Origin of the sequence: Streptomyces luomodiensis (assembly GCF_031679605.1) — a bacterium.
Classification (GTDB): domain Bacteria; phylum Actinomycetota; class Actinomycetes; order Streptomycetales; family Streptomycetaceae; genus Streptomyces; species Streptomyces luomodiensis.
The window spans coordinates 7451416-7509086 of sequence record NZ_CP117522.1; the positions used below are offsets into that span (position 1 = coordinate 7451416).

The 57671-nt window shown below is 73.1% G+C and carries 45 protein-coding genes (2 of these 45 only partly in view); 21 read left to right on the forward strand and 24 right to left on the reverse strand.

Going from position 1 to position 57671, the window contains the following annotated elements; translation table 11 throughout:
- From PS467_RS31495 to PS467_RS31505, 3 genes are all read right to left on the reverse strand, one after another.
- Positions 1-1521: the 5' portion of an alpha/beta fold hydrolase gene (locus tag PS467_RS31495; protein WP_311038048.1), read on the reverse strand. It extends 90 nt beyond the left edge of the window; the window shows 1521 of its 1611 coding nt (coding positions 1-1521); it begins with the start codon at positions 1519-1521; its stop codon lies beyond the left edge, outside the window.
- A gap of 239 nt (positions 1522-1760) precedes the next feature.
- A complete protein-coding gene (locus PS467_RS31500) occupies positions 1761-2093 on the reverse strand; it encodes a DUF6204 family protein (RefSeq protein WP_311038049.1) in 333 nt (110 codons plus the stop codon).
- Positions 2081-2734 carry a TetR/AcrR family transcriptional regulator gene (locus tag PS467_RS31505; protein WP_311038050.1) on the reverse strand — a complete coding sequence of 218 codons (654 nt, stop codon included), beginning with the start codon at positions 2732-2734 and terminating at the stop codon, positions 2081-2083. The genes PS467_RS31500 and PS467_RS31505 overlap by 13 nt, the downstream gene beginning before the upstream one ends.
- 91 nt (positions 2735-2825) lie before the next feature.
- Between PS467_RS31505 and PS467_RS31510 the strand changes: the two genes are divergently transcribed.
- Positions 2826-3605, forward strand: coding sequence for an ABC transporter ATP-binding protein (locus tag PS467_RS31510; protein WP_311038051.1), 780 nt, complete (start codon positions 2826-2828; stop codon positions 3603-3605).
- Positions 3606-3623: 18 nt separating this feature from the next.
- Entirely contained in the window at positions 3624-4370 is a 747-nt protein-coding gene (locus PS467_RS31515; RefSeq protein ID WP_268975073.1) for an ABC transporter permease, read from the forward strand.
- A 38-nt stretch (positions 4371-4408) separates the two neighbouring features.
- Here the strand turns inward: PS467_RS31515 and PS467_RS31520 are convergent, their stop codons facing one another.
- Complete coding sequence (locus PS467_RS31520; RefSeq protein WP_268975074.1) at positions 4409-5164, reverse strand: hypothetical protein; 756 nt, start codon at positions 5162-5164, stop codon at positions 4409-4411.
- 273 nt (positions 5165-5437) lie between these two features.
- On the opposite strand from PS467_RS31520, the gene ggt reads away from it, so the two are divergent.
- Positions 5438-7222 carry a gamma-glutamyltransferase gene (ggt, locus tag PS467_RS31525; protein ID WP_311040012.1) on the forward strand — a complete coding sequence of 595 codons (1785 nt, stop codon included), beginning with the start codon at positions 5438-5440 and terminating at the stop codon, positions 7220-7222.
- 102 nt (positions 7223-7324) lie between these two features.
- On the opposite strand, the gene PS467_RS31530 is transcribed toward ggt, so the two are convergent.
- Genes PS467_RS31530 through PS467_RS31540 form a run of 3 tightly spaced genes read right to left on the reverse strand, consistent with a single transcriptional unit; the run spans position 7325 to position 9848 of the window.
- Positions 7325-7882, reverse strand: coding sequence for an isochorismatase family protein (locus PS467_RS31530; RefSeq protein WP_311038052.1), 558 nt, complete (start codon positions 7880-7882; stop codon positions 7325-7327).
- A 59-nt stretch (positions 7883-7941) separates the two neighbouring features.
- Positions 7942-9387 (reverse strand): MFS transporter, encoded by a 1446-nt coding sequence (locus PS467_RS31535; RefSeq protein WP_311038053.1) that lies wholly within the window; start codon positions 9385-9387, stop codon positions 7942-7944.
- Positions 9384-9848 carry a MarR family winged helix-turn-helix transcriptional regulator gene (locus PS467_RS31540; RefSeq protein ID WP_311038054.1) on the reverse strand — a complete coding sequence of 155 codons (465 nt, stop codon included), beginning with the start codon at positions 9846-9848 and terminating at the stop codon, positions 9384-9386. The genes PS467_RS31535 and PS467_RS31540 overlap by 4 nt, the downstream gene beginning before the upstream one ends.
- 131 nt (positions 9849-9979) lie before the next feature.
- Between PS467_RS31540 and PS467_RS31545 the strand changes: the two genes are divergently transcribed.
- The 7 genes from PS467_RS31545 (at position 9980) to PS467_RS31575 (ending at position 19900) form a co-directional block, all read left to right on the forward strand.
- On the forward strand, positions 9980-12178 hold the full coding sequence (locus PS467_RS31545) for a hypothetical protein (protein ID WP_311038055.1): 2199 nt from the start codon (positions 9980-9982) through the stop codon (positions 12176-12178).
- Positions 12179-12764: 586 nt separating this feature from the next.
- On the forward strand, positions 12765-13607 hold the full coding sequence (locus tag PS467_RS31550; protein WP_311038056.1) for a nitrilase-related carbon-nitrogen hydrolase: 843 nt from the start codon (positions 12765-12767) through the stop codon (positions 13605-13607).
- Between the two features lie 8 nt (positions 13608-13615).
- Positions 13616-14941: an aspartate aminotransferase family protein gene (locus PS467_RS31555; protein ID WP_311040013.1), complete on the forward strand. Its 1326-nt coding sequence runs from the start codon at positions 13616-13618 to the stop codon at positions 14939-14941.
- Positions 14938-16341 carry a dihydropyrimidinase gene (hydA, locus tag PS467_RS31560; RefSeq protein ID WP_311040014.1) on the forward strand — a complete coding sequence of 468 codons (1404 nt, stop codon included), beginning with the start codon at positions 14938-14940 and terminating at the stop codon, positions 16339-16341. The genes PS467_RS31555 and hydA overlap by 4 nt, the downstream gene beginning before the upstream one ends.
- A gap of 14 nt (positions 16342-16355) precedes the next feature.
- A complete protein-coding gene (locus PS467_RS31565; RefSeq protein WP_311038057.1) occupies positions 16356-17357 on the forward strand; it encodes a TIGR03842 family LLM class F420-dependent oxidoreductase in 1002 nt (333 codons plus the stop codon).
- Between the two features lie 257 nt (positions 17358-17614).
- The gene (locus PS467_RS31570) at positions 17615-18442 is read left to right on the forward strand and encodes an inositol monophosphatase family protein (RefSeq protein ID WP_311038058.1); all 828 of its coding nucleotides are present in this window, start codon (positions 17615-17617) and stop codon (positions 18440-18442) included.
- Positions 18443-18487: 45 nt separating this feature from the next.
- Positions 18488-19900 carry a phytoene desaturase family protein gene (locus tag PS467_RS31575; RefSeq protein ID WP_311038059.1) on the forward strand — a complete coding sequence of 471 codons (1413 nt, stop codon included), beginning with the start codon at positions 18488-18490 and terminating at the stop codon, positions 19898-19900.
- A 28-nt stretch (positions 19901-19928) separates the two neighbouring features.
- Here the strand turns inward: PS467_RS31575 and hemC are convergent, their stop codons facing one another.
- From hemC to PS467_RS31600, 5 genes are all read right to left on the reverse strand, one after another.
- A complete protein-coding gene (hemC, locus tag PS467_RS31580; RefSeq protein WP_311038060.1) occupies positions 19929-20864 on the reverse strand; it encodes a hydroxymethylbilane synthase in 936 nt (311 codons plus the stop codon).
- 64 nt (positions 20865-20928) lie between these two features.
- On the reverse strand, positions 20929-25407 hold the full coding sequence (locus tag PS467_RS31585; RefSeq protein WP_311038061.1) for an SAV_2336 N-terminal domain-related protein: 4479 nt from the start codon (positions 25405-25407) through the stop codon (positions 20929-20931).
- Positions 25408-25411: 4 nt separating this feature from the next.
- Positions 25412-26596, reverse strand: coding sequence for an AAA family ATPase (locus PS467_RS31590; RefSeq protein WP_311038062.1), 1185 nt, complete (start codon positions 26594-26596; stop codon positions 25412-25414).
- Between the two features lie 31 nt (positions 26597-26627).
- The gene (locus tag PS467_RS31595) at positions 26628-28838 is read right to left on the reverse strand and encodes a VMAP-C domain-containing protein (RefSeq protein ID WP_311038063.1); all 2211 of its coding nucleotides are present in this window, start codon (positions 28836-28838) and stop codon (positions 26628-26630) included.
- A gap of 3 nt (positions 28839-28841) precedes the next feature.
- Complete coding sequence (locus tag PS467_RS31600; protein WP_311038064.1) at positions 28842-29294, reverse strand: CU044_2847 family protein; 453 nt, start codon at positions 29292-29294, stop codon at positions 28842-28844.
- Positions 29295-29462: 168 nt separating this feature from the next.
- Between PS467_RS31600 and PS467_RS31605 the strand changes: the two genes are divergently transcribed.
- Together PS467_RS31605 and PS467_RS31610 are read left to right on the forward strand one after the other, a co-directional pair.
- Entirely contained in the window at positions 29463-30938 is a 1476-nt protein-coding gene (locus PS467_RS31605; protein WP_311038065.1) for an AlkA N-terminal domain-containing protein, read from the forward strand.
- Between the two features lie 324 nt (positions 30939-31262).
- Positions 31263-31769 (forward strand): methylated-DNA--[protein]-cysteine S-methyltransferase, encoded by a 507-nt coding sequence (locus PS467_RS31610; RefSeq protein WP_311038066.1) that lies wholly within the window; start codon positions 31263-31265, stop codon positions 31767-31769.
- Between the two features lie 15 nt (positions 31770-31784).
- On the opposite strand, the gene PS467_RS31615 is transcribed toward PS467_RS31610, so the two are convergent.
- Together PS467_RS31615 and PS467_RS31620 are read right to left on the reverse strand one after the other, a co-directional pair.
- A complete protein-coding gene (locus PS467_RS31615; protein ID WP_311038067.1) occupies positions 31785-32531 on the reverse strand; it encodes an SIR2 family NAD-dependent protein deacylase in 747 nt (248 codons plus the stop codon).
- A 73-nt stretch (positions 32532-32604) separates the two neighbouring features.
- Positions 32605-33681: an ADP-ribosylglycohydrolase family protein gene (locus PS467_RS31620; protein WP_311038068.1), complete on the reverse strand. Its 1077-nt coding sequence runs from the start codon at positions 33679-33681 to the stop codon at positions 32605-32607.
- A gap of 180 nt (positions 33682-33861) precedes the next feature.
- Between PS467_RS31620 and PS467_RS31625 the strand changes: the two genes are divergently transcribed.
- Positions 33862-35016: a glycerate kinase gene (locus PS467_RS31625; protein ID WP_311040015.1), complete on the forward strand. Its 1155-nt coding sequence runs from the start codon at positions 33862-33864 to the stop codon at positions 35014-35016.
- Positions 35017-35334: 318 nt separating this feature from the next.
- Here the strand turns inward: PS467_RS31625 and pssA are convergent, their stop codons facing one another.
- From pssA to PS467_RS31670, 9 genes are all read right to left on the reverse strand, one after another.
- Positions 35335-36195 carry a CDP-diacylglycerol--serine O-phosphatidyltransferase gene (pssA, locus tag PS467_RS31630; protein WP_311038069.1) on the reverse strand — a complete coding sequence of 287 codons (861 nt, stop codon included), beginning with the start codon at positions 36193-36195 and terminating at the stop codon, positions 35335-35337.
- Complete coding sequence (locus tag PS467_RS31635; protein WP_268975093.1) at positions 36182-36838, reverse strand: phosphatidylserine decarboxylase; 657 nt, start codon at positions 36836-36838, stop codon at positions 36182-36184. The genes pssA and PS467_RS31635 overlap by 14 nt, the downstream gene beginning before the upstream one ends.
- Before the next feature lie 180 nt (positions 36839-37018).
- Complete coding sequence (locus tag PS467_RS31640) at positions 37019-38221, reverse strand: acyl-CoA dehydrogenase family protein (protein ID WP_268975094.1); 1203 nt, start codon at positions 38219-38221, stop codon at positions 37019-37021.
- Between the two features lies 1 nt (position 38222).
- Complete coding sequence (locus PS467_RS31645) at positions 38223-38729, reverse strand: MaoC family dehydratase (protein ID WP_311038070.1); 507 nt, start codon at positions 38727-38729, stop codon at positions 38223-38225.
- A gap of 3 nt (positions 38730-38732) precedes the next feature.
- Positions 38733-39713 carry an HpcH/HpaI aldolase/citrate lyase family protein gene (locus PS467_RS31650; protein ID WP_268975096.1) on the reverse strand — a complete coding sequence of 327 codons (981 nt, stop codon included), beginning with the start codon at positions 39711-39713 and terminating at the stop codon, positions 38733-38735.
- Positions 39710-41728, reverse strand: coding sequence for a protein meaA (locus PS467_RS31655; RefSeq protein WP_311038071.1), 2019 nt, complete (start codon positions 41726-41728; stop codon positions 39710-39712). The genes PS467_RS31650 and PS467_RS31655 overlap by 4 nt, the downstream gene beginning before the upstream one ends.
- Positions 41725-43098, reverse strand: coding sequence for a crotonyl-CoA carboxylase/reductase (ccrA, locus tag PS467_RS31660; RefSeq protein WP_311038072.1), 1374 nt, complete (start codon positions 43096-43098; stop codon positions 41725-41727). The genes PS467_RS31655 and ccrA overlap by 4 nt, the downstream gene beginning before the upstream one ends.
- A gap of 383 nt (positions 43099-43481) precedes the next feature.
- On the reverse strand, positions 43482-44306 hold the full coding sequence (locus PS467_RS31665) for a TetR family transcriptional regulator (RefSeq protein WP_268975099.1): 825 nt from the start codon (positions 44304-44306) through the stop codon (positions 43482-43484).
- 115 nt (positions 44307-44421) lie between these two features.
- A complete protein-coding gene (locus tag PS467_RS31670; protein WP_311038073.1) occupies positions 44422-46263 on the reverse strand; it encodes a 3-hydroxyacyl-CoA dehydrogenase family protein in 1842 nt (613 codons plus the stop codon).
- Positions 46264-46654: 391 nt separating this feature from the next.
- Here PS467_RS31670 and PS467_RS31675 point away from each other — a divergent pair, with 391 nt between their 5' ends.
- Positions 46655-47344 carry a HEAT repeat domain-containing protein gene (locus PS467_RS31675; RefSeq protein ID WP_268975101.1) on the forward strand — a complete coding sequence of 230 codons (690 nt, stop codon included), beginning with the start codon at positions 46655-46657 and terminating at the stop codon, positions 47342-47344.
- A 100-nt stretch (positions 47345-47444) separates the two neighbouring features.
- On the opposite strand, the gene PS467_RS31680 is transcribed toward PS467_RS31675, so the two are convergent.
- Positions 47445-48479, reverse strand: coding sequence for an Rv2578c family radical SAM protein (locus PS467_RS31680; protein ID WP_311038074.1), 1035 nt, complete (start codon positions 48477-48479; stop codon positions 47445-47447).
- Between the two features lie 157 nt (positions 48480-48636).
- Between PS467_RS31680 and PS467_RS31685 the strand changes: the two genes are divergently transcribed.
- The 7 genes from PS467_RS31685 to PS467_RS31715 all read left to right on the forward strand — a co-directional run.
- Entirely contained in the window at positions 48637-49080 is a 444-nt protein-coding gene (locus PS467_RS31685) for an SRPBCC family protein (RefSeq protein ID WP_311038075.1), read from the forward strand.
- Between the two features lie 229 nt (positions 49081-49309).
- The gene (locus PS467_RS31690; RefSeq protein ID WP_432280658.1) at positions 49310-51865 is read left to right on the forward strand and encodes an MFS transporter; all 2556 of its coding nucleotides are present in this window, start codon (positions 49310-49312) and stop codon (positions 51863-51865) included.
- Between the two features lie 163 nt (positions 51866-52028).
- Positions 52029-54515: a SpoIIE family protein phosphatase gene (locus PS467_RS31695; RefSeq protein ID WP_311038076.1), complete on the forward strand. Its 2487-nt coding sequence runs from the start codon at positions 52029-52031 to the stop codon at positions 54513-54515.
- On the forward strand, positions 54512-55231 hold the full coding sequence (locus PS467_RS31700; protein WP_311038077.1) for a class I SAM-dependent methyltransferase: 720 nt from the start codon (positions 54512-54514) through the stop codon (positions 55229-55231). Before PS467_RS31695 ends, PS467_RS31700 begins: the two co-directional genes overlap by 4 nt.
- Positions 55232-55363: 132 nt before the next feature.
- A complete protein-coding gene (locus PS467_RS31705; RefSeq protein WP_268975106.1) occupies positions 55364-56197 on the forward strand; it encodes a M55 family metallopeptidase in 834 nt (277 codons plus the stop codon).
- The gene (locus PS467_RS31710) at positions 56190-57530 is read left to right on the forward strand and encodes a M20/M25/M40 family metallo-hydrolase (protein WP_311038078.1); all 1341 of its coding nucleotides are present in this window, start codon (positions 56190-56192) and stop codon (positions 57528-57530) included. Before PS467_RS31705 ends, PS467_RS31710 begins: the two co-directional genes overlap by 8 nt.
- Positions 57531-57605: 75 nt before the next feature.
- Positions 57606-57671: the 5' portion of a S9 family peptidase gene (locus PS467_RS31715; RefSeq protein WP_311040017.1), read on the forward strand. It continues 1983 nt past the right edge of the window; 66 of the gene's 2049 nt are visible here — the first part of the coding sequence; it begins with the start codon at positions 57606-57608; the stop codon falls past the right edge of the window.

Consider the following 57671-nt stretch of genomic DNA (forward strand, 5'->3'; position numbering starts at 1 on the left):
GAGCGGGTCGACGGTGTCGACGACCAGCGCCAGGCGGTGGCCGGCCGGCACGTCGTACGCCGTGGAGAACAGCTCCAGATCCACTCCGAAGGGCGTGCCCGGGGTGCGGTCGTGGAAGGTGAACGGGGCGTGGGTGACGAGCTTGCCGACGCCCAGCGGGCCCACGTCGTAGAGGTACGCGACCGCCGTGCCGTCGGAGCGGTCGCTGGTCACGGTGGTGTGCAGCGTCACCGTGCCGCGCACGCGCTGTTCGCCGGCGTACGGTCCGGTCTGCCACACGGCCGCGTAGGACCGGGGCAGCAGCGGGATCGAGGCGAGCGGCGGAATCTTCAGGAACTGGTCGAGGGCGCCGCTGAGCAGCACCGTTCCGGCGTTGGCACCGGAGTCGTGGTTGGCGGTGATCTTCTCGGTGGTGTCGAGCGGGACGCGGCGCCGCTCCGAGGGCACGGCCGACCAGCTGGGGTAGCCCTCGTAGACGTCGCCGTCGGCCGTACGGGACATCAGCTGCACCGGCGCCTGGCGGTCGATGCCGTTGCGCTCGCCCTTGAGGTAGCGGTCGAGCCATTGCCGGGTGTGGTCCCAGGTGGTGTTGGGCAGTCCGAGCAGCCCCGTGAGCTCGCCGGTGGCGTGGTCGCCGGGCCGCAGCTCCAGCCGTTTGGGCCCGGTCAGCTTCTCGAAGAAGCCGGCGTAGCTGTTGGGCGGGAAGATCGAGTCGCCCCAGGAGTTGCCCAGCATGATGGCCGCGCCGCCTGCGTTGATCCGGTCGAGGTAGGTGGCGGGGGAGCGTTTCTTGCCCCACTCGATCAGATCCTGTTCCTTGTCGAGGCGGGAGCCGAGGAAGTCCGCGAGGATCTGCCGGAGTTCCTCGCTGGGCCGGCCGGTCAGCTCCCCGGCCCCGCCGAGCAGCCCGGCGGCCTGGACGTGCTGGGTGCGGCCGCTGTAGATCGAGCCGACCAGGTCCGCCCAGCCGCTCATGGCCACCACGGCCTTGATCCGCTGATCGGCACCGGCCGCGAGCAGGCTGATCCCGGCACCGTAGGAGACTCCGGCCATGCCGATGTGGTCGGGGTCGGCGGGGGTGTTGGCGAGCGCCCAGTCGATGACCTTGGAGGCGTCGGCGATATCGGGCGGCCCGGCCGTCTCGATCTTCCCGCCGGACTGCCAGAAGCCGCGCGAGTTGTAGGTGAGCACCACATAGCCGGCTTCGGCGAGCTTCTTGGCCTGGGCGAGGTATTCGACTTGGGGCAGGGACCAGCTGGTGGGCAGCACGACGAGGGGAAGCCGACGGGAGCTGTCGGCGTCCGCGGGGGCGACGACGTTGGCGGCCAGGTTGACGCCGCCGTCGCCGGGGATGTCGACGAAGCGGATGGAGGTGGCCGAGGCGGTGGCCGTGGAGGCGGTGGCGGCGGCCGGGGCCACCGCCTGGGCGGCGGGTGCGAGGCCGAATGCCGCACCGGCCAGGACGGTCACCGAGACGGCGGCGGCCGTCGTGGGGCGCGGGACTTTGCGGGCAGGGGTCACTGTGGCTCCTGGTGGGATGCCGTGGGGGCAGGGGAGCACCGGTGCTTGTGACCCGACGGTAACCCGCGTGTTTACCGGCGGTAATAGCGCGGTAAGTTACGCCTGGGTAACGATAAGCCCCGAGGTCGCCCGCCCGCTCAGCCGTGCCTGCGCCACGGCACTGGACCCGGCCGTGGGACTGAGCCCCGCCACGCGGCTCGACCCGGCCACGGGCTGAGCCTCGCCGTGGGGCTGGACGCTCAGCCCTGCCGGCTCGCGCGACTCGCGCCGCTTGTGCGGCTCTTGCGGCGGATCTTGATCTCCCGCAGGTCCGTCACCCCGATCCGCAGAATCCGGTGGGGATAGCCGTGCGCCGTCAGCGCCGCGATGGCCCGTTCGGTCGCTTCCGGCTCGCCGTCGTCCGGCCCCGCGGGCACCTGGCAGCGGAAGGTGAACGCCGAAAGGCTCCGGTCGCAGGTGAAGGTGCCCGCCTCGGTGAAGGCCACCGGGAACGCGTCGACCGCGGTGCGCAGGGCCTCCCGGTCGTCCTCGGCCAACTCCTCGAAGGTGCCGCGGATGGTCACTCGGAACACGGTCGCTCCTCCCGTACGGCGTAACCGAGCATCGGCGCGCCGAGCATCTCCTCGATGGCGTCGAGCAGTTCCGTGACGGCCTTGGCGATGGCGTCCGGGCGTTCGCCCGCCGCGACGCGCCGGCCGATCTCGCCGAAGATCAGCGAGTGATAGCCGCTGATCTGGGCGGCCACCACGCGCGGCAGCGGATCCTCCGGCGCCGCGGCGGTCTCCTCGGCGAGCAGGGCGGCCAGTTCGTCGTTCATCCGGTGGCCGAGGTCCTCCAGCCGGGCGACCAGCGTGGGCGCCGCCCGCATCATGGCGAAGAACGGGCCGAACCCGTCGGTCAGCCCCACCGCGCGGTCGCGGCGGTCCACCTCCTCGCGCAGCCGGTCCAGCACCGCCTGGGCGGCGGACCGGCCGGGCGGGCGCTCGCGCACGATGTCGGCGAGCCGCCGCGGGGACGCCTGGTCGGGCGGCAGGACCAGATCCTCCTTGGCCGGGAAGTAGTTGTAGACGGTGTTGACGGACACCTCCGCGGCCTCGGCGACCTCGGCGACCGTGACCCGGTCGAAGCCCCGCTCCAAGAACAGGCCGGTGGCCACGTCCGCGATCCGCCGGCGCGTACGGCGCTTGTGCCGTTCCCGCAGTCCTTCGCTCATGGCGGCCAGTGTAGCCCGCTGCAAACTTGGAACCCGGCACAAACTTTAAGTCGATTGCAAGATTGCCATGCGCTGTGCTCTGATCGAGGGCATGTCCTCATCCGTCATCCGCGTGCGCGGCCTCACCCGGACCTTCTCGCTGGGCAGCGGCCCCGTACACGCCGTCCGTGGGATCGATCTGACCGTCGGCCGCGGCGAGATCCTCGGCTTCCTGGGCCCCAACGGAGCCGGTAAGACCACGACCCTGCGCATGCTCACCACCCTGCTGCCGCCCAGCGGAGGCGAGGCCGAGATCGCGGGCCACGACCTGCTCCGCGATCCGGCGGGCGTCCGCCGGCGGATCGGCTATGTGGCCCAGTCGGGCGGCCTGGACCCGTCCTGCTCCGTACGCGAGGAGCTGGTCACCCAGGGCCGGCTGCATCTGATGTCCAGGGGCGCGGCGGCCGGGCGCGCCGAGGAACTCGCCGGTGAGCTCGGGCTGTCGGCGTTCATGGACCGCCCGACCGCCGCCCTGTCCGGCGGTCAGCGCCGCCGGGTGGAGATCGCGCTGGGCCTGGTCAACCGGCCCGAGGTGCTCTTCCTCGACGAGCCCACCACCGGTCTCGACCCCAGGAGCCGGGCCGAGTTGTGGGACCTGGTGCGGCGGATCCGCGACGGGAGCGGTACCACGGTCTTCCTCACCACCCACTACCTGGACGAGGCCGACGCGCTCGCCGACCGGATCGTGGTGGTGGACGCCGGGCGGGTCGTCGCCGAGGGCACCCCCGCCGAGCTCAAGAGCCGCTATGCCGGCGATCCGGCCGCCGGCCTCCAGGACGCCTTCCTCGCCATCACCGGCCGGACCACGGCCGAAGAACCCCTCGCCATCTGAACACTCGAGGCCCTCTTAATGACTCTCCTCGCCCACACGGGCATCATCTTCGGCCGCTGTCTGCGCTCCACGCTCCGCTCGAAGACCAGTCTTCTCTTCGGAATGCTTCAGCCGCTGCTCTTCCTCGCCCTCTTCGGCCCGCTGCTGACCGGGCTCGACCTGGGCACCGGTGGATCGTCCTGGCAGACGCTGGTCCCCGGTGTGCTCGTCCAGCTCGGTCTGCTCGGCGGGTCATACGTCGGCCTGGGGCTGCTGATGGACCGTCACAGCGGTGTTCTGGACCGGATGCGGGTCACCCCGGTCAGCCCGCTGGCGCTGCTGCTCGGCCGCACCCTGCGCGATGTCGTCCAGCTGGTGGCCCAGTCGGTGCTGCTGGTACTGCTCGGCCTGGCGTTCGGGCTGCGCGCCCCGCTCCTGGGCGTGGTGATCGGGCTGCTGTTCGTGGCCGTGCTCGCGGCGGCCCTGTCCGCGCTCTCCTACGGACTGGCCATGAACGTCCGCACGCCCCCGGAGTTCGCCGCCATCGCCAACACGGCGGTCATGCCGCTGATGCTGCTCTCCGGTCTGCTGCTGCCCATGGCCCTGGCCCCCGGCTGGCTGGCGGGCGCCTCGCGCGCCGTGCCGTTCCGCTACACGGTCGACGCGGTGCGCCAGGCGTTCCTGGGGCACTACGCCAACGCCACGGTCGTCGCGGGGGCGGCCGTCACCCTGGCCCTGGCGGCGCTGTGTCTGCTCGGCGGGGCCCGGCTGTTCCGCCGCCCCTGACCCGGCCGTCCACCTCCTGGTGCAGTTGTCCCTCCGGCTCAGTCGTCCTTCGCGGCCGCCCGCGCGGCGGCGCGGGGGCCGGCCGGGGAGGTCGCGGACTTGGTCACATCCGCGACCAGCTCCACCACATCCGGCCCGTACGCCTGGGAGTTGACCACCTTCAGCAGCAGGCAGAAGGAGCCCTGGGCGCCGTACTTCCGGGCCAGCCGGGCGCGGTTGCGGACGAGATGGCGGACGGCGGCGCGATGGGTGACCGGCCGCTGACCGGCCGCCAGGAAGACGGGCCGGCTGTCGTCGCCCGCCGTCAGCCGGGCCAGCAGCACATGCTCGACCGCGCCCGGCTCCGGGCGGTAGTGCGTACCGGCGATGGTGAACGTCCCCCGGTCGGCACCGGACTCGTCGCCCGGGTGCACGGTGACGCCCGGCAGCAGATTGGTCAGATGGGCGGCGAGCCTGCGGTGTGCGGTCGGATCGCCGACGCAGAACTCGGTGCGCGACCCGACGCCTTGTAGCCCGGTGTCGTGCGGGGCGACCTCGGCGTGTGCCCCGCAGCTCTCCACGACGGACGCGAGTCCCAGCAGGGCCAGCGCGTCATGGCGGGGGATGCTCCAGTGCGCCGAGCCGCTGTCCCGGTGGGTGACCAGCACACACTCCGAACCGTCCGGCAGACCGAAGAAGCGCTGCTCGCGGGCGCGCTTGCGGCGCCCGAACGCCGTGTGCACGGCCCAGCCGGCGACCAGGCCCACGATCAGGGCCGCCCCGGAGGCGATCAGGTCCTGCGCGGTGTCTGTCATGGCCGCGCATAGTAGCGGTCGACCGGGTACCCGTTCGAGTGTGACGAATACACGAACACATGAACGGACGCATGAACGGAAAATCGGGCGGAACGGTGAATCAGCCCTGTCGTGAGCATGAGGCTCGCCGGTAGGCTCCGGCCCCTGTCGTCCACTTGGAGGTCACGGATGGGGCACGCCGCACGACCAGCCACATCGTCCATCACGTCCATCACGTCCACCACCGCCGCGGCCGTCCGGCGCAGGCTGCCCGCGCTGGCCGCGGCGGCCGGAATGGTCGCGGTGCTGGGCGTCGCCCCGGCCGGGGCCGCCGGACCGGACGGCGCCGCGCGGGCGGCGGGCGGCGCGCCCGCCAAGACGCCCGTGGCCGTCGGCTACGGCGGCGCGGTCTCCAGCGTGGACGCCGACGCCTCGGCGGCCGGGATCGACGTGCTGCGGCACGGGGGCAACGCGGTGGACGCGGCGGTGGCGACCGCCGCCGCGCTCGGGGTCACCGAACCGTACTCGGCCGGGGTCGGCGGCGGCGGTTACTTCGTCTACTACGACGCCAAGCGGCACAAGGTCACCACGCTCGACGGCCGTGAGACCGCACCCCGCAGCGCGGATAAGAACCTCTTCCTCGACCGACACGGCAAACCGCTGCCGTTCGCCGACGCGGTCACCAGCGGGCTGAGCGTCGGCACCCCCGGCACCCCGGCCACCTGGAACGACGCCCTGGAAGCCTGGGGCAGCCGCTCGCTGGGGCAGGTGCTGAGGCCGGCCGAGCGGCTGGCCCGCGACGGGTTCACGGTCGACGCCACGTTCCGTCAGCAGACCGCCGACAACGAGGACCGCTTCAAGGACTTCCCGGCCACCGCCGAGCTCTTCCTGCCCGGCGGCAAGCTCCCGGAGGTCGGTTCGACCTTCCGCAACCCCGATCTCGCCCGTACCTACGCGCTGCTGGCCAAGAAGGGCGTCGGCGCCGTCTACAAGGGCGAGCTGGGCCGGGACATCGTCGACACCGTACGCAAGCCGCCCGTCGACCCGAAGGCGGAGCGCGTGGTGCGCGCAGGTGATCTGACGACCGAGGACCTGCGGGCCTACGAAACGAAGCGGCAGGCCCCGACCCGGACCTCCTACCGCGGTCTGGACGTGTACGGCATGGCGCCCTCGTCCTCCGGTGGGACGAGCGTCGCCGAGGCGCTCAACATCCTGGAGAAGACCGACCTCTCCAAGCTCAGCGAGCCGGAATATCTGCACCGCTACATCGAGGCCAGCCGGATCGCCTTCGCCGACCGGGGGCGCTGGGTCGGCGACCCCGCCGCCGAGGACGTCCCCACCAAGGGGCTCACCTCGCAGCGGTTCGCCGACTCCCGCGCCTGCCTGATCGAGGACGACGCGGTGCTCAAGAGCCCCGTACCGCCCGGTGACCCGAACAACCCGGCCGCGCCCGGCACCTGCGACACCCGCGGCCACGCCGCCCCGACCACATACGAGGGCGAGAACACCACGCATCTCACGGTCGCCGACAAGTGGGGCAACGTAGTGGCCTACACCCTCACCATCGAGCAGACCGGCGGCAGCGGGATCACCGTCCCCGGCCGTGGCTTCCTGCTCAACAACGAGCTGACCGACTTCTCCTTCGCGCCCGCCGACCCCGCCGTCCACGACCCGAACCTGCCGGGCCCGGGGAAGCGGCCGCGCTCGTCCATGTCGCCGACGATCGTGCTGGACGGCCACCAGCCGGTGCTGGCGCTGGGCTCGCCGGGCGGGGCGACCATCATCACCACCGTGCTGCAAACCCTGCTGAACCATCTCGACCGGGGCATGCCGCTGGTCGACGCGATCGCCGCACCGCGCGCCAGCCAGCGCAACGCCGCCCAGACCGAGCTGGAACCGGGGCTGTGGAACGGCCCGGAGCGCGCCAAGCTGGAGGCGCTCGGCCACTCCTTCAAGCAGAACCCCGAGATCGGGGCCGCCACCGGGGTGCAGCGGCTGTCCGGCGGCCGGTGGCTGGCGGCGGCCGAGACGGAACGGCGGGGCGGCGGCTCGGCGATGGTGGTCAGCCCGACACGCTGAACCGGGCCCGTCTGATGCGCTGAACCGGCCCGCCCGACGCGCTGAACCGGGTCGACCCGATGGGTTGACCCGGTTCGTCGGTCTCGGCGGACGGGCCTCGGTTCAGCCCAGCAGACCGATGATCGCGTCGGTCGAGTCGGTCTCCCCCAGCCGGGGGAAGATCCTCTCGACGCTGTTGCGGTGCGCCTCGGCGTCCACGTCGGTCATGGCGTCGGTCGCGAGGGTCACGTGATAGCCGTGCGCGTACGCGGCACGGGCCGTGGACTCCACACCGATGCTGGTGGCGATGCCGCCGAGCACCACCTGGGTCACCTGGCGGCGGCGCAACTGGAGGTCGAGGTCGGTCCCGTGGAAGGCGCCCCAGGTGTGCTTGGTGACCACGATGTCGCCGTCCTCGCGGCCGAGTTCCGGCGCGAGGTCGGCGAAGTCGGCCGGGCGCGCGCCGCCGGAGCCGCCCCGCTGGGCCTCGGTGCGCCCCGGAGCCCCGGCCACGACCCGGACCAGGACGACCGGCAGTCCGCGCTCGCGGAAGGCGGCGGCCAGCCGGGCACCGCGCTCGACGATCTCGGCGGCGGGGTGGACGGTGGGCAGTGCGGTGATGCCCTTCTGGAGGTCGACGAGGACCAGGGCGGTGTTCGGGTCGAGCGTGGTGGCGGACATGGTGCCTCCTGGGACGGACGGGTCTTACCGGTGCCGCCTGGGCGACGGCGGGAGTGGTTTCAGGTGCGGGCGCGGGCGCGGGTACGGGCGCGGGCGCGCAAGGCCCGGTCGGTGGCGGTCAGCAGCAGCACCGCCAGGCTGAGCACACCCGCCACCATGGCGATGCCGTGCAGCCCGGCGGCGGTCGCCCGCTGCCCGTAGAAGAGCCCGATCAGCCCGGCGGCGGTGATCGCGCCGAGGTACTGCGAGGTGCGCTGCAACCCGGCCGCCGCGCCGACACTTTTCGGCGGGGCCTGGGTGTAGACGGCGGCCTGGTTGCCGGTCGAGGACAGCCCCTGCGGCAGTCCGAAGAGGACCGCGGCCAGCAGCAGCGCGACGAGCGGAGTGGACTCGTCGGCGAGCAGCAGCACCCCGCTCCCCGCGGCGAGCAGGACGGCCGCCAGGACGAGCGGTGCGTAGATGCCCTTCGTACGGGCGCCGAGCAGGGAGCACACGGCGGCCGCTCCCGACATGGGCAGCATGATCAGGCCGGCATGGGAGGCGGAGTAGCCGTGCCCCTCCTCCAGCCACTGCGCGTACCCGTACATGACCATGTAGATGACCAGGTACGCCGTGCCGTGGCGGAGGTAGGTGATGGCCAGGGGGCGGTTGCCGCCGATCATCCGCAGATCGATGAAGGGGCGGGGACGGCGCAGCTGCCACCAGGTCAGGGCCGCCGCGAGGATCAGGACGACGGGCGGCAGTGCCCAGTTGGGCCGCTCCAGATCCAGCAGGAAGATCGCCAGGACGGTGAGCGTGGCGGTGAACAGCGTGACGCCGAGCGAGTCGAACGCCCCGCGCCCCGTCCGCTCCCTGGGGCCCTCGCCGTCCCCGGCCGACATACGGATCCTGGGGAGCCAGAGCAGCGCGAGGACGACGCCGATGAGGGACAGCGGCACATTGACCGCGAAGATCGCCCGCCATCCGGCCGTGGCGGTGAGCACCCCGCCCAGCACCGGACCGACCGCCGCGCTGCCGAGCGAGGCGAGTGAGAGCCGGCCGAGCACGGGACGTGGGGTCTCCCGCCCGGTCGCGACGGACTGGGCGCGCAGCAGCGCCATCGCCGACGGATAGGCCGCGGACGTACCGATGCCGAGCAGCACGCGCGAGACGACCAGCCAGCCGAACGCGGGCGCGAGCGCGCCCACCAGCCCGGCGACGCACACCAGGAGCAGCCCGCAGAGGAAGACGCGGCGCGGACCGAGCAGATCGGCGAGCCGTCCCATGGCCGGCTGCGCCACGGCGCTGGCGAGGTAGAGGGAGGCGACCAGCCAGGCGGTCTGGGCGGCACCGACGCCGAAGTCATGGCCGATGGCCACCAGACCGGTGGCGATCATCGTGGAGTTGACGGGGTTGAGGACCGAGCCGATGAGCAGCGGGGCCATCAGCCGGGGACCGAAGGGGGAGGACCCGGCAGGAGCGGGAGGGGAGGGCTCGGTGGAAGCGGAAGTCGCGGTGTCGGTCATTCCTGGACCAGCCGCTTCAGCAGGTCGGTGGCCTCGGCGAGGGTGCGGCGCTCCGCCGCGTCGAGACGGGTGTCGATCGCGTCGAGCAGCCAGCTCTGCTTGGCCTGCCGCACGGAGGTGATCGCCTGCCGCCCCGCCTCGGTGACCGAGAAGATCACCTGTCGTCCGTCGGTGGGATGCGGGGCCCGCTCCACCAGCGCCTGCTCCTCCAGCGCGGCCAGGATCGTGCGCATCGACTGCGGACGGACCAGCTCGGCGCGGGCCAGCGCGGCGGTGGTGTTCGGCCCAACGGTGTAGAGCCGGCTGAGGACCGCCCGCTGGGAGGGGGTGAGCGCCCCCTGCGAGGAGGCCGCCCGCATGCGCCGCATCAGCTGGCTGACGACCACGGCGAGGTCGCCGGCGATGCGCTCCTCCGCCCGGGGGGCGGCGGTCGCGGGGTCCGGACGGTCGTGCGTTGTCATGAGGCCACCGTAGAAGGTCGGCAGGCAAACTTGCAAGTTTGGGCTTGCAAGTTTGCCTGTTGTATGCGGAGGAGGAAAAGCGTCCGTAGCACATCGGTAACCGGCTTCGTAACACGCAGGGTGTCGAATGCGTGACCTTGGGCGGTGCATCGCCCGAGGGGGAGGTGTGGCGGGTGGTCATGACGGGCGGCCAACTCCCGGCCGAGGTCGAGGAGTTCGCGCGTTATCTGCGGGCGCTGACGGGACGGCTGGACGCCGGGACGGGCTGGTACGGCGTTTTCGCCCTGCGCGACCCCCAGGGGCTGAAGGCATGTCTCGACGGTCTCGAAGTGCCGCCGTGGGACCTGGTCCAGGCCCTGTTACAGGACCTCTCCGCCCAGCACGGCCCCGGGGCCGCCCAGGAGGCGGCGGCCCGCGCGGCGACCCTCTACCGCGCCTCGGTCACGGCCCACGACGCCGGACCGGGCAGCCGCGAGGCGCTCCAGGACCGCCTGCACGGCATGCTCCGCGAACAGCGGAACGCCGCCCGGCGCGAACGCGACCTCCAGGCGGCGCTGTCCGCCGCCCAGGACGCGGCGGACCGGGAACGCCTCGGCACGGAGCTCGCCTGGGCCCACGACGACTGGCGGCGCGCCACCGCCCGCACCGAGGAACTCCACGCCCGCCTCACCGCCCTCCCCACCACGCCCCACCCCTCCCGGCCCGCACCGGGTGCCACCGCGTCCCCCGGGGCGTACGGCGCGTACGACGCGGATGGTGCCGGGCACGCCGGACGCCCGCGCGGAACGAGGCCCACTGCGCCCGACGAGGCGGCGGCCACCGGCTGGGGCGGCGTGCCCGCGGAACAGGGTGGTGTGTCCGCTGTGTCGGGTGGTGTGTCGTCCGTTCCGGGTGGTGCACCTGCCGCGTCGGGGGGTGTGTCCGCCGGGTGGGATGGCGCGCCCGCTGCGCCGGGTGGTGGGGACGGTGACCGGTTCGGGGCGCCCGGTGAGGTGGGGGCCACCGGTTGGGGCGGCGTGCCCGCGGAACAGGGTGGCGCGCCCGCTGTGTCGGGTGGTGGGGACGGTGGCCGGTTCGGGGCGCCCGGTGAGGTGGGGGCCACCGGCTGGGGCGGCGTGCCCGCGGAACAGGGTGGCGCGCCCGCCGTGCCGGGTGGTGCACCCGCCGTGCCGGGTGGTGTGTCCGCCGGGTGGGGTGGCGCGGCCGCTGTGGCGGGTGGCGGGGACGGTGACCGGTTCGGGGTGCCCGGCGCGGGGGCGGGTGTGGGTGGCGCTGGCCGGGATGGGCGGGTGCGCGGGGCGAGGTTCGCGGTGCCCTTCGAGGCGTTCGACGCGGAGGCGGGCGGTCTGGGCGTGGTGCCCGGTGAGCCTGGCGCGGTGACACGGTCCGGGGCCGGCGGTGAACCGTTCGGGGTGTCCGGCGAGGCGGCGGCCGTCGGGGGTGGCGAGCCCGGGGGCTTCCCAGGCGCGTCTCCCGCCCCTGCCGTACGGAGCCCGGATCCAGCGCCCGCTCCCGCGAGGCCGCGGCCTCGCGGGGCGCGGTTCGCCGGGGTGGAAGAGGTGGTCACCGCGCCGCGGCCGCGTGGGGCGCGGTTCGCTGGGGCTGGGGGCGGGGGCTCCGGAGTGGAGCCCCCGCCGCTCCCGGCGGAGAGCCGGACCGAGGTCCCGGCGACCCCGCGTGGTGCCCGGTTCGCCGGGGCATACGGCGATGAGGACAGCGGCAAGCACCGTAAGCGGGAGCAGGCGGCGGATGCCCAGGAGGCCGTCCGCGACGCGGCGGAGCATGCCGCGGCGCGCTCCGCCGCCCAGGAGGCCGTCGCGCGGCTCGGCCGGCTCCGGGCGGAGGGGCGTTCCGGCGAGGCTCACGTCGCGCTGTACGAGGCCGCCGCGTGGCCCGCCCCGCGGCTGCCGGTGCTCGCGGAGGAGTTGGAGCGCGCCGGGCTCTGGGCCGATGTGTCCACGCTGCTGTGGGAGATCGCGTGTCTGCCGCCCGAACGGCTCGCGGCCGCCGCCGAGGCGCTGGTCGCGGCGGACCGCGAGGCCGACGGTGAACGGCTGCTGCGGCAGAGCGTCTCGCGCCCCGCCCCCGAGGTGGCCCATACCGCCCAGGCGCTCCTCGCGGTGGGCGCCCGCCACGAGGCGGCGATTCTGCTCGGGGCGCTCGTACGGTCCCGTACCCCGGAGGACGTGGCGCGGGCGGCGGCGGAGGACCCCGCCACGCTGGTGCCCCTGCTCCTCGGCGCGGCCGCCGACGTGTCCTCCAGCAGTCACCACGACCTCGCCCACGCCCTGCGCGCGGCGGGCCTGCCGGGCGCCCCCGGCATCGCCTGACGCGAGGGCGGGGGGCTGGGCGGCGTGGTCGGGTGCGGTTTCGTTTCGCGCCTTCGGCGCACTTGAGCAGCGGCGGCGGGGGTGGGGGCGCGGCGCCGCCGCCGGGTGCCGGGTCCGTTGGGGTGGGTGCCGGTGGCGGCTTCCGTGCTCGGGGGCCGGGGCCCCGCCGGACTGAGGGCAGGCCGCCCCTCCGGGTACCTCCCTAAAAAACGCTTGATCTGACGCAACTAATTTGTCAATCAGTTTCCAGAGGGGTGCCCTACCCCCCCGGCTGTCCGGCGTCGGCCTCGGCCTCCGGCCACGGACGCCGCCACCGGGCCCCGCCCCCACCGGCCCGCCGCCCGGCGGCGAGCGCCCGGCCCGGCACCCCCTGCTCCGCTGCTCAACTGCGCCGAAGGCGCGAGACGAAACCCGCACCCAACAGAGCCGAGCAGTCCGACCAAACCGAGCGCCCCAGCCCCGGCGCAACGCGAAACGTCATCGACCTCGTTGAGTAACGGCGGCGGTATTGCCAGAGTGGTCAGTGCGCTTCTACGTTCTTCACAGCCGGATTCTACGTGCGTAGACACAGGTTGAGGAGCTGATCATGGCCAACCTCGTACGTGCCGCTCTCGTCCAGGCCACCTGGACCGGCGATACCGAATCAATGATCGCGAAGCATGAGGAGTACGCCCGGCAGGCGGCCGCGCAGGGCGCCAAGGTGATCGGCTTCCAGGAGGTGTTCAACGCGCCGTACTTCTGCCAGGTGCAGGAGGCGGAGCACTACCGGTGGGCGGAGTCCGTGCCGGACGGGCCGACGGTGCGGCGGATGGGGGAGCTGGCGCGGGAGACCGGCATGGTGATCGTGGTGCCGGTGTTCGAGGTCGAGCAGTCGGGTTTCTACTACAACACCGCGGCAGTGATCGACGCGGACGGCCGGTATCTGGGCAAGTACCGCAAGCACCACATCCCGCAGCTCAAGGGGTTCTGGGAGAAGTACTACTTCAAGCCGGGAAACCTGGGCTGGCCGGTGTTCGACACCGCCGTGGGCAAGGTCGGTGTGTACATCTGCTACGACCGTCACTTCCCCGAGGGCTGGCGCGCACTGGGGCTGGCCGGGGCGCAGCTGGTCTACAACCCCTCGGCCACCTCCCGAGGGCTGTCGGCCCACCTGTGGCAGCTGGAGCAGCCGGCGGCGGCCGTCGCCAATGAGTACTTCATCGCCGCGATCAACCGCGTGGGGACCGAGGAGTACGGGGACAACGACTTCTACGGCACCAGCTACTTCGTCGATCCGCGCGGCCAGTTCGTCGGCGAGGTGGCCAGCGACAAGGAGGAGGAGCTGATCATCCGCGATCTCGACTTCGGCCTGATCGACGAGGTGCGCCGGCAGTGGGCGTTCTACCGGGACCGGCGCCCCGAGGCATACGAGGGGCTGGTGCGGCCGTGAGCGACGACATGACGAGGAGCAGCGGCCCCCACGCCACCCTGCACGCGCGCCACCAGGCCGTACTGCCCGACTGGCTGGCCCTCTACTACCAGCGCCCCATCGAGATCACCCACGGCGAGGGACGTCATGTCTGGGACGCCGAGGGCAATCGCTACCTCGACTTCTTCGGCGGCATCCTCACCACGATGACCGCGCACGCCCTCCCCGAGGTGACCAAGGCGATCACCGAGCAGGCGGGCCGGATCCTGCACACCTCCACGCTCTACCTCGACCGTCCCATGGTCGACCTGGCCGAGCGGGTCGCCGCCCTGTCCGGCATCCCGGACGCGCGGGTCTTCTTCACCACCTCCGGCACCGAGGCCAATGACACGGCCCTGCTGCTCGCCACCACCTACCGCCGCTCCAACCAGATCCTGGCGATGCGCAACAGCTACCACGGCCGCTCCTTCTCGGCCGTCGGCATCACCGGCAACCGGGGCTGGTCGCCGACCAGCCTGTCCCCGCTCCAGACGCTGTACGTGCACGGCTCGGTGCGCACCCGGGGCCCGTTCGCCGGGCTGTCCGACGGGGAGTTCATCAAGGCGTGCGTGGCCGACCTCGAGGACGTCCTGGGCCAGGCGCACGGCAACGTGGCCGCGCTGATCGCCGAGCCGATCCAGGGCGTCGGCGGCTTCACCTCCCCGCCCGACGGGCTGTTCGCCGCCTTCCGCGAGGTGCTCGACCGGCACGGCATCCTGTGGATCACCGATGAGGTGCAGACCGGCTGGGGCCGTACCGGCGACCACTTCTGGGGCTGGCAGGCGCACGACGGCTCCGGGCCGCCCGACATCCTCACCTTCGCCAAGGGCATCGGCAACGGCATGTCGATCGGCGGTGTCGTCGCCCGCGCAGAGGTCATGAACTGCCTGGGGGCCAACTCCATCTCCACCTTCGGCGGCAGCCCCATCACCATGGCGGCCGGTCTGGCCAACCTCAACCACCTGGTCGAGCACGACCTCCAGGGCAACGCCCGCCGGGTCGGCGGGCTGCTGATCGAGCGGCTGCGGGCCGCCTGCGCCGGGCTGGACACCGTGCGGGAGGTCCGTGGCCGGGGGCTGATGATCGGCCTCGAGATGGTCGAACCGGGCACCGGCCTGCCGTCCCCCGAGGGCGCGGCCGCCGTGACGGAGGCCGCCCGGGAGGGCGGGCTGCTCATCGGCAAGGGCGGCGGGCACAACAGCAGCGTGCTGCGGGTCGCCCCGCCGCTCAGCCTCACCGTCGCCGAGGCGGAGGAGGGCGCCGCGATCCTCGAGACCGCGCTCAAGGCGGCCCGGTCCGGAAGGGGCGCGAGCTGATGTCCCGTACCGTGATCCGCGGCGGGCTGGTCGTCACCGCCGCCGAGGAGACCCTGGCCGATGTGCTGATCGAGGACGGGAAGGTGGCCGCCCTCGCCGCGTCCGGCAGCGAGTGCGCCCGGGGCTGGACCGCCGACCGTACGATCGACGCCACCGGCAGGTACGTCCTCCCGGGCGGGGTCGACGGGCACACCCATATGGAGATGCCGTTCGGCGGCACCTTCGCCTCCGACACCTTCGAGACCGGCACCCGGGCGGCGGCCTGGGGCGGCACCACCACCATCGTCGACTTCGCCGTCCAGACGGTGGGCCACGCCCTGCGCGAGGGGCTGGACGCCTGGCACCTCAAGGCGAGTGGCAACTGCGCCATCGACTACGGCTTCCACATGATCCTCTCCGATGTGAACGAGCACACGCTCAAGGAGATGGATCTCCTGGTGGACGAGGGCGTGACCAGCTTCAAGCTGTTCATGGCCTATCCGGGGGTCTTCTACAGCGACGACGGGCAGATCCTGCGGGCCATGCAGCGCGCCTCCGCCAACGGCGGGCTGATCATGATGCACGCCGAGAACGGCATCGCCATCGACGTCCTGGTGGAACAGGCCCTCGCCGAGGGCAGGACCGACCCCCGCCACCACGGTGAGGTCCGCAAGGCGCTGCTGGAGTCGGAGGCGACCCATCGCGCCATCCAGCTCGCCCGGGTGGCCGGCGCCCCGCTGTACGTCGTGCACGTGTCGGCCCAGGAGGCCGTCGCGGAGCTGGCCCGCGCCCGTGACCTGGGGCTTCCGGTTTTCGGCGAGACCTGTCCGCAGTATCTGTTCCTGTCCACGGACAACCTCGCCGAACCGGACTTCGAGGGCGCCAAGTACGTCTGCTCCACCCCGCTGCGGCCGGCCGAGCACCAGGCCGCGCTGTGGCGGGGGCTGCGCACCAACGACCTCCAGGTGGTCTCCACCGACCACTGCCCGTTCTGCTTCGCCGGGCAGAAGGAGCTGGGCCGGGGCGACTTCTCCAAGATCCCCAACGGTATGCCGGGCGTGGAGCACCGGATGGACCTGCTCCACCAGGCCGTGGTGGACGGCCATATCTCCCGCCGCCGCTGGATCGAGATCGCCTGCGCCACCCCGGCCAGGATGTTCGGCCTCTATCCGCGCAAGGGCACCATCGCTCCCGGGGCCGACGCCGACATCGTCGTCTACGATCCGCGGGCCCAGCAGACCCTGTCCGCCGAAACCCACCACATGAACGTCGACTACTCGGCGTACGAGGGCAAGCGGATCACCGGGCAGGTCGAGACCGTGCTCTCGCGCGGTGTCCCCGTCATCGACCAGCGGGAGTACACCGGGCGTGCCGGACACGGCCGGTTCCTCACCCGCGACACCTGTCAGTACCTCACCTGAGCCGGGGAGCGAGCATGGACTTCGGACTGGTTCTGCAGACCGATCCACCCGCGTCGGCCGTCGTGGAGCTGATGCGCCGCGCCGAGCGCAACGGCTTCCGCTACGGCTGGACCTTCGACTCCGCCGTGCTGTGGCAGGAGCCGTTCGTCATCCACAGCCAGATCCTGGCCCGGACCGAGCGGCTGATCGTCGGGCCGATGGTCACCAACCCCTCCACCCGCACCTGGGAGGTGACCGCCTCCACCTTCGCCACCCTCAACGAGATGTACGGCAACCGCACCGTCTGCGGTATCGGCCGTGGCGATTCCGCGCTGCGGGTGGCCGGCCGCAAGCCCAACACCCTGGCCCGCCTGGGCGCGGCCATCGACGCCATCCGCGATCTGGCGGAGGGCAGGGAGGCCGTGGTGGACGGCACCCCGATGCGCATCCCCTGGATCGAGGACAGCAGGCTGCCGGTCTGGATGGCGGCGTACGGCCCCAAGGCGCTCGCGCTGGCCGGGCGGACGGCCGACGGGTTCATCCTCCAGCTCGCCGACCCCTTCCTGACGGAGTGGATGGTCAAGGCGGTGCGCGACGCCGCCGTCGAGGCCGGGCGTGATCCGGGCGCGATCACCATCTGCGTCGCCGCCCCCGCGTATGTGGGCGACGACCTGGACCACGCCCGTGAGCAGTGCCGCTGGTTCGGCGGCATGGTCGGCAACCACGTCGCCGACCTGGTCTCCCGCTACGGCGAGCACTCCACCGCCGTGCCCGAGTCGCTGACCGCGTACATCGCGGAGCGGCACGGCTACGACTACGCCCACCACGGCCGCACCGGCAACCCGGACACGGCCTTCGTGCCCGATGAGATCGTCGACCGGTTCTGTCTGCTCGGCCCCGCCGAAGCGCAGATCGAGAAGCTGGAGCGGCTGCGCGCCCTGGGGGTCGACCAGTTCGCCGTGTACGCGATGCATGACGCGAAGGAGCGCACCATCGACGCCTACGGCGAGCGGATCATCCCCGCGCTCACCGGCTGACGGCCCGCGCCCGCCCAGCCGGCTCGCCCGCCCAGGCGGCCCGCCGGCCCAGCCGGCCGGCCGATCGCCGGCCGGGACCGGCGCCGGGCCGGCCACCCCCCGGCAGCCGGCCGGACGCGTGCCCTGACCGTGGACCGGGCTCCGGGGCGCGGAGCCCCGCTCCGCGCCCGGTGAGGTCCTACGATGCGTTCACCTCGATGACACCGTCCGGCAGCCGCCGACCACCGGCCGTCGGAGGGGCGTGATTCGATGAGCGCATGATCGATGAATTTCTCGCCGGTGGTCTCGACGCGGTGGAGGAGGCGATCCGCACGGCGGTCGCCGACCAGGTCATGCCGCGCTACCGGCAGCTCGCCGCCCATGAGATCGTCGAGAAGAAGGGCCCGCACGATCTCGTGACCGTCGCCGACCGGCAGGCCGAGGAGCAGCTGACCGACTCCCTCACCAAGCTGCTGCCCGGCTCCGTGGTGGTGGGCGAGGAAGCGGTGCACGCCGACCCGGCCGTGCTCACCGCACTCGGCGGCGACGCCCCCGTATGGATCGTCGACCCGGTCGACGGCACCCGCCAGTTCGTCCACGGCGACCCCGGCTTCGCGACCCTGGTGACCCTCGCCCACCGCGAAGAGCTCCTCGCCTCCTGGACCTACGCCCCGGTGCTCGGCCAGATGGCCATCGCCCGCCGCGGCCGGGGCGCGTGGCTGGGCGGGGAGCCGATCCACTCCGGCTCCCCCGAGCCCGGTGCGGCCCTCCGTGTCGCCGTCTCCCACTACGACTTCACCACCGACGAGGAGAAGCGCGCCCTCTCGGGCCTGCGGGCACCGGACGCCGAGGTGCGCCCCTGCGGATCGGCCGGTCTGGAATATCTGAACGTGGCCCGAGGACTGCTCGACGCCGTTGCCTTCACCTGGGAGAACGCCTGGGACCACGCCGCCGGGCTGCTGCTGGTCGGCGAGGCGGGCGGGGCGCAGGCCACGCTCGGCGGCGAGCCGTTCCGCATCACCGGGGGCAATGTGCTTCCCTTCACGGCGGCCCGGGACGAGCCGACGGTTCGGCATATCCTGAGCCTGCTGGCCGCTGCCGGCTGATCGTTCCACTGATTCCTCAAGGACGAGGGGGCCGACGTGCCGTCCATGCTCGACGCGGTAGTCGTGGGTGCCGGGCCGAACGGGCTGACCGCGGCCGTCGAACTCGCCCGCCGCGGCTGCGCGGTGGAGATTTTCGAGGCCGCGGACACCATCGGCGGGGGCGCGCGCACCGAAGAGCTGACCCTCCCCGGCTTCCGGCACGACACCTGCTCCGCCGTGCACCCCCTCGCCATCGGCTCCCCGGCCTTCGACCGGATGCCGCTGGCCCGGCACGGCCTGGAGTGGCTCCACCCCGAACTGCCGCTGGCCCATCCCTTTCCGGACGGTACGGCCGCGGTGCTGGCCCGCTCGGTCGGCGAGACGGCCAGGTCGCTCGGCCCGCGCGACGCCGGCACCTACCGCCGGCTCATCGCCCCCTACCTCGGCAAGTGGGCCACCCTCGCCCCCGATATGCTGCGCACCCACTGGAACGGGGTGCCCCGCGACCCGGTCACCTGGGCCCGCTTCGGACTCCACGCGCTCCAGCCGGCCGCGCTGCTCGCCGGGCCGCTCCGCTTCCGCGACGAGAAGGCACGCGCCCTGTTCGCCGGGCTGTCCGGGCACGCCATCGCGCCGACCAGCGCGGTGGGCACCAGCGGCCCCGCCCTGCTGTTCGCCCTCGCGGCCCATGAGGTCGGCTGGCCGATTCCGCGCGGCGGCTCCCAGTCGATCGTCGACGCGCTGGGGTCGTACCTGCGCGCACACGGCGGGACGATCCACGTCTCCACCGAGGTCAAGCGGCTCGACGAACTGCCGCCCGCCCGCGCGTACGTCTTCGACACCTCACCGCGCGCCCTGGCCCGTATCGCCGGTCTCGGCAACGCCTACCGCCGCTACCGTTACGGGGCCGCCGCCTTCAAAATCGACTACGCGCTGTCCGGCCCGGTGCCGTGGACCGCGCCCGAGGCCCGGCGCGCGGGCACCGTCCACATCGGCCCCACCTCCGGTGAGATCGGCGCGGCGCTGCGGGCCGCCGTCGAGGGGCGCGACCCTGCCGTCCCGTTCCTGATCACCGCACAGCCGACCCTCCTCGACCCCTCCCGCGCCCCGGAGGGCAAGCACACCTTCTGGGCCTACGGCCATGTGCCCAGCGGATGGCAGGGCGACGCCACGGAGGTGATAGAGCGTCAGATAGAGCGCTTCGCCCCCGGTTTCCGCGATCTCGTCCTGGCCCGCGCGGTCGCCGGACCGCCCGAACTCGCCGCACGCAACGCCAACTACATCGACGGCGACATCAGCTGCGGCGCCTTCGAGGGCCTCCAGGCGGTCATCCGGCCCAAGTTCGCCCGCGTCCCGTACGCCACCGCCCACCCGGCGGTCTTCCTGTGCTCCTCCGCCACCCCGCCGGGGCCCGGTGTCCACGGAATGTCCGGACACCACGCGGCACGGGCGGTGTGGCGCCGGCTGCGGGCGCGGTAGGTCCCGGGGGCCGGGGGCCCGGAGGGGCTCAGTGCGGAATGGTGTCGATCACCTCGCGGGCGCCCTGCCGCAGCAGCGCCACCGCGACCGACGTCCCCAGGGTGGCCGGGTCCAGCGGACCCGCCCACTCATGGGCGTCCAGCACCGTCTTGCCGTCCGGGCTGAAGACCCGGGCGCGCAGCGAGAGCCGGCCGTCCCGCTCGGCCCTGGCGTATCCCGCGATGGGGGAGTTGCAGTGCCCTTGGAGCACATGCAGCAGCATCCGCTCCGCGGTGATCTCCTTCCAGGCGTTGGTGTCGCCGAGCCCGGACACGGCCTCGATCGTCTCGGCGTCGTCCTCCCGGCACTGGAGCCCCAGCACCCCGGCCCCGATCGGCGGGCACATGGTCTCCACGGACAGGATCTCGCTGATCCGGTCCGTACGGCCGATCCGCTCCAGCCCCGAGACGGCCAGCAGCAGCGCGTCGCACTCGCCCGCTTCCAGCTTCTCCAGCCGGCGGTTGGCGTTGCCGCGCATCGGCACGCACTCCAGCTGCGGGTGGGTGGTGGCCAGTTGGGCGACGCGCCGGACCGAGGAGGTGCCGATCCGGGTCCCCGCGGGCATCTCGTCGAGGGTCAGCCCCTCGGGGTGGATGACGGCGTCGCGGATGTCGTCGCGCTTGAGGTACGCGGCGAAGACCGTGCCCGCGGGCAGCGGACGGTCGGCGGGCACGTCCTTGATGCAGTGCACCGCGAGATCCGCCTCGCCCGCCAGCAGCGCGGCGTCCACCTCCTTGGTGAACGCCCCCTTCCCGCCGAGCTTCGACAGATCGCCCATCCAGCGGTCGCCGGAGGTGGTGACCGGGACGACCTCCGTACGGATGCCCGGCCGCAGCGCGGCCAGTTCGGTGCGGACCCGTTCGACCTGGGCGAGGGCCATGGGGGAGGAACGGGAGACGATGCGGATCAAATCGGCGGACGACATGGCGTAGAGGATAGGCCGTGTCGGTCGCGATGTGAGCCGCGTCCCCGGCTCCACGGGACGGGGGTCAGCCCCCGGCGCTGGGGAAATCCTCCGCGACCAGGGACGCGAGCGTGACGAACGCCTCCCGGGTTCTCGTCCGCATCATGGCCGGATCGACCTCGCCGCCGGTCGCCAGGTACTCGTCGTGGGGCACGACGACCACGCCACGGCAGCGGTTCCGATACCCCGCCGGCAGATCCGTCGGCACCTCCGCCTCGTTCGCCGGGTACGGCATGTTGATCACGACGATGGCGCGCCGCACCAGCTCCGCGTGACCGTCCTGGACCAGCCGGTCCAGGGTCGTGTGCGCACTCCTCATGCGCTCCACCGAGGGGGCGGTGACGACGATCAGTTGGTCGGCGAGGCCGAGGACCCCCGGCATGATGTCGGGGAGGGCGCCGGTGTCCGAGTCGGCGAGGATGATCGAGTAGTGCCTGCTCAGCCCCGCGATGACGCGTCGGTATCCGGCGTCGTCGATCGGGATCGCCGATGTCGCGGGGTCCACCGGGCCGGAGTTCCCGACGAGAACCTCCAGCCCGGAGGGTGTCCGGGTGGTGAACCGCCGGATGGACGGATAGTCATCCAGGGCACCGGCGGAGTTCGCCAGATCGTGGATCGTCGCGGCGGTCCGGCCGGGGACGCGGCGGCTGAGGGCGTCACCCCCGGGGATCGCGTCCACCGCGATGACCTTGCCGAGACGCTCACCGGCGAGGAGCGCGCCGAGCGCGAGGGTCGTGGTGGACCGGCCGGCCGCGACCGGGCGGCTGATCACCGCGATGCGGTGGCCGGGGAGTGCCTGCGCGCGGACCATCGCAGACTCGCGCCGCCGCGTCGTGGAGGTCGGCGACCTCCTGGATTCCGGCGTGTTCCGCGGCAGCCGGTCGCTGGACAGCTCGATAGTGACGGTGTCCTCCAGCGGAGCCCCGGTGACCGGCGCCGCCGGCGTGGTGCTCCCGCCGGCGTCCGGGCCGGCGGGTGGGATGGCGTCCGGGCCGGTGGGCGGTTCGGCGGGTGGGGTGGCCCCCGGATCGGCGGGTGGGTCGGTACCCGGATCGGCGGGCGGTTCGGCGGGTCGGTCGACGCCGGGGCCGGCGGGTGGGTCGCCCCCCGGCTCGGCGGGCGTGATGACCTCCGGGTCGGCGCCGGGGCGGCCCGGCGGGGTGGCGTCCGGGGTGGCGGACGGGAAGGCCGGTGGCCCGGCTGCGGAGGGTTGCGGCCCGTACGAGGGTGAGGGTGCCGACGGTCCGTACGTGGGCGCCTGCGGCTCGGCTCGGGGCGCCGGGGGCCGGGGCGCCGACCACGCGGGCGGGGACATGGGACCGTCCGCGGTGGAGGCGAACGCGTCCGCCACCTGGCGTGCCGCCGCCGGACCGGTGAGTTCGCGGCTGAGGCACGCCATGACGACCGCCCGCAGCGGCGCCCGGCCGCGGCCCTCCCACCGGGAGCCCGCCCAGGGGTCGGCCGCGGTTTCCTCTCCTCCGCCCAGCGCCATCAGGATCCGCCCCAGGGCGAGGATGTCGTCCCCGAGGGGAGGCCGCTCGGAGACAGGCGGGGCCCCGGGCCAGTCGGCGATGGCGGCGTCGCCCCAGCCCACCAGCTTCACGGTGTCGCCCACGACCAGCACCCGGTCTGCCGTCAGCCGCCCGTGGGTGATGCCCTCGGCGGTGCAGGAGGCCACGGCCTCGGCGAGGTGCCAGCCGAGGACGACGGCCCGGTGCGCCTCATGGTCGTGATCCGCGCCGCCGCGCATCTGGGACAGCACGGTGGTCAGCCGCAGCGCCGGTGACCGCTCGGAAACCCGGACGAACTGTTCCGCGAGCCAGGGCCGGTCGTCCTCGGACCGGTCCAGGTAAAGCCTCGGCGCGTAGAGGCCGCCCATCCGGCGCAGCGCTTCGGCCACCGTGCGCAGCCGTCGTGCTGCCCGCGCCGAGGGGAGGTCGCCGCGCACGGCGCGCACCACGGCGATCCGGTCCCTGTCGCTGCCCTGGTCGACGGCGAGATAGGCGGCGGAGTCGGCGTCCTCGGCCAGGCTGCCCACGACCTTGTAGGGGCCGAACGTCCGCGGGTTGTCGTGCCGGATCGTGATGCCGTACGGGAGGTCGCCGATGACCACCCCCTCCTCCGGCGGATTCCCCCGCTCGGTTGGCGTCGCGGCACCGGACTCGGGCGCCGGGGGAGCCGTGGGGAGAGGGACGGCCGTTTCGGGCTCGGGGAGGAGACGGCCGCACCTGCCGCAGTAGCGGTCGTGGAACTCCGCCGCCGCCCCGCAGTTGGGGCAGTACCTGGCCCGCCCCCGCTCGGTGATCCGGGTGAGGGAGGCGACGTTCATCCCGCACGACTCGCAGTACGGGTCGCCCTGCAACAGCGGTGTCTCGCAGTGCGGGCAGACGAGGCGCCGCCCTTGCGGGCCCTGCTGCCACAGGGGGGCCGCCGCCGTTTGGGGCGGGGCGGTGAACGCTTCCGGTGCCTCCGAGGGCGCCGGGTACTCCTGGGGCTCCGCGCTCGTCGGGTACTCCGCGGGCTCCGCGGCCGCCAGGTACTCCGGGAGGTCCGAGGGCGCCGGGGCGTCGGGGAGTTCCGAGGGCGCCAGGGGGTCCGGGAGCCCCGCGGCCCTCATGTGTCCCGGGGACCCCGGGGCCGTCGGCCGCACCGGGAACCCCACGGGCGCGCTCGGCGCGGATGGCGGCCCCGGCCGCGCGGGCGGAAGCGCCGGGGCGCCGAAGCGCGCCGCCAGGCGCGGCCCCACCTCGGCGAAGGCCCGCACCCCGGCGGGGAGGGAGTCCGGGCCGCTCGGATGGGCGAGCCAGGCGGGGAAGTCCGGTGAGCGGCCCGCCAGTTGCCCCAGCTTCTGCCCGACGCGCCGTCCGGTGACCATGAGTTCGGCGGTCGGGACCGCGTCCAGCAGGGCGTCCCGCGCCGTCTCGGCGAAGTCGAAGACACGGTGCCGCGGCAGCGGCTCCTCGGCCCACGGCCCCGCCGTGACGGGCCGCAGCAGCCCGCCCAGGAAGACCTCCGCGAGGTGGGCGGTGTCCGCCTGCCAGGGGACGGCGGCCTGCACCAGCCGCATGACCGGGACGGACACCGGCGCGACGGCGGCGAGGTGCGCGGCCAGGCGGTACGCCTCCGGGGAGGCCGCGTCCCGGAAGCGCTGGACGGCGCCCAGCCCGTCGGCGGGCGGCGCCCCGCCCTCCCGGGCCGGTTCCGGACGGCTCAGCAGGGGCATCAGCGCACTGCCGCCCGGGGAGGCCACCAGCCGGGCCCAGGCGGTCATCGAACCGGGCTCCGGTTCCAGGACCGGCACCGGGACGCCGTCGAAGGGCGCCAGATCCGCCGGCAGCACGGGATCGCTGACCGCCCACTCGGTGTTCGGCCCGCCGCTGCGCCGGGTGGTCACCTGCCACCGCTGTGCCCGGATGCCGGAGCCGTCCCACATCCGGCGCGGCAGCGCGTGCAGGACGGCCGTGGGCCCGTACCGCGCCCACCGCCGTACCGCCGCGTGCTTGCGCCCGTCCCGCCAGGCCGGTCCCATGCCGTCGCTCAGCACGAGGACCAGCGTCTGGCCCGACGGATCGGCCAGCACCCGCGACGGCATCGTGGCGGACGACGGGTCGAAGGGGCGGACGCTGAGCCGGGGCCGGGCGGCGGGGCCCTGGGAGTGCAGTCCGTAGGTCCGTACGAGCCGGAAGGCGCCGAGCCGCTCCATCATCGCGCGGATCTCCGTGGCCAGCCGCTGCCACAGCAGCATCGACATGCCGTCGTCGATGACGAGCGCCAGATCCAGCCACCGCTCGCGCGCGGGCCGCAGGGCGACGTCCGGCAGCCCGGTCTCGGCGAGCGCCGTCACCGTCGCCTCCACGTCCAGCTCCCGCTTGGAGACGCTCGGCCGGTGCTGCTTGAGCGGGCGCAGCGCCCGGCCGATCCGCAGCTCGGCGCGGAGCGCCTTGCCCTCCGGGACGCGCAGCGCGAGCGCGCCCGGCGGGTCCGGGGCGCGGTGGTCCGCGGACCGGTCCGTGGGGTGGTCGCGGGCGGGGGCGGCGTGCAGCCCCGCCACGCGCCCCTCGGCGGGCGGGGGCGGAGGGCCGGGGAGGGCGCGGGACGGCGGCGGGGAAAGGAGGTAGTCCCCGTCCGCGTCGGTCGGGCCCTCGCCGGCCGGGCCACTGTCCAGCGGGTCTCTCCCGGCCGGGGCCCCGCCCGCCGGGTTCTCGCGGTCGGGGTCGTCGGCCACGGAGACGCGGTCCGGGTGGAGCCGGTCCGCGCCGCCCCCGTCCGCGAACGCGACGTCCCCCTCCGCGAGGTCCTCGTCCGCCGGGGCCTCCGGCACCGCCGGGACGGGGGGCCGGGCGAGGAAGCGCGGCAGCGGCGCGTCCCCGGCCCCCGTGGGCAGCCGTCGCGCCAGCCACAGCGCGTCCAGCAGCTCCTCCTGGGCCAGCGGGACACCGCTGTCGGCGAGGACCGCGAGCAGCGCGCTCAGGTCCGCACCGAGCCGGTCGGCGTCCCCGGTCATCGGGCTACACCGCCCCGCTCAGCCGGTGCAGCACGGCGTCCAGCAGCCCGTCCGCGTCCAGGTCCACGCCGCCCGCCCGCAGGAAGACCGCGTTCAGCAGCTGGTCGGTGGCCAGCTCGCCCGGCGCGCGGCGGCGCAGGAACGCCTGGAGCAGGTCGTCCACCTCGTGCAGCGCGTCCTCGCCCAGGTGCGCGGCGACGATCGCGCGCAGCCGGTGCTCGTCCGGCGGCGGCAGCTCCAGCCGTACGCAGCGGCGCAGGAAGGCGGGCGGGAAGTCGCGTTCGCCGTTGCTGGTGATGACGACGACCGGGAACTCCGCACAGCGCACCCGGCCGCGCACCACGACCGTCTTCTCGTCGATCCGCAGCGTCGGCACGAGCACCTCGGGCTGTTCGTCGGAGAGCCGCGACAGCTCGGGGATCTCGAACTCGCCCTCCTCGAAGACCGTCAGCAGATCGTTCGGCAGGTCCACATCGCCCTTGTCGAGCTCGTCGATGAGCAGGACGCGGGGCCGTGGTCCGGGTACCAGGGCGGTGCCGAGCGGGCCGAGCCGCATGAAGGAGCCGATGTCCGGCTCGGGGCGGCCGTGATCCCGGCTCATGGTCGTCTCGCGCAGCCGGCCGACGGCGTCGTAGCGGTAGAGCGCGTCCTGCACGGTGGAGCGGCTGTTGACCGGCCAGCGCAGCACTTCGCCCAGGCCCAGCTCATGCGCCACCGCATGGGCCAGCGACGACTTGCCCGTGCCGGGCTGGCCGGTGACCAGCAGGGGGCGGCGCAGATGGAGCGCCGCGTTCACGACGTCGGCGTGGCGGGGGGAGATCAGATACGGCGGAGGGGCGTGCCCGGCGGCCCCGGGACGCCCGGCGCCGCCGAACCGCCGCCAGGGCGGGGCCGGCGGCAGCGGCGCCGGGCGTGCCACGCCGTCCCCGCGGAAGAGCCGCCAGCTCGCCGGCGCGTCCGGGGCCGGGCCGTCCGGGGCGGGCGGGGCCGGGGGCGGACCCGGCCGGGGGTTCTGCTGGTACCAGGCGGGACCGCTGTAGTCGATGGTGAACCCGCTGTCGGGAACGGGCTCGTCCCCCTCCGGCACAGGGCCGGCGCCGTCCCTGCCCGAGGCCGCGTCCCGCGACGCGGGGGGAAGGGACCGGGGCCGGTCGTCGTCCCGGCCGCCGTCGCCGCTCCGTGCCGTCATGAGACCTCCATAGCGCTGTCCTTGGTGTTCATCACGTCTCCGTAGGATCGGCCAATTCCAGCCGCGGCATGTCACGGTCGACGTCGGCCCAGGCCAGTACCGGCCGCCCCGGGAAGGATTGCGGGCAGCCGAGGGTCTTGGCGCGGTAGGCGCGCACCGTCTCGGGCAGCCGGCGCGGCGGGGTGCCCGCGACCGTCCGTACGGCGTGGGAGCCGGCCTCCCCGCCCTTGTCCCGGTCCCAGAGCACGACCGGCATCCCCATCGCCAGACACACCTGCACGATCTCGACACGGACATCCGCCGGGACGCCGTCCACGGTGGCCAGCGGGGCGTCCAGCTGATCCATGAGCAGCGCGTACACCCCGTTCTTCCCGCCCGTCGAACGGTCGATGTGCACCGCGCCCCCGTCGTCCAGCCGCGCCCAGCGGTGGCGCAGCGCCGCCTTGAAGCGCTCACCGGACCGCTGCACCAGTTCCGGACAGGTGACCACCAGCGGATACTCCGCGCCCAGCACTCCGGGGACCAGACCGGCCGGGCCCGGCCACTCCCACTGGTCGACCGGGAGCTCCAACCCCTCGCGGTCCACGATGAGTTCGATGACCGGACGGGTGCCCGCCGGGAGCGCCCGGTGCAGCGGTTCGATCACGGTGAGGATGTCCTCGGCCGCCTGCGCGGCGGTGCGGAGCCGGTCGCCGCCGTCCGAGACGCGCCGCGGCCCGGCGCCCTCGTCGCACCACAGCCACAGCCGGTAGCGGCGGGTGCCGTCGCCGTCGGGGTGGGTGGTGAGCCGTACCAGCACCCGGGGCGCCGCCATGGGCGTCCGCTGCCGCTCCGCCCACTCATGGGCGTCCGCCCGGCGCTCCTCCAGGGCCGCCTGGTGGATGCCGAGGCGGGCGGCGACCGCCGTGCTCCAGCGGTGCAGTCCGTCGCGCGGGGCGGGCGGGCACAGGGCCGCCACATAGGCGACCACGCGCAGCAGCCCGGGGACGACCGATGTGCCCTCCGGGACCGGGCGGCTGTCCCCGCGCAGCCCCTCCAGGTACTCGACCAGCGCCGTCAGCCGCGCCGTGCGCACGGCCCGGTCCGGGCTGTCCCAGTCGGCCCCGGCCAGCAGCGCCCCGGGCAGTTCGGCGAGCGGCAGCGCGGCCCGTACGACGGAGGGGAAGCGGGCCGCCGTCCCGAGGGGCACCTCGCCCAGCAGCCCCAGCAACTCGCCCAGCTCACCGGGGGAGAGCAGCCGGGGCACGCCGGACATCCGCCCGGCGGCGAGGAGTTCGGCCACCGCGTGCGGCGCGGCGGGGTGCAGCACCTCGGCGAGGGCGGGCAGCGCGCGGGCGTCGGTGGTGAGCAGCCGCGCGAACTCGTCGACCGAGGGGGCGGAGCCGTCCGTCCGGTGGTGGTGGCCGCACCGCCAGGCGACGGTGCGCGCGCAGTCGGCCCGCCGCTGGGGGTCCGCGAGCGCCCGGCCGAGGACGGCGGCCAGCGCCCGGTGGGCGGGGTCGACGGCCCTCTCGCCCGCCGCCGGCGCGGGCCGGCCGAGGACGTGCTCGGCGCCCGCGCGGGCCAGCTCGGCCCGGATCCGCTGCCAGGGGATGCCCCAGCTGCGCCGGGCGACATGCTGCGGGGAGTACGCGAGCGGGGTGCCGTTGGTGGGGTGGTGCGGGGGTGTGAGGGCGGCCGCCACCAGGCCGACCACCGCGCCCGCCTCGCCCGACCACAGCGGCCCTCCGCTGTAGCCGTGGTCGATGGCGACACCGCTCAGCCCCTCGCCGTCCACATAGCCGATCCGGCCGTCGCACGAGATCACCCGCGCGGTGGCGACGGTGGCGTGCAGCCCGCTGCCGTGCCACGCCCGGACGGACTGCCCCTCGGCCATCGCCTGCCAGTGCGGCGGCCGCACATCGCGGGGGAGCGGCTCGACGATGTCGAGCACGGCGAGGTCGCCGTCCCACTCCACGCCGTTCGCCGCGCCCGGCGGTATCCATACGGCCAGCCGGGCCGTGCACGCGTGCGCATGGCCGTCCGGGCCGTGCACCAGCACCTTCAGGACCTCCTGCGCCGGACGCTCGGCGCAGGTCGTGTCCTCCCTGCCGAGCGCGCAGTTGACGACGTGCGCGCAGGTCAGGAAGCGGTCATGGGGCAGCAGCACGCCGGAGCCGACCGCCTCGCGGTCGAACTGGCTCAGGACCGAGACCGTGGCCGGGCGCTGTCCGGGGGACGGGACGGGGCGGAACCACTCCATCGGTCAGGCCGTGGGGGAGCCCGAGGGACCCGACCGCTGCCAGGTGGCCGAGATCGTCATGCTCGCCTGGCCGTTGGCCCCGACGATGCCGAGCTTGAGGTCCTGGCCGATCTGCACCCCGAACTGCACCTGCATCTCATCGGGCGGATTCGCGGTGGCGGACACGGCGTCGTGCACCTCCTGCAACAGCGGCCCCAGCGGCCGCAGTACGGCCCGTAGGCCGTCGGCCGCCAGCGCCGCCGCGGCTCTCGGTCCCCGGGCCACTGGGGTCACACCTCCGATCCCGCCGGGCAGGGCGGGCCCCTGCCGCTTCGCGCCGTCGCCGTCGCCGTCGCCTTCGCCTTGCCCTTGGCCGTTGGCCGGGGCGGCGGCGGGTGCGGGTGCGGTGCTTACGGGCGTCAGTTCCAGGCGTACGGGGGTGCCATCGGGGAGCGCGAATTCGGCGTAGTCCGTCACGCCCCCATGATGCCGATCTCACCGCGGCTGGTCTCCCCTTTTGCGGCAACATCCCTTGTGGCGCGGGAGAGCGGTGAGCGGGGGCGGCCCCGCCCGGCCCGATGAGGCGGCACGTCGATGTCGGATTTCCGCGAGCGCCCGCCCGCCCCGTCGGCGGATGCTGGACCCATGCACACCGACACCGACCGGTGCCTCCGCGCCGCACGGGCGAAGGACGCCCGCTTCGACGGGTGGTTCTTCATCGCCGTCGTGACCACCGGGATCTACTGCCGGCCGAGCTGTCCGGTCGTCGGGCCCAAGCCCGAGAACATGCGGTTCCTCCCCAGCGCCGCAGCCGCCCAGCAGGCCGGGTTCCGGGCCTGCAAGCGGTGCCGTCCGGACGCCAGTCCCGGCTCGCCGCAGTGGAACGAGCGCGCCGATCTCGTCGCACGGGCGATGCGGCTGATCGCCGACGGGGTGGTGGACCGGGACGGGGTGCCGGGCCTGGCGGCCCGGCTGGGCTACAGCACCCGGCAGGTCGAGCGGCAGCTGCTCGCCGAGCTGGGCGCGGGCCCGCTCGCGCTCGCCAGGGCGCAGCGGGCGCAGACCGCGCGGCTGCTCATCGAGACCAGCGCGCTCCCGATGGCGGACATCGCGTTCGCGGCCGGGTTCGCCAGCGTCCGCGCGTTCAACGAGACCGTACGGGAGGTCTTCGCGCTCACCCCGACCGAGCTGCGGCAGCGGGCCCGGCGCGGCCCGACGAGCAGCGTGCCGGGGGCGCTCACGCTGCGGCTGCCGTTCCGGGCGCCGCTGTGCCCGGACAACCTCTTCGGCCATCTGGCCGCCACCGCCGTCCCCGGCGTCGAGGAGTGGCGCGACGGCGCGTACCGGCGCACGCTGCGCCTGCCGTACGGGCCGGGCGTGGTCACCCTGAGCCCGCGGCCGGACCACATCGCCTGCCGGCTCTCCCTCGCCGACCTCCGCGACCTGGCCGGCGCGATCAGCCGCTGCCGGCGGCTGCTGGACCTCGACGCGGACCCGGCCGCCGTGGACGAGCTGCTGCGTACGGACCCCCAGTTGGCCCCGCTGGTGGACAAGGCGCCGGGGCGTCGGGTGCCGCGCGCGGTGGACGCGGACGAGTTCGCGGTGCGCGCCGTGCTCGGACAGCAGGTGTCCACGGCGGCGGCCCGTACTCACGCCGGCCGCCTGGTGGCGGCGCACGGCGAGCCGGTGGCGGACCCGGCGGGCGGGCTGACCCACCTCTTCCCGTCCGTTCAGGCCCTCGCCGGGCTGGACCCGGAGAAGCTGGCCATGCCCCGCACCCGCCGCGCCACGCTCACCGGGCTGATCGGCGCGCTCGCCGAGGGGCGGGTCGCGCTCGGGGTGGGCAGCGACTGGGACGACGCCCGCGCCGGCCTCGGCGCGCTGCCGGGGCTCGGCCCCTGGACCGTCGAGGTGATCGCGATGCGCGCCCTCGGCGACCCGGACGCCTTCCTCCCCACCGACCTCGGGGTGCGGCGCGCCGCCGCCGGCCTGGGGCTGCCCGCCACGCCCGGCGCCCTCACCCGCCACTCGGCGCGCTGGCGCCCCTGGCGCGCGTACGCCGTCCAGTACCTGTGGGCCACGGACGACGGCCACGCCATCAACCGCCTGCCCGCCGCCTGACCGGCCACCGGCGGGCCCGTACTGCGGCACAATCCCGCGGGGTGAGCCGCCGACCGCCTGCCCGGTACCGCGTAACCCGCCGGGGTGCGCGACCCGGCCCGTGCTTCTGAAACCCGGCCAGGCCCCGCCGAAGCCCGCAACCGCCGAACCCCGCCGAAGCCCGCAATCCCGCCGAAGCCCGCCACAGCCCACCGAACCCCGCCGAACCCAGCGACCGCCGAACCCCGCAACCCCGCCGAAGCCCGCCACAGCCCACCGAACCCCGCCGAACCCCGCCAACGCCCGCCAGGGCAACCGCACCGTCCGGACCCGCCGAGGAAACCCGTGCAGAACCGCACCCACACCGTCGTCGACAGCCCCTACGGCCCGCTCACCCTCGTGGCCACCGGCCCGGAGCTGTCCGGCCTCTACATGGCCGAGCAGCGCCACCGCCCGCCCGAGGAGACCTTCGGCGCGCCCGGCGACCCCGAGGAGGCCCCCTTCGCCGAGACCGTCCGTCAGCTCGCGGCCTACTTCGCGGGCGAGCTGACCGCGTTCGACCTGCCGTTGCGTCTGGACGGCACGCCCTTCCAGCGCCGCGTCTGGGACGAGCTGCGGCGCATCCCGTACGGCGAGACCTGGTCGTACGGCCGGCTGGCCGACCGGATCGGACAGCCGGCCGCCTCCCGCGCCGTGGGCCTGGCCAACGGCAGGAACCCGATCGGCATCATCGTCCCCTGCCACCGGGTCGTCGGCTCGACCGGCGGTCTCACCGGCTACGGCGGCGGCCTGGACCGCAAGCGGCGACTGCTGGAGTTCGAGGCCCGGCGGCAGCTCCCCGGTCTTTTCTGACCCCTCGGGCGCCGGTCAGCGGCCCTGGGCGATGCGGTCCAGCAGGGCGGGCAGGGCCGTGCTGATGGGCTCGCGGACGACCTCGTCCGCGAGCTCGTCGTACGGCGTCGGCTCGGCGTTGACGATGATCAGCCGGGCACCGTGCTCGGCGGCCAGACCGGCGAGCGAGGCCGCGGGCTGGACCTGGAGGCTGGTGCCGACCGCGATGAAGATCTGGCACGCCTGCGCCACCGCGACCGCCTCGGTCAGCACCTCCGGATCGAGGTTCTCCCCGAACATCACCGTGGCCGACTTCAGGATTCCGCCGCACTCCCGGCACGCCGGATCCGCCTCCCCCGCCGCGACCCGCTCCAGCGCCTCCGCCATCCGGGACCGCGCCCGGCAGTGGGTGCACTGCACGGCCCGCGCGGTGCCGTGCAGTTCGAGCACCTTGCGGGCGGGCATCCCGGCGATCTGGTGCAGCCCGTCCACGTTCTGGGTGATCACCCGCACCGGCACCCCCGAGCGCTCCAGCCGGGCGACGGCCTCGTGCGCCCCGTTGGGCCGGGCGTGCAGCGCCTGGCTGTCGCGCCGCATCCGCCAGGAGCGGCGCCGGATCTCCGGGTCGGTCATGTAGTACTCGTACGTCACGAGCTTCTCGGCCTCGGGATCGCGCCGCCACAGCCCCTGCGGGCCGCGGTAGTCGGGGATTCCGGAGTCGGTGGAGATGCCCGCCCCGCTCAGGATCGCCACCAGTGGCCGGTGCGTCGTCTCACTGCTCATGCGGCGAGCGTACGCACCCCCCACGGCCGGCGGCGACCGCGTTTCGCGGGCGGGCGGGCCCAGGCGACCGGCCCTAGCGGTCCGCCGAGAGCGCCAGCCGGTGCGTGCGGGCCGCCAGGTCGCTGATGCGGGCGCCGTCGAAGCCGAAGACGGCGCTGCGCACCCGGTCCGCCAGCGGCTCGGCCCACTGCGGCGGGATGGCGGCCGCACCGCACAGCACGCCCGCGACCGACCCGGCCGTCGCGCCGTTGGAGTCGGTGTCCAGGCCGCCGCGCACGGTCAGGGCGATCGTCGTGGTGAAGTCGCCCGCGCCGTAGAGCAGCCCGGCCGTGAGGACGGCGGCGTTGGGGACCACATGGATCCAGGGCAGCCCGGCGTTCTCCCGCTCCAGCTGACCGAGCGCGGACGCCCACGCCACGCCCGCGTCGTGCAGGGACACCGCCCGGCGCACCGTACGGGCCAGGCGGCAGCGCGGCGGGACGTGGTCCAGGGCGCTGTCGACGGCGGCGTGCGGACCGTCGGCCGTGAACGCGGCGGCGATCAGCGCGGCCGCCCACATCGCCCCGTACACCCCGTTGCCGCTGTGGGAGAGGACCGCGTCGCGCCGGGCCATCGCGGCGGCCCGGTGCGGATCGCCGGGGTTGACCCAGCCGTGGACATCGGCGCGGATCAGGGCGCCGATCCACTCCTGGTAGGGGTTGTCGAGGGTCGCGCTGAGCGGTGGCCGCACCCCGGCCGTGAGGTTGCGGTAGGCGGCCCGCTCGGCGGTGAACGTCTGGAGGTACGGCAGCCGCAGCAGCCACACCTCGCCGACCTGTTCGGTGGTGAAGCCGAAGCCGTGGGTCTCCAGCAGGTGCAGGCCGAGGACGGAGTAGTCGATGTCGTCGTCGCGGCAGCTGCCGTTGATCCGGCCGCGCACGCACTCCTGCCACTCGGGGCGCAGCTCGAACTCCACCGGATCGGGCGGCGGCTCCAGGGCGGGGAGGTAGTCGGTGAGCGGGAGGGCCCCGGCGCGGCGCAGATAGCGGTCGATGCGGTCGCGGGTCCAGACGTCGCCGCGTTCGATGGGTTTGCCGAGCATGTTCCCGGCGATCCGGCCGAGCCAGCCGCCGTGGATACGGTCCGCCAGTGCGCTCCCGCTGAGGGCCATGGGGCACGTGTACCCCTCTGGGACGGGTGTACCGGTGAGCCCGTGCCGGATAGGGTCACAGCGGCGCGACCGCCTGTGCGAATGCGAGGGGTTACCAAGGTGACGGACGCTTCGAAGGCAGAGATCCCGGCAGAGGCGGCGGCAGAGGCCGCGGCCGGGCCCAGGACGTGGGCGGCGGGGCTGGCGACGCCCCCGAAACGCGTACTGATCGCCGCGGACAAGTTCAAGGGCTCGCTCACGGCCGTCGAGGTCGCCGAGCGCGTCACGGCGGGGCTGCGCCGTGGCGCGCCCCGCGGCGGCGAGGGGCTGCGGATCGAGGCGCTGCCCGTCGCCGACGGGGGCGACGGCACGGTGGACGCGGCGGTCGCGGCCGGGTTCGAACGGCGCACGGCGCGGGTCACCGGGCCGCTGGGCGGACCGGTGACGGCGGCGTACGCGCTGCGCGGGTCCACGGCGGTGGTGGAGATGGCCGAGGCGTCCGGGCTGCGCCATCTGCCGGAGGGGGTGTTCGCGCCGCTCACCGCGACCACGTACGGCAGCGGGGAGCTGCTGCGCGCGGCGCTCGACGCGGGCGCCCGCACGATCGTCTTCGGCGTCGGCGGGAGCGCCACGACCGATGGCGGCGCGGGGATGCTCGGCGCGCTCGGCGCGCGCTTCCTGCGCGAGGACGGTACGCCCGTCGCACCGGGCGGGGGCGCGCTGCGCGACCTCGCCACGGCCGATCTGTCCGGCCTCGACCCGCGCCTGGCCGATACCGAGATCGTCCTGGCCAGCGATGTCGACAACCCGCTGACCGGCCCGAAAGGCGCGGCGGCGGTCTACGGCCCGCAGAAGGGCGCGAGCGAGGACGATGTGGCGGCCCTGGACGCCGCCCTCGCCCACTACGCCCGGGTCCTGGAGCGCGCGGTGGGGACCCCGGCCGCCGAGTACGCCCTGGCGCCCGGCGCGGGCGCGGCGGGCGGCATCGGCTACGGCGCGCTCCTCGGCCTGGGCGCGGCCTTCCGCCCCGGTATCGAGGTGATGCTCGACGTCCTCGGCTTCGCGACCGCGCTGGCGGGCGCGGACCTGGTGATCACGGGCGAGGGCTCGCTGGACGAGCAGACCCTCCACGGCAAGGCCCCGGCGGGCGTCGCGGCGGCGGCCCGCGCGCGGGGCATCGAGGTGGTCGCGGTCTGCGGCCGTCTGGCCCTCGCCCCGGCGGCCCTGGGCAGCGCGGGCATCCGCCGCGCCTACGCCCTCACCGACCTGGAACCGGACCCGTCCCGCTGCATCGCCGAGGCGGGCCCCCTCCTGGAACGCACGGCACAACGCCTGGCGGCGGACTTCCTGACCTGACACCGGACGGCCGCCGCCGGGCCCGTCCTCCACCCCGCCCTTCCCCGGACCGGGAACACGTCCCCCGGACCCCACGGGGCGGCTGCGCCCCGGTCCGTCTCCGGGACGTGGGCTTTGCGGCTGCGCCCCGGGGCCCAGGCCCTGGGCCTGGGTGGCCTCGGGCCTCGGCGGGGCTGAGAGGCCGGGCTGGACCGGCGCTTGGCCGGGGCCGGGGACACCGCGGGGACGCATCGGTCCCGGACACGACAACGGGGTGGGCCCGAGCGTCGTGCTCGGGCCCACCCCGTACGGCGGGGGCGGCCGAAGGCCGCGGGGCCGCTAGGGCAGCTGGGCCGCCCTCGCCTCGCGGCGGTTGTCGCGGAAGGCGTTGACCCGGCGGGCCGTGGCGAACAGGGGGATCACCGCGCCCATGACGACCTGGAGGGCGCAGGCCGACTGGAGCAGCAGCTCACCGCCGGGGGCCTCGAAGGCCCAGGCCGCCAGCAGCGCCATGCTGGTCACGATCCAGCTGAGCATGGCCACCGCGAGCCGGCCGCGCGGCTTGGGGTACTCCACCCGGCTCACCATCAGCCAGGCGACGCCGATGATCGCGAGCAGCGTCGGCACGAACGGCAGGCCCAGCAGGACCACCGAGACGACCGTGAGGGCGCCGAAGGGACTCGGCATGCCCTGGAAGACGCCGTCACGCAGGGTGACACAGGAGAATCTGGCCAGGCGCAGCACCACCGCCAGCAGCACCACGATCGCGCCCACCACCGAGACCCGCTGGTAGGCGTCGTCCGAGACCATGCCCCAGACCAGGACGAAGTACGCGGGGGCCAGCCCGAAGCTGATCAGGTCGGAGAGGTTGTCCAGCTCCGCGCCCATCGCCGAGCTGCGCAGCTTCCGCGCGACCAGCCCGTCGAAGAGGTCGAAGACGGAGGCGAGCAGCATCAGCATCACGGCCGAGGCCGCGCTGTGCCGGGTCATGCCGCCGTCCTCGCTGCCCGTGAGGTGCGGGATGAGGACACCGGTGGTGGTGAAGTAGACCGCGAGGAAGCCACAGGTGGCGTTGCCCAGGGTCAGCGTGTCGGCTATCGACAGCCGTGTCGACAGCGGCATGTCGTCCGTCTCGTCGACGGTGTCCACCTCGGCCTCGGGGACCCAGGCGGCCTGGGTATCGGGATCAATCACGGTCAAGGCGAGTCACCCCCGCGGTGGTGGCCTGGCCGACCTCGACCGCGACATCCACACCCTCGGGGAGGTAGATGTCGACGCGCGAGCCGAAACGGATCAGACCGATCCGCTCACCCTGTTCGACCTTGGTGCCCTGGGGCACGTAGGGCACGATACGCCGGGCGACCGCACCGGCGATCTGGACCATCTCGATGTCGCCGAGCTCGGTGTCGAAGTGCCAGACGACCCGCTCGTTGTTCTCGCTCTCCTTGTTGAAGGCGGGTACGAAGCCACCGGGGATGTGCTCCACGGAGGTCACCGTGCCGGCCAGCGGGGCGCGGTTGACGTGCACATTGAGCGGGCTCATGAAGATGGCGACGCGGGTACGTCCGTCCTTCCACGGCATGATGCTCTGCACCACACCGTCGGCCGGAGAGATCACCCGGCCTTGGGTGATCTCTCTCTCAGGGTCGCGGAAGAACCACAGCATGCCCGCCGCGAGCGCGGTGGCGGGCACGGCGACCGCCGTCCAGCGTCCGGAGCGGCGGGCCCGGGCAAGACTGACCGCCGCGGTGGCGACGGTCGGGAGGAGCCACGGCGACGCTCCGCGCGCGAGGCGTAGACCGACCAAGCTGTCGCGTTGTGCAGAGGAATGGCTGTGGGGCATGGATGACCTTCGTAGCGGAGGATGCCGCGACGTGAGACTGGGGACGGCGGCTTTCCGGGATGGTATCGGTTGCGAGCGGTAACTGGGCAAGCGCCAGGGCCTGTCGGTGGCTGGTCAGTGACCGAAGACCCTCGGCGCGGTGTGAGCTTCTTCTCTCGGATACCACCCCAAAAGGGACGTTCAGTCTTGGGTTCGGTATTCCTCCAGGAGCCTCCGTCCAATAATCATTTTCTGAATCTCGGCGGTACCTTCGCCGATGAGAAGCATCGGCGCCTCCCGGTAGAGGCGCTCGATCTCGTATTCCTTGGAGAAGCCGTACCCGCCGTGGATGCGGAACGCGTCCTCCACGACCTCTTTGCAGTACTCCGACGCCAGGTACTTCGCCATTCCCGCCTCGAGGTCGTTGCGTGCGCCCGAGTCCTTCTTCCGGGCCGCATTGACCATCATCGCATGAGCGGCCTCGACCTTTGTTCCCATTTCGGCCAGTTTGAACTGGATGGCCTGGTGCTGCGCGATCGGCTTGCCGAAGGTGTGCCGCTGCTGTGCGTATGCGACGCCCAGCTCGAATGCGCGCCGCGCCACACCGCAGCCGCGCGCGGCCACATTCACCCGGCCGACCTCCACTCCGTCCATCATTTGGTAAAAACCTCGGTCCGGCGTCCCGCCGAGCACCCGATCGGCCGGAATGCGCAGTCCGTCCATGATGAGCTCGGTGGTGTCGACCCCCTTGTAGCCCATCTTCTCGATCTTGCCGGGGATGGTCAGACCGGGCCGCACCTCCCCGAAGCCGGGCTCCTTCTCGACCAGGAAGGTGGTCATCGCCTTGTGCGGGGCGACCCCTTCCCGCGGCTCGCCGGTCCGGCACAGGACCGCCACCAGGGTGGAGGTGCCGCCGTTGGTCAGCCACATCTTCTGGCCGTTCAGGACGTAGTCGTCGCCGTCCCGCACCGCCTTGCTGGTGATCGCCGACACATCCGAGCCCAGCCCCGGCTCCGACATCGAGAAGGCGCCCCGGATCTCGCCCAGTGCCATCTTGGGCAGGAAATACTCCTTCTGCTCCGCGGTGCCGTGCTGTTTGAGCATGTACGCCACGATGAAGTGCGTGTTGATGATGCCCGACACGCTCATCCAGCCGCGGGCGATCTCCTCCACGCACAGCGCGTACGTGAGCAGTGACTCACCCAGACCGCCGTATTCCTCCGGGATCATCAGCCCGAAGACGCCGAGCTCCTTCAGTCCCTCGACGATCGCGGTCGGATATTCGTCGCGATGTTCCAGCTCGGTCGCGACCGGCAGGATCTCCTTGTCGACAAAATCCCTGACCGTGGCGAGGATCTCCCGCTGGATGTCGGTCAGGCCCTCCGTCTGTGCGAGGCGGCTCATATCACTGCCCTCCCAGCTCCGGGCGGCCCGGCTGTTCTCCGCCCCGCTCCTTGATGTACGTGGCGGTCGGCACCATCACCTTGCGCCGGAAGACACAGACCAGGGTGCCGTCCTGCTTGTAGCCCTTGGTCTCCACCTGCACGATGCCCCGGTCCGATTTGGACTTCGACGGCGTCTTGTCCAGAACCGTCGTCTCGCCGTAGATCGTGTCGCCGTGGAAGGTGGGCGCGACATGCCGAAGCGACTCGATCTCCAGATTGGCGATCGCCTTTCCCGAGACATCGGGCACGGACATGCCCAGCAGCAGTGAGTAGATGTAGTTGCCGACTACCACGTTCTTGCCGAAATCGGTCGTCTTCTCGGCGTAGTTGCTGTCCATGTGCAGCGGGTGGTGGTTCATGGTGAGCAGACAGAAGAGGTGGTCGTCGTATTCGGTGACCGTCTTCCCCGGCCAGTGCCGGTAGACGTCGCCCACCGTGAACTCCTCATAGGTACGGCCGAACTGCATGGCTCACGCCTCCGGGGGCTGGAAAGTGGACGTACGGGTCATCCCGGCCGCGCGGCCCTTGCCCGCGATGACCAGGGCCATCTTGCGGCTGGCCTCGTCGATCATCTCGTCGCCGAGCATCGCCGAGCCCTTCATACCGCCCGCTGCCGAGGTGCAGTGGTCGTAGGCGTCCAGGATCAGCTCGGCGTGGTCGTAGTCCTCCTGCGACGGCGAGAAGACTTCGTTGGCCGCCTCCACCTGACCCGGGTGCAGCACCCACTTGCCGTCGTAGCCGAGCGCGGCGGCGCGCCCGGCCACCTCGCGGAAGCCGTCCACGTTGCGGATCTGGAGGTAGGGGCCGTCGATCGCCTGGAGGTCATGGGTGCGGGCCGCCATCAGGATCCGCATCAGGATGTAGTGGTACGCGTCCGCCGGATAGCCCGGCGGCTGCTCGCCCACGACCAGGGACTTCATGTTGATGGACGCCATGAAGTCGGCCGGGCCGAAGACGATGGTCTCCAGACGCGGCGAGGCGCCGGCGATCTCGTCCACGTTGACCAGGCCCTTGGCGTTCTCGATCTGCGCCTCGATACCGATCCGCCCGACCTCGAAGCCCATCGTCTTCTCGATCTGGGTGAGCAGCAGGTCGAGCGCGATCACCTGCTGGGCGTCCTGCACCTTGGGCAGCATGATGCAGTCCAGGTTGGGGCCGGCGCCCTCGACGACCGTGATGACGTCCCGGTACGTCCAGTGGGTGGTCCAGTCGTTGACCCGCACTACCCGGGTCTTACCGGTCCAGTCGCCCTCGTTCAGCGCCTTGACGATGGAGTGCCGGGCGTCCTCCTTGGCCAGCGGCGCACAGGCGTCCTCCAGGTCCAGGAAGACCTGGTCGGCCGGGAGCCCCTGGGCCTTCTCCAGGAAGCGCGGATTGGAACCGGGGACGGCCAGGCAGGAGCGGCGGGGGCGGAGCCGGGCGGCGGCGGAGGAGCGGTCGGGGGCGGTCATGCGGGAACCTCCAGAGGGGGAAGCGTGTGCGCGGCACGGATCGCATCGACGATACGGCCGATGATCTCCGTGATACCGAAGTCCTTGGGGGTGAAGACGGCGGCCACACCCGCCGCACGCAGGGCGGCGGCGTCCGTGGCCGGGATGATCCCGCCGACGATGACGGGGATGTCCCGGGCGCCCGCGCCGCGCAGCCGCTCCAGGACGTCGGGCACCAGCTCGGCGTGCGAACCGGACAGGATGGACAGACCGACACAGTGCACGTCCTCGGCCACGGCGGCCGAGACGATCTGCTCGGGGGTGAGCCGGATGCCCTGGTAGACCACCTCGAAGCCGGCGTCCCTGGCGCGCACCGCGATCTGCTCGGCGCCGTTGCTGTGCCCGTCCAGACCGGGCTTGCCGACCAGCAGCCGCAGCCTGCCGCCGCCCAGCTCGGCGGCGGTCTTGTCGACCTTCTCGCGGACCGTGGCCAGCAGGGAACCCGCCTCCGCGGTGACGGCCACGGGCGCGCCGCCGACCCCGGTGGGGGCGCGGAACTCACCGAAGACATCGCGCAGCGCCCAGGCCCACTCCCCGGTGGTCACGCCCGCACGGGCGCAGCGCAGCGTCGCGGGCATCAGGTTCTCGGTCCCCGCGGCGGCCTTACGGAGGGCGGCGAGGGCCTCCTGGGCGGGGCCCTCCGCGCGCCGCTCGCGCCAGGTGTGCAGGGCCGAGACCACCCGCGCCTCGTTCTCCGGGTCCACCGTCATGATCGCGGTGTCGAGATCGGCGGTGAGCGGATTGGGCTCGGTGGACTCGTAGCAGTTGACGCCGACGATCTTCTCCTCGCCCGCCTCGATGCGCGCCCTGCGCTCGGCGTGGGAGGCCACCAGCCGCGCCTTGAGGTAACCGGACTCGACGGCGGCCATCGCCCCGCCCATCTCCTGGATCCGCTCGATCTCCGCCTCGGCCTCCTCGACCAGCGCGGCGACCTTGGCCTCGACCACCTGGGAGCCCTCGAAGATGTCGTCGTACTCCAGCAGGTCGCTCTCGTGGGCGAGTACCTGCTGGATGCGCAGCGACCACTGCTGGTCCCAGGGGCGGGGCAGGCCCAGCGCCTCGTTCCAGGCCGGGAGCTGGACGGCGCGGGCGCGGGCGTCCTTGGAGAGGGTCACGGCCAGCATCTCCAGGACGATGCGCTGGACGTTGTTCTCCGGCTGGGCCTCGGTCAGGCCGAGCGAGTTCACCTGGACGCCGTAGCGGAACCGGCGGTGCTTGGGGTTCTCGATCCCGTAGCGCTCATGGGTGACGCGGTCCCAGATGCGGCCGAAGGCGCGCATCTTGCACATCTCCTCGATGAACCGGACGCCGGCGTTCACGAAGAACGAGATCCGGGCCACCACCTCGCCCTTACGGTCCTCGGGAACCTGGCCGGAGGCGAACACCGCGTCCAGGACGGAGATCGCCGTGGCCATCGCGTAGGCGATCTCCTGCACCGGAGTGGCCCCGGCCTCCTGGAGGTGGTAGCTACAGATGTTGATCGGGTTCCACTTGGGGATGTGGTGGACCGTGTACGCGATCATGTCGGTGGTCAGCCGCAGGCTCGGACCCGGCGGGAAGACGTGCGTACCGCGCGAGAGGTACTCCTTGACGATGTCGTTCTGCGTCGTCCCCTGGAGCTTCGCGATATCGGCGCCGTGTTCCTCGGCCACGACCTGATACAGCGCCAGCAGCCACATCGCGGTCGCGTTGATGGTCATGGAGGTGTTCATCCGCTCCAGGGGGATCTCCTGGAACAGCCGCCGCATGTCGCCCAGATGGGAGACCGGGACGCCGACCCGGCCCACCTCGCCCCGGGCCAGGAGGTGGTCGGGGTCGTAGCCGGTCTGGGTGGGCAGGTCGAAGGCGACCGACAGCCCGGTCTGGCCCTTGGCCAGGTTGCGCCGGTACAGCTCGTTGGACGCCTCGGCGCTCGAGTGCCCGGCGTAGGTCCGCATCAGCCAGGGCCGGTCCTTGGGACGGGGCGCGCCACTCATCGGACGTCCTTGCCGTGCTCGACGGTCCGCTCCGGCACGTCACGGAACAGGTTGATGGCGTCGATGTGCCGGTCGCGCATCGCCTGGTCGCGCACGCCCATGCCCTCCTCCGGGGCCAGGCACAGCACCCCGACCTTGCCCTGGTGGCGGTTGCGGTGCACGTCGTACGCGGCCTGGCCGGTGTCCTCCAGCCGGTAGGTCTTGGAGAGCGTCGGGTGGATCCTGCCCTTGGCGATCAGCCGGTTGGCCTCCCACGCCTCGCGGTAGTTGGCGAAGTGGGAGCCGATGATCCGCTTCAGCGACATCCACAGATAGCGGTTGTCGTACTCATGGGTGTACCCGGAGGTCGACGCGCAGGTGACGATCGTGCCGCCCTTACGGGTGACATAGACGGATGCGCCGAAGGTCTCGCGGCCCGGGTGCTCGAAGACGATGTCCACGTCCTCGCCGCCGGTCAGCTCGCGGATCTTCTTGCCGAACCGCTTCCATTCGCGCGGGTCCTGGGTGCCGTCGTCCTTCCAGAACCGGTAGTCCTCGGCGGTGCGGTCGATGATCGCCTCGGCGCCCATCCGCCGGCAGATCTCGGCCTTCCGCGGCGAGGAGACCACACAGATCGGGTTGGCCCCGCCGGCCAGCGCGAACTGGGTGGCGTAGGAGCCGAGTCCGCCGCTCGCGCCCCAGATCAGGACGTTGTCGCCCTGCTTCATCCCGGCGCCGTTACGGGAGACCAGCTGCCGGTAGGCGGTGGAGTTGACCAGGCCCGGGGCGGCCGCCTCCTCCCAGCTCAGATGGGCGGGCTTGGGCATCAGCTGGTTGGCCTTGACCAGGGCGATCTCGGCGAGCCCGCCGAAGTTGGTCTCGAAGCCCCAGATGCGCTGCTCGGGGTCGAGCATGGTGTCGTTGTGGCCGTCGGAGCTCTCCAGCTCGACCGACAGACAGTGCGCGACGACCTCGGCGCCCGGCTTCCAGGCGTTCACACCGGGGCCGGTGCGCAGCACGACGCCCGCGAGGTCGGAGCCGATGATGTGGTACGGCAGGTCGTGCCGCTTGGCCAGGGGGGAGAGCTTGCCGTACCGCTCCAGGAAGCCGAAGGTCGGCAGCGGCTCGAAGATCGAGGTCCACACGGAGTTGTAGTTGACCGAGCTGGCCATCACGGCGACGAGGGCCTCGCCGGGGCCCAGCTCGGGCACCGGCACCTCGTCCACGTGCAGTGACTTGCGGGGGTCCTTCTCCCGGGTGGTGAGGCCCGCGAACATGTCGGCCTCGTCCTTGCGCACGGTCACCGCGCGGTACGACTCGGGGATGCGCAGTGCCGCGAAGTCCTCGGGTGCTGTGTCCGACGCCAGGATCGCGTCAAGTATCTCGTTCATCGGTGCCTCCGGCGAAGCGTCCACGGGGGACGCCTGAGGGAACGCTGGGCTCGTGACGGGTGAATGCTGATGCGGTGCCGTCGGTTCGGCGGAGGTGGTGCTGATGGCGGCGCGGGTGGCGCCGGGCGCCTGGTGACGCAGGCGTTGTCCGGGCGCGCAAAGCGGCTTGCGGGGACAGCCGGCGCACGGCGGTTGGCAGCGCGCCGGCCGCCCGGACACCCTCACCGTATGGCACCCTGTGCCACGTCGCAAGACACTGGGTGCCAACAAATTCCCTCAGTTGTCATCTCGGCTGCACACATGAGCAACGACGGCCGCCCCGAGCCGGGGCGGCCGTCGTTGCTCATGTGTGGCCGGCGGTGTGTGGCCGGCGGGGTGCGGAGCTACCGCTTGAGAGCCTCCTTGATCGTCCGCATGACCTCGGTCAGCGGCGCGTCCGTCCGCGCCACCATCACCACCACCTCGTCCTCCTCCGTCGCCGACACCGCCGCCGCGGGGCGCTGCCGGGCCGGAGCGGGGCGGCCGCCGATGCCGGTGCCGAAGGTCTCCCGGACGATCGCGAAGGCGTGGTCCAGCTGCGCCTCCACATCGCCCTGGCCCCCCGCCCGCAGCCAGCGCCGCAGCACATGGTTGTGGGCCGTGACCACGGCCGAGGCGGCCACCTCGGCCAGCAGCGGATCGTCGTCGCCGTCGTGGTGCGCGCCCTCGTCGAAGTGGCCCAGCAGATAGCGGGTGAACAGCCGCTCGTAGCGGGCCACCGAGGCGATCTCCCGCTCCCGCAGGGCCGGTACCTCACGGGTCAGCCGGTAGCGCTCCACGGAGACGGTCGGCGCGGACGCGTACATCCGCATGACCTCCTTGATCCCGCGGCACACGGTGTCCAGGGGGTTCTCATGCGGAGGCGCCGCGTCCAGCACCGCCGCGGCCCGCACCAGCGTGTCGTCGTGGTCCGGGAAGATCGCCTCTTCCTTGGAGCGGAAGTGCCGGAAGAAGGTGCGCCGGGCCACCCCCGCGCGGGCCGCGATCTCATCGACGGTCGTCGCCTCGTACCCCTGCGTCGCGAACAACTCCATGGCCGCGGCGGCGAGTTTGCGCCGCATGGACAGACGCTGAGCCGCGGCGCGGCGGCTTCCCGCGCTCTCACCGCCGCCGGACGAGGGGGGTCGCTTCGTACGCTCCGTACGCGTGGCCTTCACGGGCTGGGACATGTGGGGAACGTAACACGCTTGTGTGTGCCGGTGCGGGGGCAGACCGACGGACGGCTCCAGCAGCCCGCCCCACCGGGCACCGGACTGCGCCGGTCCGCCCCACCCGGAGCCGAATTCAGGCCTTGGCATACTCGCGGAAGCCGCGCCCCGTCTTGCGCCCCAGGCACCCGGCCGCGACCAGATGCTCCAGCAGCGGCGCCGGCGCCAGACCCGGTTCCCGGAACTCCCGGTGCAGCACCTGCTCGATGGCCAGCGACACATCGAGCCCCACGACGTCGAGCAGTTCGAAGGGGCCCATCGGATAGCCGCCGCCCAGCTTCATCGCGGCGTCGATGTCGTCCGGGGTGGCGTAGTGCTCCTGGACCATCTTCACCGCGTTGTTGAGGTACGGGAACAGCAGGGCGTTCACGATGAAACCGGCCCGGTCGCCGCAGTCCACCGGATGCTTGCCCACCGCCGCGCACACCGCGTGCGCCGTCGCGCGCACCTCGTCCGCCGTCAGCACGGTGTGCACCACCTCGATGAGCTTCATCGCGGGCGCCGGGTTGAAGAAGTGCAGGCCCACCACGTCCTGCGGGCGCGACGTCGCCCGCGCGCAGGCGATGACCGGCAGCGATGAGGTGGTCGTGGCCAGCACCGCACCCGGTTTGCAGACCTTGTCCAGCGCCCGGAACAGCTCCTGCTTGACGACCAGGTCCTCGGCCACCGCCTCCACGGCCAGATCCACCGAGCCGAACGCGTCCGGCGAATCCGCCGTAGTGATCCGCTCCAGCGCCTGCCGCCGGGCCTGTTCGGTCATCCGCCCCTTGGCCACCGACCGCCCCAGGGACTTCGCGATGCGGGCCTTCGCCGCCCCGGCCTTCTCCAGGGTCCGGCCCGCCAGCACCACCTCCAGGCCCGCCTTGGCGAAGACCTCGGCGATCCCGGCGGCCATCGTGCCCGAACCCGCGACGCCGACCGCGCGCACCGGGCGCGCCCCGTCGGTGGAGTGCCGCACCTGGTCCGACGCGGCGTCCGGGACCACGGTGCCGCTGCCCGGCGCCTCGTACGTATAGAAGCCGCGGCCCGCCTTACGGCCGGTGAGACCGGCCTCGGCGAGCTGCCCCAGGACGGGCGCGGGCGCGTGCAGCCGGTCACCGGAGGCGGCGTACATGGCCTCCAGGACGGTACGGGCGGTGTCGATGCCGATCAGGTCGAGCAGGGCCAGCGGGCCCATCGGCAGCCCGCAGCCGAGTCTCATCGCGGCGTCGATGTCCTCCCGCGCCGCGTACTTGGCCTCGTACATCGCGGCGGCCTGGTTGAGATAGCCGAACAGCAGCCCGTCGGCGACGAACCCGGGCCGGTCGCCGAGCGCCACCGGCTCCTTGCCCAGATCGCGGGCGAGCGCGGTGACCGCCTCGACGGCCGCGGGGGCGGTCAGCACGCTGGAGACGATCTCGACGAGCTTCATGGCCGGCGCCGGATTGAAGAAGTGCAGGCCCAAAACCCGTTCCGGATGGGCGGATTCGGCGGCCAGCCGGGTCACCGACAGCGCGTTGGTGCCGGTCGCGATGACCGCGGCGGGGCTGACCACGGTGTCCAGCTCGGCGAAGACCTCGTGCTTGGTGTCGTAGTCCTCGGGCACCACCTCGATCACCAGGTGCGCGTCGGCGGCGGCACGCAGATCGGTCGAGACGCGGAATCGGTCCAGGATTCCGGCCCGTTCCCGCTCGCTGATCCGCTCGCGCCGCACGGCGCGGGCGGTGGCGGCCTCGAGCGCGGTGACGGCTCGGCGGCAGGCGCTCTCGCTGATGTCGATGCCGATCACCTCGCGGCCCGCTCGGGCCAGGATCTCGGCGATGCCGGTGCCCATCGTGCCGAGCCCGACGACGGCGACAGTAGTGAGCGGGGCCCGGGAGGGGGAGAGATCAGAGGGGGACGTAGTGCTGACGCCGGTGTGTGGGAGACGACGGTCCATCGCGGACTCCAGAGGGTGTTCCCCGGAACGGGGATGACGTGACGACTGAGGGGAGCTCGGGTCATGCCGCTGCCACCGCTCACGCCACGCATGCGCGGGGGGCTGACGCGGCTGACGCACATCCCCGACGGAAGGTCTTGCACGCTCCCTGGCGGACAGCGCCGTACGGAGGAGACTGCCCGTGGGAGACACGCGGCCGGCCCTGTCCCGGGGCCATGCCGTATCTGCTTGTGGGAACTGCCGAACCGACGTCACACAGGGCGGCTGCGTCACCAGGCCGCCGGAGCAGGGGTGCTGCTCGTGTGGCCATATTAACTCGCGGGTAACCAAGATGCCAGAGCCATTGTGAGTCCGTGCCGGGACGCGGCTCACCGGGGAGGGGAGACCTCGTATGGACGATGAATTCCGGACGCTGACGGAGCGGGTACGGGCCTCGCTCACGACCCCGCAGGAAACCGCGGCCCATGCCTCGCTGCTCGCGCTCGTGCGCCAGGGCACCCCCGCCGCGCGCGAACAGCTGGCCCGCATCCTGGTCGCGCCGGAGCAGCCGCTGTGGGCGCGGGAGACCGCGGCCTTCGTGCTCGGCAGCGCGGGCGACCGCCGGGCCTTCGAAACCCTCGTCCTGCTGCTCAACTACCGCGAGCCGGCCCGCTGTGCGACCGCCGCCCGGGTGCTGGCCCGCCTCGGCGATCCGCGCACCGCGAGGGCCGCCGCCGCCCTGGCCACGAACCCGCTGCGCACCGCGTACTCCCTGCACCCCATCCGGCTGCTGGTGGAGCTGCGCGCCCCCGAGTCCGTACCGGCCCTGGTCGCCGCACTGGAACGGCAGTTGGCGGCCCGCGACCGCCACTGGGCGATCGCCCGCGCCTGCGTCGAGGGCCTGGGCGCGATCGGCGACGAGCGCGCCATCCCGGCCCTGACCGCTGCCGCCCGGCACATACGCCTCAGCGCGGCGGCCGCCGCCGCCCTGGCCCGCATCACCGGCGAAGGCGCCGTCACGGGCGGTGGCGCCCCGGAGCCGGCGGGCACGGCCGGTAAGGCCGGTAAGGCGGAGAGCGTGGGTGAGGCCCGCGTGCCGTGAGGGGAGCCGTGTTCGTGCCGCGGTGACCGGGACGACCCATAGCAGTGACGGCCTATAGCAGTGACGGCCTATAGCAGTGACGGTCTACAGCGGTGACGGCCTATAGCAGTGACAGCTGGGACGGCGCCGGGGGCGAGTCGGACCGGGTCTCCGGCTCCTCCTGGACGTTGCGGTGCGCGCCCGCCGCGTACGGGCCGATGCCGTACTCGGCGGCGAAGTCGTGCACCATCCCGGTGATCCGCCGCTGGTACCACTTCGGGGCGTAGGAGCCGCCCTCGTAGAGCGCGTCGTACCGCCGCAGCAGGCGCGGATGGCGGTGGGTGAGCCAGGTGGTGAACCACTCGCGGGCGCCCGGACGCAGATGGAGCACCAGCGGGGTCACGGAGCTGGCCCCGGCCTCGGCGATCGCCCTTACGGTGGCGCGCAGTTGCTCGGGGGAGTCGCCGAGGAAGGGGATCACCGGGGCCATCAGCACCCCGCACGGAATCCCGTGGGCGGACAGCGTCCGCACGACGTCCAGGCGCCGCTCGGGCGAGGGCGTGCCCGGTTCGACCGTGCGCCACAGCTCGCCGTCGGTGAAGCCGACCGAGACCGAGACGCCGATGTCGGTGACGCGTGACGCCCGCCGCAGCAGCTCCAGATCGCGCAGGATCAAGGTGCCCTTGGTGAGGATCGAGAAGGGGTTGGCGCGCTCCGTGAGCGCCGTAAGGATGCCGGGCATCAGTTGGTACCGGCCCTCGGCGCGCTGGTAGCAGTCCACGTTCGTGCCCATCGCGATGTGCTCACCGGACCAGCGGCGGGAGGCCAGCTCGCGGCGGAGCAGCTGAGGCGCGTTGGTCTTCACCACGATCTGGGAGTCGAAGCCGAGCCCGGTGTCCAGGTCCAGATAGCTGTGCGTCTTGCGCGCGAAGCAGTAGACGCAGGCGTGGGTGCAGCCACGGTACGGATTCACCGTCCATTCGAACGGCATCCGGGAGGCGCCGGGCACCCGGTTGATGATCGAGCGCGCCCGGATCTCATGGAAGGTGATCCCGCGGAACTCCGGGGTGTCGAAGGTGCGGGTGGTCACCGCGTCCGCGGCGAAGAGGGCCAGGGTGGCCGCCCCGTCGTCTCTGCTCAGGTTGTCCCAGCGCATCGCAGGCACCTCCGGGTCTCGCTCGTACCACAATAGAACACATGTGTGATTCGTTTTCGTCAAGCCTGGATTTGGGCCGGTGACCTGGAGGTGGTTGGCTTGCGCTTGTCAGGACGTCACGGGCAGGGACGTCACGTCGAACGCGGGAGGAAAAGCGATGGGGCAGGTCGAAGCCACCACGGAGCGGATCGTCACGGGTAAGCCCGAGGACGTGTTCGACGCACTCGCCGACTATCGCGAGACCCGCCCCCGGCTGCTTCCGCAGCAGTTCAGCGAGTACGAGGTGCGCGAGGGCGGCGACGGCGAGGGCACCGTCGTGCACTGGAAGCTCCAGGCCACCAGCAAGCGGGTGCGCGACTGCCTGCTGGAGGTCTCCGAGCCGACCGACGGCCGGCTGGTCGAGAAGGACCGCAACTCCTCCATGGTCACCACCTGGACGGTCACCCCGGCAGGTGAAGGCAGGTCGCGGGTGGTCGTCACCTCGACCTGGACCGGCGCGAGCGGCATCGGCGGCTTCTTCGAGCGGACCTTCGCGCCCAAGGGGCTGGCCCGGATCTACGACGAGCTGCTGGCCAAGCTCGCCGCCGAGACCGCCCAGTAGCCCCTCGGGTCCGAGCCGGAGCCCGAACCCGAGCCCGGCCCCCGTCTCCGGACCGAACGTCGCATTCACCGGTTCGGGTGGTTTTCTCCGCTGTCCGGCATACCCCCGTACACGCTCTCACCGGGGGGAATGCCATCGGCCGTCCCTCGTCGACGATTCGTCGCTGTTTGCCCCTGATTGCGCGTGATGCGAGAAATGGGCGGCGCAGACGTGACGAGGGGAGAAGGACGTGGGCGGCACCACCGGGGCCACCGTGCCGAAGCGGCGAGAGGGCCACGAGCGGGCCGGGGCGTGCGAACCGGCGGGCCCTCCCGCCCACGCCACCGACGAGAGGCCTGGGGAAGCCGGGGCGGGCCCTCCACCGCCGCCGGTGCCGGTGGCGGTGGAGGCGGGCGACGCCGCCCCGGCCCCCCTCCCGCTCAGCCCGGCCCGGGTGTGGATGGTCTTCGTCGCGCTGATGCTCGCGCTGCTGCTCGCGGCACTCGAACAGACCATCGTCGCCACCGCCCTCCCCGAGGTGGTCGGTGAACTCCACGGCCTGGACAAGATGTCCTGGACCGTCACCTCCTACCTCCTCGCGGTCACCGTCGTGCTGCCGCTCTACGGCAAGCTCGGCGATCTCATCGGCCGTAAGAGCGTCTTCCTCTTCGCGATCGTCGTCTTCGTCGCCGGGTCCGCGCTCGCGGGCTGGTCACGCACGATGGACGAGCTGATCGCCTTCCGCGCCGTCCAGGGCGTGGGCGCCGGCGGTCTGATGATCGGGGTCCAGGCGATCATGGCGGACATCGTTCCTCCCCGGGAACGCGGCCGCTATATGGGGCTCATCGGCGCCGCGTTCGGCCTCGCCTCGGTGGCCGGGCCGCTGCTCGGCGGGTTCTTCACCGACCATGTCTCCTGGCGCTGGTGCTTCTACGTCAACGTCCCCTTCGGGCTGGTCACCCTCGCCGTCGTGGCCGCCGTCCTCAAGGTGCCGGAGCCGGCCCGCCGGGCGCGCTTCGACGTTCTGGGCGCGCTGTTCCTGTCGGTGTTCTCCACCTGCGCGGTGCTGCTGACGAGTTGGGGCGGCACGGAGTACGCATGGGGCTCCCGCGTCATCCTCGGGCTCGCCCTGGGCGCGGCGGTCGCGGCGGTCCTCTTCGTCGTCGTGGAGTGCGTCGTCCCCGAACCGATCATCCCCATGCGGCTGTTCCGCGACTCGGTCTTCTGCGTCAGCGGACTGATCGGCGCCGTCGTCGGCGTCGCCCTCTTCGGCGCCGCCAGCTATCTGCCGACCTTCCTCCAGATGGTCGACGGCGTCTCGGCCACCGAGTCGGGGCTGCTGATGGTGCCCATGATGGGCGGCATGGTGCTGGCCTCCGTCCTCTCCGGCTACCTCATCAGCACCACGGGCCGCTACAAGCTCTTCCCGATCCTCGGCGGGCTGATCTCCGCCATCGGCATGTGGCTGCTCTCCCGGCTCGAGGAGGACACCTCCCGCCAGGACTACAGCCTGTGGATGGGCGTCCTCGGGCTCGGCATCGGGCTCGTCCTGCCGGTGCTCATCCTCGCCGTGCAGAACTCCGTGCCCGTCGCCGACCTCGGCTCGGCCACCAGCGCCAACAACTACTTCCGGCAGATCGGCGGCAGCGTCGGCGCGGCCGTGTTCGGCACGCTCTTCGCGAACCGGCTCGCCGACCGCCTGAGGGTCGACCTGCCCTCCGGGGCGGCGAACGGGCACGGCGGCGACGGCTCCGGTCTGCCCGATCCCGACTCGGTCACCCCGCAGATGGTGCACGCGCTGCCGGGCGCCCTGCGCGACGGCTACATCGCGGCGTACGCCCACGCCATGCCGCGGATCTTCCTCTATCTCGTGCCGGTGCTCGTCCTGGGCTTCCTGCTCGCCTTCCTGCTGAAGGAGAAACCTCTGGTGTCCCACACCGACTACGCCGTCCAGCAAGACCCGCATGACCTGCGAGAGCCGGTGGTGCCGGCCGCGCGCACCGGCGCCGGGCCCCGGCACGCCGGGTCCGCCGCGCCGCCGCCCGCCGCGGGCGTCCCGGTGTGCGGCACGGTCCAGCACCACGACGGCACCTCGGTCCCCCGGGCCGCCCTGACCCTCATCGACGTCGGCGGCCGCCAGATCGGGCGCGGCGCCACCGGGGAGGACGGGCGGTACGCGCTGAGCACGCCCGGCGCCGGGTCCTACGTGCTGATCGCGGCGGCCGGCGGCCACCAGCCGCGCGCGGTCAGCGTCACCGTCGGGGACCGGCCGGTCGAGCTGGACGTGGTCCTCGGCGGCGCGGGGCGGCTCGCCGGTGCCGTCCTTACGGCCGACGGCACGCCCGTAAGGGAGGCGACCGTCACCCTGACCGATGTGCGCGGCGAGGTCGTCGCGGCCACCCGCAGCGGGCGCGAAGGCGGTTATGTGATGGACGAGTTGGTGGCGGGTGAGTACACTCTCGCCGCCAGCGCCCCCGCGTTCCGCCCCGCCGCCCTCCCCGTCACCGTCCAGGCCGCGCGCGAGACCCGGCAGGACGTCGAACTGGCCGGTGGCGCGGTTCTGCGCGGGGTCGTCCGGGCCACCGGCGGCCGGGTGGTGGAGGACGCCCGGGTCACGCTGCTGGACGCGGCCGGCAATGTGGTCGACACGGCGACGACGGGCCCGGACGGCGCGTTCCGCTTCATCGACCTGTCGGCGGGCGAGTACACGGTCATCGCGGCGGGCTACCCGCCGGTGGCGACGGTCCTCCAGGTCGCGGGCGGCGGCCGTACGGAGCGCGATCTGCAACTGGGCTACGAGGACTAGACCTCGAGCCGGGAGGCGTACCGAAACGGCGCCTCCCGGCTCAAGGCCCCCGCACGCACGCGCACATGACACCTATTCGGGTATTGCCTCCCGTCGGCGCCCGCAACAGCCGTACCGTGGGTAGCACTGTCGCAGATCTTGCGTGCGAAGGAGTCTTCCGCCTATGGAGTACGGCACGTCGCGCTGCGGCGACGGCCGGGGCGAGCCGCCCGCGGTGCCTAAGCAGCGCACGGGTGTCCACGGGAGGATGCCGCTCGCGGTCGTCGTCATCGACGCCGACGGACTCGTCACGCACTGGAGTTCCGGGGCGCGCAGGCTCTTCGGACCCGCCCGCGAACAGGCCGTCGGCGCTCCCGCCGTCGATCTGATGCCGGTCTCCGGCGCGTTGCGCGGCGCACAGGTGCGCACCGACGCGACGGGCCGCCCCGAGCTCGACGACTCGCGGCTCGGCACCGCGTCCTACCCCACCGCGGGGCGGGCCCGTATGGCGGACCCGGACCATGGCCAGGCCGACGTCCTGTGGTGGGCGTACCCCCTGGTGGGTCCCGGACCGGAGCGGCTGCTGGTGCTGGCGGCGGACGCCAAGGGGGTGGGCGGCGGCGCGCTGGGGCAGGACGAGCGGATCGCACCGGTGTTCGCGCTGCACACCGAGTTCCCCGGCGCCGAGCGGTTGGCCGACCGGCTGCCGGACATCCTGCCCAACATGGGTCCGGCCACGGCCGGCCGGATCGTCGCCCAGGTGCTGGAACTGGGCTATCCGGTACTGGAGATCAGCCGCTGTGAGCGGGTGCCGGTGACCCCGGACTGGGGGATGCCGCGCTACCGCGAGCGCCTGGCGCGCCAGGAGGCCGTGCGGCGGCGCGCGGTCGTGGCGGACGGCGCGCCGGAGCAGGCGCACACCCCCGAGCGGCCGCTGGACCCCGGCGATGTGGACCTGGAGCACGCGGCGGTCCGTGAGCGGCTGGAGTTCCTCAACGAGGTCAGCGGCCGCATCGGCACCTCCCTGGACCTCGCCCGCACCATCCGCGAGGTGACCAGCGCCGCCGTCCCGCGCTTCGCGGACTTCGCCGGGACGCATCTGCGCGCCCAGGTGCTGGCGGGCGAGGGGTTCCCCGAGGGCCCGCCCGACGTCACCACCGTCTGGCACCGCGTCTGGGTCGAGCACAACGACGAACCGGGCCGCTGGGACGACACCGTGCCGGTCGGGGAGAGCATCGCGTTTCCCGATCACACCCCGTTCTTCCAGTGCATGGTCACCGGCGATCCGGTGCTGATCCCGTACATCAGCGACGAGGTGGGCGACCGGATCGCCGGGCAGTTCGAGAAGCGCGACCTCAGACCCCTGATCAACGGCCGGTCGATCCTGATCGTGCCGCTCAAGGCGCGCGATGTGGTGCTGGGTTTCATGGTGCTGCTGCGGCGCCCCGGGCGTGAGCCGTTCGACGACATGGACCGCACGACCGGAGCCGAACTGGCCGCCCGCGCCGGGCTCGTCCTCGACAACGCCCGTATGTACACCCACCAGGAGAACGTCGCGGAGACGCTCCAGGACAGCATGCTGCCCCAGGTGACCCCGCGCATGGCGGGCTGTGACACCGCCACCCGCTATCTGCCCGGGACCCGGCTCGGCCGGGTCGGCGGCGACTGGTTCGACACCATCAAGCTGCCCGGTTCGCGCACCGCGCTGGTGGTCGGCGACGTCATGGGACACGGGCTCACCTCGGCGGCCATGATGGGGCAGTTGCGCACCGCCGTGCAGACCATGGCCGCGCTCGACCTGCCGCCCGCCCAGCTGCTGCGCAGCCTCGACGATCTGGCCCAGCGGCTCGGTGAGCACTACCTGGCCACCTGTCTGTACGCCGTCTACGACCCCGTCCGCTCCGAGCTGCTGATCGCCAACGCGGGCCATATCCCGCCCGTGCTGGTGCGGGCCCAGGACGGCCGCAGCGAGCTGCTGGACCTGCCGACCGGGGCGCCGGTCGGCGTGGGCGGAGTGCCCTTCGAGACCGTGACGGTGCGGGTGACGCCCGGCGACCGGCTGGTGCTGTGCACGGACGGCCTGGTCGAGGTGCGGGGCCAGGACATCGGCGCCGGGCTCGCCGCGCTGTGCGAGTCCGCGGCGCATCCGGCGGCGTCCATGGACGACGCGTGCGACACCATCATCCGGGCCCTCGCCGCCGCCTCCCGGGACCAGGACGGCCGCGGCGGCCGTAAGGACGACGTGGCGCTGTTGATGGCCCGGCTGAACGGGATCCCGGCCGAGGACGTCGCCCAGTGGCGGCTCGCACTGGACCCCAGCGAGGTCGGGCGCGCCCGCCGGCTCGTGCGCGAGCGGCTGGTCCGGTGGGGGCTGCCGGAGGCCGTGGAGACCGCCGAGCTGCTGGTGAGCGAGGCGGTGACCAACGCGATACGGCATGCCCACACCCACCATGTGCGGCTGCGTCTGGTCCGCACGGACGCCCTGCTGTGCGAGGTCACCGACGACGACCACGAGGTGCCGGCGCTGCTGGGCGCGGACCGGGACGACGAGAGCGGGCGCGGGCTGCGGGTGATCAGCGAGCTGGCACGCGAGTGGGGCACGAGCCGCACGGGGCGCGGTAAAACGGTCTGGTTCGAGCAGGCGTTGGCACACCCAGGGGAGCGGCGATGAGCGTCTCGGAGCGCTACCGGCAGGCGTGGGAGAGCTACTGGCGGAACACCTCGGACGTTCCGGGGGACGCCATCTGGGACGCGGACCCCTCGCTGAGCGCGGCCCCGCACCTGGACCTGCTGGCGCCGCACGCCGACCCGTCGCTGCCGATCGTCGACCTGGGCTGCGGCAACGGCACCCAGACCCGCCATCTGGCCACCCGCTTCGAACGGGCGCTGGGCATCGACCTGTCCCGGGCGGCGGTGGAGCACGCGCGGCGCGCCGACCCGGCGGGCGTGGCGGAGTACCAGCAGCTGAGCCTGACGGACGCGGCCGGGATGCGGGAGCTGTCCCGGCGGCTCGGCGACGCCAACGTCTATATGCGTGCCGTCATCCACCAGAGCGACGCCCCCGATCGGCGCGCGGTCGCGGAGGCGGTGGCCACGCTGCTGGGGCGGCGCGGGCGGGGGTTCGTCGCGGAGCTGACGGCGGAGTCCAAGGCGGTGCTGGGCGAGCTGGCGGCGAGTCCGGGCGGTCCGCCGCCGAAGCTGCGCAGGGTCCTGGACCACGGGCTGCGGCCGGCCGACGCGGCGGACAAGGAGATCCCGGAGGTGCTGGCGGAGGCCGGGCTGGAGATCCTGGCCGAAGGCCCGACGGCGCTGGCCCAGACGGAGCAGTGGCCGGACGGCTCACGGGTCGAGCTGCCGGCCCGCTGGTTCGTGGTGTCGCGGGCGTAGCGCCGGCCCGGTGGACGGCGGCGGGCGCACACCGGGGCGGAACGGGCCCGGTCACCGGGGTGTGGCCAGTGGATTGGACCAGTTATCCACAGGGGTGGTTCGGGTCCGTCGCGGCGCGTAACGTGACGAGGCATGAAGATCCTCATCAGCGCCGACATGGAGGGCGCCACCGGCGTGACCTGGCCGGCTGATGTGCTGCCCGGCACCCCGCAGTGGGAGCGCTGTCGCCGGCTGTTCACCTCCGATGTGAGCGCGGCCGTCGCCGGCTTCCTCGACGGCGGCGCGGACGAGGTGCTCATCAACGAGGCGCACTGGAGCATGCGCAATCTGCTGCTCGAGGAGCTGGACGAGCGGGCCCAGATGCTCACCGGGCGGCACAAGAGCCTGAGCATGGTCGAGGGGGTGCAGCACGGGGATGTGGACGGTGTGGCCTTCGTCGGCTACCACACCGGCGCGGGCACCGAGGGCGTCCTCGCCCACACCTATCTCGCCAACTCCATCACCGGGGTGTGGGTGGACGGCGCACGGGCGAGCGAGGGCCTGCTCAACGCCCTGGTGGTCGCCGAGTACGGGGTGCCGGTGGTGCTGGTGACCGGGGACGACAAGACCTGTGAGGACGCCAGGGGCTATGCGCCGCACGCCCGTTCGGTCGCGGTCAAGGACTATGTCTCGCGCTATGCGGCGGTGTGCCGCACCCCCGCCCGCACGGCCGCGGACATCCGGGCGGCGGCGCGGGAGGCGGCGGTGCTGGCGGTGCGCCATGAGCCCGCCCGCGGCGGGCCGTTCACGGTGGAGCTGGAATTCGACGCCGAGCATCTGGTGGGGGCGGCGAGCGTCGTACCGGGCGTGGAGCGCAGCGGCGAGCGGCGCGTCGCCTACACCTCACCGACCATGTACGAGGGCATCCGCTGCTTCAAGGCCGTCACGACGGTCGTGTCGGCCGCGGTGGAGGAGCAGTATGGCTGACCTGGACCATCCCGAGGCGATCGACGCCCAGGCGCTGGAGGAGGTGGTGCGGTTCACCTCCGAGCTGATCAGGATCGACACCACCAACCGCGGCGGGGGTGACTGCTCGGAGCGCCCGGCCGCCGAGTATGTGGCCGAGATGCTCGGCGACGTGGAGATCGAGCCCACTTTGCTGGAGCGGTCGCCGGGGCGCACCAATGTGGTGGCCCGGATCGAGGGCACCGATCCGTCCGCGCCCGCGCTGCTGGTCCACGGCCATCTGGACGTGGTGCCCGCCGAGCCCGCCGACTGGACCGTGCATCCCTTCTCCGGGGAGGTGCGCGACGGGGTCGTCTGGGGTCGGGGCGCCATCGACATGAAGGACATGGACGCGATGGTGCTCGCCGTCGTCCGGGCCTGGGCGCGCACGGGCGTGCGGCCGCGCCGGGACATCGTGCTGGCCTTCACCGCAGATGAGGAGGACAGCGCCGCCTGGGGCGCCGGCTTCCTCGCCGAGCGGCACGCCGGGCTCTTCGAGGGCTGCACCGAGGGCATCAGCGAGTCCGGGGCCTTCACCTTCCACGCCGGGGCCGGGAGGCGGATCTACCCCATCGCGGCGGGGGAGCGCGGCACGGCCTGGCTGAAGCTCACCGCCCACGGCCGGGCCGGACACGGTTCCAAGGTCAACCGGGCCAACGCGGTCAGCCGGCTGGCCGCCGCCGTCGCCCGGATCGGTGAGCACAGCTGGCCGGTCCGGCTGACGCCCACGGTGAAGGCCGCACTCACCGAACTGGCCGCGCTCCAGGGCATCCCGGCCGATGTGGACGCCGCGGACTTCGACGTCGACGCCCTGCTGGCCGAGCTGGGGCCCGCCGCCGCCCTGATCGAGCCCACCGTGCGCAACAGCGCCAACCCCACGGTGCTGGAGGCCGGCTACAAGGTCAATGTGATCCCGGGCAGCGCCACCGCGTTCGTGGACGGGCGGATACTGCCCGGCGGCGAGGAGGAGTTCCAGGACACCCTCGACCGGCTCACCGGGCCGGATGTGGAGTGGGAGTTCCACCACCGGGAGCGCCCGCTGCAAGCGCCGGTCGACACCCCCACCTACCGGGCGATGCGCACCGCCGTCGAGCACTTCGACCCGGGCGCCCGCGCCGTGCCCTACTGCATGTCGGGCGGCACCGACGCCAAGCAGTTCTCCCGGCTCGGCATCACCGGATACGGCTTCTCGCCGCTGCGCCTGCCCGAGGGCTTCGACTATCAGGCGCTCTATCACGCCGTGGACGAGCGGGTGCCGGTGGAGGCCCTGCACTTCGGCGTCCGGGTGCTCGACCACTTCCTGCGGAGGGCGTGAGAGACGGTGCGGCAGCAGACATCGGCACGGCAGCAGACATCGGCACAGCAGCAGACATCGGCACAGCGGCGGACAGTGGTCACGGCCCCCTACGGAACCTGGCGCTCCCCGATCGACGCCGCCCTCGTCGCCTCCCGCGAC

What these genes read in the sequence shown, in the direction of transcription:
- PS467_RS31505 (WP_311038050.1), bottom strand. Translation starts at nt 2,734, where the DNA reads ATGAGCGAAGGACTGCGGGAACGGCACAAGCGCCGTACGCGCCGGCGG.
- PS467_RS31510 (WP_311038051.1), top strand. Translation starts at nt 2,826, where the DNA reads ATGTCCTCATCCGTCATCCGCGTGCGCGGCCTCACCCGGACCTTCTCG.
- PS467_RS31515 (WP_268975073.1), top strand. Translation starts at nt 3,624, where the DNA reads ATGACTCTCCTCGCCCACACGGGCATCATCTTCGGCCGCTGTCTGCGC.
- PS467_RS31520 (WP_268975074.1), bottom strand. Translation starts at nt 5,164, where the DNA reads ATGACAGACACCGCGCAGGACCTGATCGCCTCCGGGGCGGCCCTGATC.
- ggt (WP_311040012.1), top strand. Translation starts at nt 5,438, where the DNA reads ATGGTCGCGGTGCTGGGCGTCGCCCCGGCCGGGGCCGCCGGACCGGAC.
- PS467_RS31530 (WP_311038052.1), bottom strand. Translation starts at nt 7,882, where the DNA reads ATGTCCGCCACCACGCTCGACCCGAACACCGCCCTGGTCCTCGTCGAC.
- PS467_RS31535 (WP_311038053.1), bottom strand. Translation starts at nt 9,387, where the DNA reads ATGACCGACACCGCGACTTCCGCTTCCACCGAGCCCTCCCCTCCCGCT.
- PS467_RS31540 (WP_311038054.1), bottom strand. Translation starts at nt 9,848, where the DNA reads ATGACAACGCACGACCGTCCGGACCCCGCGACCGCCGCCCCCCGGGCG.
- PS467_RS31550 (WP_311038056.1), top strand. Translation starts at nt 12,765, where the DNA reads ATGGCCAACCTCGTACGTGCCGCTCTCGTCCAGGCCACCTGGACCGGC.
- PS467_RS31555 (WP_311040013.1), top strand. Translation starts at nt 13,616, where the DNA reads ATGACGAGGAGCAGCGGCCCCCACGCCACCCTGCACGCGCGCCACCAG.
- PS467_RS31565 (WP_311038057.1), top strand. Translation starts at nt 16,356, where the DNA reads ATGGACTTCGGACTGGTTCTGCAGACCGATCCACCCGCGTCGGCCGTC.
- PS467_RS31570 (WP_311038058.1), top strand. Translation starts at nt 17,615, where the DNA reads ATGATCGATGAATTTCTCGCCGGTGGTCTCGACGCGGTGGAGGAGGCG.
- PS467_RS31575 (WP_311038059.1), top strand. Translation starts at nt 18,488, where the DNA reads ATGCTCGACGCGGTAGTCGTGGGTGCCGGGCCGAACGGGCTGACCGCG.
- hemC (WP_311038060.1), bottom strand. Translation starts at nt 20,864, where the DNA reads ATGTCGTCCGCCGATTTGATCCGCATCGTCTCCCGTTCCTCCCCCATG.
- PS467_RS31585 (WP_311038061.1), bottom strand. Translation starts at nt 25,407, where the DNA reads ATGACCGGGGACGCCGACCGGCTCGGTGCGGACCTGAGCGCGCTGCTC.
- PS467_RS31590 (WP_311038062.1), bottom strand. Translation starts at nt 26,596, where the DNA reads ATGACGGCACGGAGCGGCGACGGCGGCCGGGACGACGACCGGCCCCGG.
- PS467_RS31595 (WP_311038063.1), bottom strand. Translation starts at nt 28,838, where the DNA reads ATGGAGTGGTTCCGCCCCGTCCCGTCCCCCGGACAGCGCCCGGCCACG.
- PS467_RS31605 (WP_311038065.1), top strand. Translation starts at nt 29,463, where the DNA reads ATGCACACCGACACCGACCGGTGCCTCCGCGCCGCACGGGCGAAGGAC.
- PS467_RS31615 (WP_311038067.1), bottom strand. Translation starts at nt 32,531, where the DNA reads ATGAGCAGTGAGACGACGCACCGGCCACTGGTGGCGATCCTGAGCGGG.
- PS467_RS31620 (WP_311038068.1), bottom strand. Translation starts at nt 33,681, where the DNA reads ATGGCCCTCAGCGGGAGCGCACTGGCGGACCGTATCCACGGCGGCTGG.
- PS467_RS31635 (WP_268975093.1), bottom strand. Translation starts at nt 36,838, where the DNA reads ATGCCCCACAGCCATTCCTCTGCACAACGCGACAGCTTGGTCGGTCTA.
- PS467_RS31640 (WP_268975094.1), bottom strand. Translation starts at nt 38,221, where the DNA reads ATGAGCCGCCTCGCACAGACGGAGGGCCTGACCGACATCCAGCGGGAG.
- PS467_RS31645 (WP_311038070.1), bottom strand. Translation starts at nt 38,729, where the DNA reads ATGCAGTTCGGCCGTACCTATGAGGAGTTCACGGTGGGCGACGTCTAC.
- PS467_RS31650 (WP_268975096.1), bottom strand. Translation starts at nt 39,713, where the DNA reads ATGACCGCCCCCGACCGCTCCTCCGCCGCCGCCCGGCTCCGCCCCCGC.
- PS467_RS31655 (WP_311038071.1), bottom strand. Translation starts at nt 41,728, where the DNA reads ATGAGTGGCGCGCCCCGTCCCAAGGACCGGCCCTGGCTGATGCGGACC.
- ccrA (WP_311038072.1), bottom strand. Translation starts at nt 43,098, where the DNA reads ATGAACGAGATACTTGACGCGATCCTGGCGTCGGACACAGCACCCGAG.
- PS467_RS31665 (WP_268975099.1), bottom strand. Translation starts at nt 44,306, where the DNA reads ATGTCCCAGCCCGTGAAGGCCACGCGTACGGAGCGTACGAAGCGACCC.
- PS467_RS31670 (WP_311038073.1), bottom strand. Translation starts at nt 46,263, where the DNA reads ATGGACCGTCGTCTCCCACACACCGGCGTCAGCACTACGTCCCCCTCT.
- PS467_RS31675 (WP_268975101.1), top strand. Translation starts at nt 46,655, where the DNA reads ATGGACGATGAATTCCGGACGCTGACGGAGCGGGTACGGGCCTCGCTC.
- PS467_RS31680 (WP_311038074.1), bottom strand. Translation starts at nt 48,479, where the DNA reads ATGCGCTGGGACAACCTGAGCAGAGACGACGGGGCGGCCACCCTGGCC.
- PS467_RS31685 (WP_311038075.1), top strand. Translation starts at nt 48,637, where the DNA reads ATGGGGCAGGTCGAAGCCACCACGGAGCGGATCGTCACGGGTAAGCCC.
- PS467_RS31695 (WP_311038076.1), top strand. Translation starts at nt 52,029, where the DNA reads ATGGAGTACGGCACGTCGCGCTGCGGCGACGGCCGGGGCGAGCCGCCC.
- PS467_RS31700 (WP_311038077.1), top strand. Translation starts at nt 54,512, where the DNA reads ATGAGCGTCTCGGAGCGCTACCGGCAGGCGTGGGAGAGCTACTGGCGG.
- PS467_RS31705 (WP_268975106.1), top strand. Translation starts at nt 55,364, where the DNA reads ATGAAGATCCTCATCAGCGCCGACATGGAGGGCGCCACCGGCGTGACC.
- PS467_RS31710 (WP_311038078.1), top strand. Translation starts at nt 56,190, where the DNA reads ATGGCTGACCTGGACCATCCCGAGGCGATCGACGCCCAGGCGCTGGAG.